The organism is Rhizobium sp. CRRU65 (assembly GCF_048551595.1).
GTDB lineage: Bacteria > Pseudomonadota > Alphaproteobacteria > Rhizobiales > Rhizobiaceae > Rhizobium > Rhizobium leguminosarum_J.
Window position 1 is genome coordinate 1 of the sequence record NZ_JBLYZH010000011.1, and the last position, 57,671, is coordinate 57,671.

Below are 57,671 nucleotides of genomic sequence, written 5' to 3' on the forward strand. Positions count from 1 at the left end.
GCTCTGGGCCAGTGCGGGGAGAGGCATGAATGCGGCAATACAGCCAAGCACCACCATCTGTCGAAGCGCGTAAGTCATACCGGTCCTCCAATCTCGACGGCCGATTCACTGCCGCCAACCTCAAGATGAAGTGATGCTGTTCATGTCTTGCTGCTTTGAACGAGGGCCTCTGCCCCCATGATTCCCCCGGCGTTCAATCCCTTGGAAAAGGAAGGCCGGCACGCAATGCACATCCGAAAAATCGTAACCCTATGGAATTGGACTATAAACGGCAGCGGCGAAAAATTGCAAATGCCAATTGGTAACGGTTCCGGAATCCATCAAAACTTCACAGAAGGCATCAGCTCTCGACGATCTCGTCTCTGCCGGGCGGCAGGGCGGCGAGTTCGGCCCAGTCGAGCTCCTGTTCCAGCATGTGAAAGACATCGTCGTCGATCTCGTCGGCGCGGCGCATCGCCGCCAGTCTGCGGCGTTTGGCGACGATGACGTTGCGGCGCTGCTTGTCGAGCCTGCTGACCTCGCGCGGGTGTTTCCCGTCAGCGGTGATTTCGCGTTCGGAAGTGTAGACGTCGCGGAGGATGCGAGTGGATTTGTCCTCGCCGCCGGCGAGTTCGGCAAGGGCCGCATCGATCAACGTGACGCGGGCCCTGGCGAGGTCGCGATCCAGGGAGGTGTCCGGATCGAATTTCAGGAAACGGATCAGCGGCCCGAGCGTCAGGCCCTGGACAATGAGCGTGCCGAGAACGACGGCGAGCGCGCAGAGCAGGATGATGTCGCGATCGGGGAAGTCGATCGGCAAAGCGAGCGCGGTCGCCAGCGTGACGAGGCCGCGCATGCCGCACCAGCCGGCAAGCAGGCTGGTCGCGAAGGTCGGAACGGCTTGTGTCGTGCGTCCGCGCGCGGCGAGAAAGTTGATGACGCGGTTATAGAAGAGCACCCAGGCCAGGCGGACGACGATGACGGTGACGAAGACCATGGCGGCGAAAGTGATCGCGAAATTCAGACGGCCGGGATCGAGGTCGAGGACGATCTGACGGGCCTGCAGGCCCATCAGCAGGAAAGCGAGCACGTTGAGCAGAAAGACTGCGGCTTCCCAGACCGAATAGGAATGAATGCGGTGGCGGGCCGTCTGCCGCTCGGGCATGTAGCGGGCAATCACCATCGCATAGACGACGATCGCCAGAATTGCCGAAAGGTGCAGCCGCTCGGCGATGATCCAGGTGCCGAAGGTGGCGACGAATTCGAGCAGGGTGCCGCCGAGCGTGCCGGCAAGCCTCAGGCCGACGACCATGTAGAGACGGCCCATGAGATAGCCGAGGATGAGGCCGCCAGGCACGGCGAGCGCCAGCTCCGCCAGGGCGCCGGCGAAGAAGGCGGGACTTGCGGCGGCTGCCACCGCAGCGCTGAAGATCAGTAGCGCCACGGCGTCGTTCAGGAGGCTTTCACCCTTCAGGATCACATAGGTTTGGCGCGGCAGGGTGAAGCGGTCGAGCATGGCGGTCGCGGCTGCCGCATCCGGCGGCGCGACGATGGCGCCGAGTGCCACGGCTGCGGCAAGCGGCAGGCCGGCCATCGTCACGCTGACGGTGGCGACGGCTGCGGCCGTCAGGATCACGGCAATGGCGGCGAGCGAGAATAACGGCAGCCAGTTGCGCCTCAACGTCCTCGGCGGCAGATCATAGGCGGCGTCGAAGAGCACGGGCGCGATCAGCAGCGCCAGCGCCAGCTCGGGATCGATCGCGACCTCCGGCGCCCAGGGCACGGCCGCGACGATGACGCCGGCGATCGCCAGCATTGTCGGATAAGGGATCCGGAACTTCCTGGAGAATTGCAGAAAGACGATCGCCACCAGCAGCAGCGTCAGCATGCTTTCGAAGAACGCCATAGAGCTCCCCAATGCGCACCTCCGGCGGAGGCTGTTCCTGCCGCAGAATTAGGGCGGAACTCGGCTGCGGCTACTGTCGGCGCCTGCAAGCGGCGAAAGGAGGAACCGTAGGATATGTTTGACCTGATCTGCGGCATTTTAGCCGCCGCTGCTGAATCTGCCGTCCATACCCTTGTGCGGCGCGCATGCTCAATATATCTACTGATATTATAAGTATGCTTATAAATAATGGTTACAGGTTTTCATGAACGCCACTCCGACCCTCGGTTTCCTTCTCCACGACGTCGCACGGCTGCTGCGCAAGCGGTTCGAGCAGCGCGCGAAGTGCCTTGGGCTGACCCGGTCGCAATGGCAGACGCTTGCCTATCTCTCGAACAATGAAGGCATCCATCAGGGCGGCCTTGCCGAAATCCTGGAAGTCGAGCCGATCACGCTGGTGCGCATTCTCGACAAGCTCGCCGAGCGCGGGCTGATCGAGCGCCGCCAGCACCCGACCGACCGGCGCATCTGGCTGCTCTATATGCGCGACGAGGCGCACCCGTTGCTCGCCGAAATGCGCGAGCTCGGCGACACCACCCGCGCAGAAGCGTTGCAAGGCGTTTCGGCCGAGCAGCGCGAGCTGCTTTTCCACATCCTATCCGTAATGAAGACGAACCTGGTTCAGGCATGCCGGAGCCCGGTTGACGAGAATGAGACGAACGATGGCTGATCAATCCCCCCTCCGCGTCGTTGCCGACGCCAATACCAAGACCAATACCAAGACCAAGACCAAGACTCCTGTCGAAGGAAACGAAGCGAAACAGCAGGAAACGGTAGCCGAAGCGCCTTCATCCAATTCAGCGCCGGCTGCCGCCGTGGCTGCGCCTGGCGGCAACAAGGTCCGCCGCCGGCGCAGTCCCACGCGGCCGATCCTGTTTGCCCTGCTGCCGGTGGCGCTCGTCGTCGGCGGTTATTATTACGTCAATGGCGGCCAGGTGATGTCGACCGACAACGCCTATATCCAGGCCGACATGGTCGGGCTTACCACCGATGTCTCGGGTATCGTCGACCGGATCAACGTGCATGAGAACGAGGCGGTCAAGGCGGGACAGGTGCTCTTCAGCCTGCGGTCGGATTCTTTCAAGATCGCGCTCGATGGCGCCAAGGCGCAGCTCGGCGCGCAGCGCAACCAGATCATGAATCTTAAGGCCAGCTATCAGCAGTCGCTTGCCGAGATCACGCAGGCGCAAGCCGATCTGCCCTATTATCAGGATCAGTTCGACCGGCAGCAAAACCTCGTCAACAACGGCAGCGCGACGCAGTCGGCCTATGACGAAGCCAAGCACAATCTGGAAGCCGCGCAGCAGAAGGTTGCCGTCGCCAAGGCGGAAGCCGCAACGACACTCGCCCAGCTCGGCGGCAATGCCGACCAGCCGGTCGAGGAAAACCCGCTCTACCTGCAGGCCAAGTCGAATGTCGACAATGCCCAGCGCGAACTCGACCACAGCGTCGTCAAGGCACCGTTCGACGGCATCGTCACCAATGTCAACGCGCTGCAGGTGGGTTCCTACCTGCAGGCTTCGCAACAGGCCTTCTCGCTTGTTGCCACCGACCATCTGTGGATCGCCGCCAGCCCGAAGGAAACCGAACTTACCTATGTCAAGCCCGGCCAGACGGCCGATATCTATGTCGACACCTATCCCGGCGTGACATGGAAGGGCAAGGTCGAGAGCATCAGCCCGGCCTCCGGCTCCAGCTTTTCGCTGCTGCCGGCGCAGAACACCACGGGCAACTGGGTGAAGGTCGTCCAGCGCATTCCGATGCGCGTCAGCATCGAGGACACCGAAGGCAAGCCGCCGCTGCGCGTCGGCATGAGCACGGTGGTCGATGTCGAGACCGGCCATGCCCGCGGCCTGCCTGATTTCGTCAACAAGCTTCTGGGCCGGCCTCAGGGCAAGGATCATGAGTAACGCTGCCGCTTCTCCGGCGACGCCGATTGCCAATCGCGGTGCGATCACGGCCTGCGTCATTCTCGCCGTCATCATGCAGGCGCTGGACACGACGATCGCCAACGTGGCGCTGCCCTATATCCAGGGCAGCGTGTCGGCCTCTGCCGACCAGATCAACTGGGTGCTGACCTCCTATATCGTCGCGGCGGCCATCATGACGCCGCCGTCGGGCTTTCTTGCCGCCAAGTTCGGCCGCAAACGCGTGCTGCTCGTCGCCATTGCCGGCTTCGTGGCGGCCTCCGTTCTCTGTGGCCTGGCGCAATCGCTGAACCAGATCGTCGCCTTCCGTCTGCTGCAGGGCCTGTTTGGGGCATCGCTGGTGCCGCTTTCCCAGGGCATCCTCCTCGACATCTATACGGTCGAGGAGCGCGGCTCGGCGATGGCCCTTTTCGGCGTCTCGGTCATGGTCGGGCCGGTGCTTGGGCCCGTCATCGGCGGCTGGTTGACCGACAATATTAGCTGGCGCTGGGTGTTTTATATCAACGTGCCGATCGGCGCGCTGGCCTTCATGGGCATTGTCGTCTACGTCACCGAGACCAAGAGGGATCTGCTCGCCAAACTGGACTGGTTCGGCTTCGGGATGATGAGCCTCGGCATCGCCGCGCTGCAGCTCTTCCTCGACCGCGGCGAGCAGCTCGACTGGTTCTCTTCCGGTGAGATCATGCTCGAGGCGTTGATCTGCGCCTCAGCCTTCTATCTGCTGATCGTGCATACTCTGACGGCGGAGAAATCCTTCGTGAACCCGAAGCTGTTCCTCGATCAAAACTTCTCGATCAGCATGATCTTCATCTTCGTGGTCGGCATTACCTATCTCGCCTCACTGGCGCTGATGACGCCCTATCTGCAGACGCTGATGGGCTATCCCGTTATCACAGCCGGCATCGTCATGGGGCCGCGCGGGCTCGGCACCATGCTCTGCATGTTCATCGTCGGGCGGCTGGTCGGCAAGGTCGATACGCGCGCGTTGCTGGCGCTCGGCCTGGGGCTCACCGCATGGGCGATGTATGACATGACCGGCTGGACACCCGACGTCTCGCAATGGACGATCGTCTCGGTCGGCTTCATCCAGGGCGCCGGCCTCGGCTTTCTGTTCGTGCCGCTGACGACGATCGCTTTTTCCACGCTGCCCGCCCATATGCGCGGCGACGGCACCGGTCTCTACAACCTGTCGCGAAACATCGGCTCGGCGGTCGGCATCTCGATCGTCTCGGCGCTGATCGTCGAGAACACGCAGAGCAATCATGAATCGATCGCGGCCTATGTGACGCCGTTTAACCACGCCTTCAATGCGGTGGCGGCGCAGGGGCTGAGCCCGGTGACGGCGGCCGGCCGTGCTTCGCTCAACGAGATCATCACGCTGCAAGCGACGATCATCGCCTACATGGACGATTTCAAGCTGCTGATGCTGATGTCGCTTGCGGTCATTCCGCTGGTGCTGCTGCTGCGCAAGCCGAAGGCAGCACCCGCCGTCGACCACAGCGCCGTCATGGAATGAACTCCAGATTCGCGCAATTCCGGACGAAAAACCGCTTCGCACTTTTCCTGGAATTTTCTTATAAATTAAATAGTTGGAGCATGATGTCGCGCGAAAACCGCTTACACTTTTCGGCATCATGCTCTAGCGAAACGGCTTGCTGAGAAAACGCGATCCCTGAATGCCGAAGCGCCATGGTGCTTCGGCATTTTTCGTGATGCCGATGCGTTTTCCCGAGACGATCGGCACCGGGGCCGACGGCGCGATCGCATAGGGCGGGCGGTCGAGCAGCTGGTCATTGATCCCGATATCGATGCCGAGCGCCTGGCAGAGCTTGCCGGGGCCGCTGCAGAGCGACGTCAGCATATCAGTGCCGCGCCGCTCCATCATCCGAGGGATTCCCGTTTCCGGCTCCAGGGCGCGGATGAGTGCAGCCGAGCCCGGATGGCAGACGAAATTCAGGCACCAGTACATGCCGTAAATGCGGTAGATGTAGACATTGCCCGGCTTGCCGTACATGGCGCCATTGCGCTTGGTCGGGCCGCGGAAGCTGTGCGAGGCCTCGTCATCCGGGAAATAGGCTTCGGTCTCGGTGATGCGCCCGCCGACGCCGTCCACGGTCAGCTGGCAGCCGAGCAGGTCGCGAGAGACGGTGATCGCATCGCGCTTGAAAAATTTCCGGAGGCTTTCGCCCGTAAGGGGGCCGGCGCCGACCGCGCCTGATATCGTTCCACCGTCGGTCATATCAGACGCAGATAACATTCAGCGCGCTCACCGTCATCCCGAAACCGTTTCATGCGTTTGCGCGATAGGGATCAGCGGCCGGCATTCGGATCGCGCATCGGGATCGAGGATGATGTGACCGAGACCGGGTCGCTCGCCGGGAAGGAATCTTCCAGGCCCTCTTCCAGCTCTTCTTCGAGCAAAGCAGGATCCTTGCTGCGCGCGCCGTCGCCATGGGCAGGTTCGATCGCTGCGGCAAGCAGGGCCTTGGCACGCAAGACGGCGTTTTCCGACGTCAGCTCAGGCGTGCTGCGCAGCGTCACGGCAATGCTGTCTTCGCCTTCGCCGCCGAATTCGACGACGAAGCCGTCTTCCGTCTGGTAGACGGTGATATCGTTGAGTGCCATGGCCGTTCTCCAAGGGCGCTCATATTAGCAAGGCGCGTTTTAGTGAAGCGCGTTTTCGGAATTTTGTCGAGCGAAGACCTTCACCAGCCAGTCGATGAAGACGCGCACGCGCGGCGAAAGCTGGCGGTTGCGGGGGTAGAGCAGGGAAACCGGTGTCGGAGTCAGCGGAAAATCCTGCAATACATGGATCAGCGTTCCCTCGGCCAGGTCTTTTTCAGCGTGATAGCGCGGGATCTGAATCATGCCGAGGCCCATCCTCGCCGCTGAAATATAGCTTTCGGCGGCGTTGACCGCGACGGTAGCGGGAATGGAAACGTCACGCACCGTGCCGTCGACGATGAATTCGAGCGGCAGCAGGCTGCCCGTGCTGCTTGAACGGAAGCCGATCATACGATGGCCGGCAAGCCGGTCGGGATGCTGGGGCAGGCCACGGGTGGTGATATAATCGGGAGAGGCGAGTGTAACCTCATCAAGCATGGCGACGCGCCGGGCGACCATGTCGCTGTCTTGCGGCGTGCCGACGCGCAGCACGCAATCGATGCCTTCGCGCACGAGATCGACTAGCCGGTCGCCCTCGCTCATGTAGAATTCAATCTCAGGATAGGTCTCCAGGAAGGACGGCAGGCTCGGCAGTACGAAATGGCGAGCGAGCGTGCCGTGTACGTCGACACGCAGCATGCCCTTCGGCTTGGCGCCGGCAAAGGCGCCTTCGGCATCCTCGATATCGGCAAGGATCGACAGGCAGCGTTGGTAATAGGCCTCGCCGTCAAGCGTCGGACTGACATGGCGTGTCGTGCGCTGGAGCAGGCGCACGCCGAGGCGGGCTTCGAGCTGCTTTATCGCGTCGGTGACGGTCGAGCGCGGCAGGCCTGTGTCTTCGGCGGCAAGCGTGAAGCTGCGGCGTTCCACGACACGGCAAAACACGCGCATGGCATCAAATCTGTCCATCTGTTTGTTCGTCAATCCCGGATAGTGATGCCGAAGAATGCATGATTATCCGCAGAATGAACAGGTGTATCTTCTCCCCATCGAAAACGCGCTGCGGCGCAGGATGTAGGAGAAGGACAATGGCTTCCAACGAAAACGGCAAGGTGGCACTGGTCACCGGCGCTTCCCGCGGCATTGGAGCGGCAGTCGCCCGACGCCTCGCCAATGACGGTTTCACCGTCGTCATCAACTATTCCGGCAATGCCGCTCCGGCCGAGGAACTGGTAAAGGAGATCGAGCAGGCCGGCGGCAAGGCGCTGACGGCGAAAGCCGATGTCAGCGATGCCGAGGCCGTCCGCCGCATGTTCGATGCCGCGGAAACCGCCTTCGGCGGCGTCGACGTGCTGGTCAACAATGCCGGCATCATGATGCTCTCCCCGCTCGCCGAGGCCGATGACGCCAATTTCGATCGGCAGATCGGCGTCAATCTGAAGGGCACCTTCAATACGTTGCGCGAGGCAGCCAAGCGTCTGCGCGACGGCGGACGGGTCGTCAACTTCTCGACCTCAGTCGTCGGCCTGAAGCTCGAAACCTACGGCGTCTATGCCGCGACCAAGGCTGCCGTGGAAACGCTGACGGCGATCATGGCCAAGGAGATGCGCGGCCGCAACATCACCGTCAACGCCGTCGCGCCCGGTCCTGTCGCCACCGACCTTTTCCTCAACGGCAAGTCGGACGAACTCATCGCCCGCACGGCGAAGATGAACCCGCTGGAACGCCTCGGCACACCGGAAGACATCGCATCTGCAGTTGCCTTCCTCGCCGGCCCGGACGGCGGCTGGATCAACGGCCAGACGCTGCGCGCCAATGGCGGCGTGATCTGACGAAAGACCGGCGGCGGTCTCCAGGCTGCCGCCAACTCAAAGTTTCCACTTCAAGCAACCCCAATCGAATCCAGAAGGAATAGGACCATGAGCAAACAAGTCATCGTCATCACCGGCGCTTCCAGCGGTTTCGGCGCGCTCACCGCCCGCGCCCTCGCCAAGGCCGGCCATACCGTCTATGCCGGCATGCGCGCCACGGAAGGCCGCAACGCTCCGGCCATCGCCGATGCGGCTGAATTTGCCAGGAACAACAACGTCGATCTGCGCTCGGTCGAACTCGATGTCGCCTCCGACGCGTCGGTTGTATCAGGTATCGCCAGGATCATCGCCGATGCGGGCCGCCTCGATGTCATCATTCACAATGCCGGCCATATGTCCTTCGGCCCGGCCGAAGCCTTCACGCCGGAACAGTTCGCTGAGCTCTTCGACATCAACGTGCTCTCCACCCAGCGCGTCAACCGCGCGGCACTTCCGCATCTGCGCAGGCAAGGCAGGGGCCTGGTGGTCTGGGTATCGTCGTCGAGCAGCCGCGGCGGCACGCCTCCCTACCTCTCGCCCTATTTTGCCGCCAAGGCGGCGATGGATTCACTTGCCGTCTCCTATGCCGGCGAGCTGACCCGCTGGGGCATCGAGACCTCGATTATCGTGCCCGGCGCCTTCACCAAGGGCACCAACCATTTCGCCCATTCCGGTTCGCCTGATGATACCGCCCGCGCCGCCGAATACAATGAAGGACCCTACAAGGGCGTGCCGGAACAGGCGCTGCAGGGCCTGGCAGCGCTCGAACCTGCCGACGCCGATGCCGGCGCGGTTGCCGCGGCCATCGTCGATGTCGTCGGCAAGCCGTTTGGCACCCGGCCATTCCGCGTCCATATCGATCCGTCCGAGGACGGCGCCGAGATCGTCAACGGCGTCGCCGATCGTGTCCGGGCGGAATTGTTCCGCCGCATCGGCCTCGACGACCTGTTGAAGCCGGCCGTCGGGAATTAAACCTGGCCCAACCGCGGCGCGCGGGAACAACCGCGCGGGGAACCTGGGGCCAAGCCATCATCGCAATTATGTGAACGTGATGGCGGAATTTTTCCTTACAATCCTGCGGGGAGTGCGTATATCTGCCTTATCGCGAGAGAGTGGAATTCCCTGCCACTCTCTTTGCGAACCTCCAGAGCCTGCCGGGCCTTTGCTACGGTGCGACAGGCTTGATGTTCAGAGTTGTAGATTGCGGCCCGTCGAAGGTTTCCCCTGCCTTCCGGGCCGTATTTGTTTTAGCGCTCAGACGTCGTTCAGTCTCGCCTCGACTAGAAGCTTCACCAGCCAGTCGACGAAGACGCGCACCTTGTTGCTGAGATGGCGGTTCGGCGGGTAGACGACGTAAAGCGGCAGCGGATCGCGACGCCAATCCGGCAGCACGCGGACGAGTTCGCCCATTGCCATCGGCTCGCGCGCCATGAAGATCGGCACCTGCGCGATGCCGAGGCCCGTCAGCGCCGCCGTTAGATAGGTGCGGCTATCGTTGACCGAGGCGATGTAACGCGGGCTGGTCTCGATCACCTCGTTGTGCCTGCGGAATTCGAAGGGCAGCGTCCGGTTGTTCTGGGCGCGGAAATAGTTGACGGTGTAATGATCCGCCTCCAGATCCTCCGGCCGTTCGGGCATGCCGAATTTCTGGATGTAGCTCGGCGATGCACAGGTGATCATCTCGACTTCGGAGACGCGCCGCGCAATCAGCGATTGGTCGGCCGGCGTGCCGGCCCGCAGCGCGCAATCGACATTTTCCGCAAGATAATCGACCGTGCGGTCGCCGACACCGAGGTCGATACGGATATCGGGATAACGCTGATAAAAATCGCAAAGTGCCGGAACGACGATCCAATCGGCGAAAGCGCCGGCCATCTCGACACGCAGCCGTCCGCTCGGCAGGCTCTGTGAATTAGAGAGGCTGCCATCGAGCTCCTCCAGTTCCGAAATGATCTGGGCGGCGCGTTCGTAATAAAGCGCGCCGTCCGTCGTCACCATGACCCGGCGCGTGGTCCGATTCAAAAGCTTGGTGCGCAAATGCGCTTCCAGGCCCTGGATGAGATTGGTCACCGTCGCCTTGGGCATGGCGAGCATGTCGGCGGCGCGGGTAAAATTGCCTGTCTCCACGACGCGGATGAAGACGCGCATTGCCGAAAGCTGATCCATCGGTTTCAATTCCGCAGTTTGCGTTGCACCATTGTTCGGGATCTGGAACAGTGTTATCGCGATATCGCTTCTTATTCCCCGAATGGAATAACAATATCTTTTTTGTACAAAATGCAAGCGGGCTCGCTCTGTCTGCTTGACACCGAAAGCGCAAAAGAGACCAGACCCATGACGGTGGAATTGAAAGATATGATGCTGGATAAGGTGGCCATCGGCCCCGTTTCCGCACGTATCTACATGGGCGCCGATTATGGCAAGGGTCCGCCGATCGTGCTTTACCTGCATGGCGGCGCGTTTCTGGATAGCGACACACACGTCGACCGGCCGGTGGCGATGAGCCTCGCCAAGGCCGGCGCTATCGTTGTTGCCGCCGATTACAGCAGCCTTTCCGGCAATCTATTTCCAAAGGCGCTGGAAGTCGCCTTCTCCGTTTTCACCTATCTCGCCAACAAACGCGCCGGTCTCGGTGACCGCAAGTCGCTGCTCTTCGTCGCCGGGGAAGAAGCGGGCGGCAATGTCGCCGCCGGCGTGGCGCTGAAGGCGCGCGACCAGATGCCGGATGCGCTCGACGGCCAGGTCCTGATTTCGCCGCTGCTCGATCCCTTCATGGGCACGTCCTCGATCCGCAAGGCCGAAGCCATCGGCATGCGCCAGCGCTGGACGGAGGGCTGGAGCCACTATCTAAGCGGCGGCGGTTGCCACCCTTACGCGGCGCCTTGCCTCTGTTCGCGTATTTCGGGCGTTGCGCCGGCGCTGATATTCACCGCGGAGGACGATCCTCTGCACGACGAGACAATTGGTTACGGTACCCGCCTGAAGCAGGCCGGTGTCGGTGTGCGCCAGCATGTCCTTCCCGCCGGGACGGGCTGGCCCTCGATTTATGGTGGGAAATCCGACGGAGCGCCCGACTGGCAGGAAAACGTCAGCCACCATTTCGGAAGCTTCCTTCGGGACGTAAGCGTTCAACCGCAATTGCATTGAAGAAGACCTGATATTTCGGCGGCCTTGAGCCGCAAGGAGAGTACCGATGACGTCCAGAAAGAAGCGCTGGGCCCTTGTGGGCGCCGGCATAGGCCTTATTGCGTCCGTTTCCGGCGCTGCATTGTTTTTCGAACTGCCGATGAGCACGACCGCTACGGCCGCTTCCGCCCCCGCACAGGCTCCCGCTGTGCCGGTGACGGTGGCCGTCGTTGCGGCGCACGACGTGACGGCTTGGGAAAGTTTCTCCGGCCGTCTGGAAGCCGTCGACCGGGTGCAGGTGCGTTCCCGTGTTGCCGGCGCCATCCTGTCGGTGGCTTTCCGCGAAGGGGCGCTGGTCAAGCAGGGCGACCTGCTCTTCACCATCGACCCGGCCCCCTACCAGGCGAGCGTGGCGCAGGCGCAAGGCCAGGTCGCTTCGGCCGAAGCCAAGGTCAGCTTGGCGCAGACCGAACTCGACCGCGGCCGCAGGCTTTCCGACAACCGCACCATCTCCCAGAGTGATCTCGATCAGCGCCAGAGTTCGCTGGCCGAGGCTCAGGCGGGGCTGCGTTCGGCGCAGGCTGCACTGCAGTCGGCCCAGCTCGATCTCGATTATACGCAGGTGCGAGCTCCGGTTTCCGGCCGCATCGGCAAGATCGAGGTGACCGCCGGTAATCTCGTCGCCGCCGGTTCGACCTCGCCGGCGCTGACGACGCTCGTTTCCGTCGATCCGATCTATGCGAGCTTCAATGCCAGCGAAGAGATGGTGACGCGCGCGCTTGCCCAGCTTCCGCAGACGGATAGCGCCCTGCCTGCCGTCGAGCAGATCCCGGTGGAGGTCGGCACGCTGACCGACAGCGGCACGCCGATCAAGGGCAAGCTGCAACTGATCGACAACGAGGTCGATGCATCAAGCGGAACGATCGGCGTGCGCGCCGTCTTCGACAATCCGGGCGGACGTCTCATCCCCGGTCAGTTCGTGCGGGTGCGCATGGGCCAGCCGAAGGCAGAGAACAAGATCGTCATCAGTGACCGCGCCGTCGGCACGGACCAGGACAAGAAGTTCGTCTTCGTCGTCGATGCTGAGAACAAGGTCGCCTATCGGCAGGTCCAGCTCGGCACACTGGCTGACGGTCAGCGGGTGGTCGAGGGCGGCCTGAACGTCGGCGAGAAGATCGTCGTCAACGGTCTGCAGCGCATCCGTCCAGGCGCAGTCGTCGCGCCTCAGATGGAAGAGAAGGTCGCGACCGCGCAGTAAAGACTCTCGCCTTCCCCTGAGGGGGAGGGCCAATATTCGAAATGATACGACCCGCCGGCGGCTCCCAAACCGCCGGAGAGGGACTTTGCATCCATGTTCACCCCGGAGAGGGCTTTGATATGAACATCTCCAGATTCTTTGTCGACCGCCCGGTCTTTGCCGGCGTTCTTTCGGTCCTCATCCTGGTTGCCGGCCTGATCGGCCTGCGCGCGCTGCCGATTTCCGAATATCCGGAGGTCGTGCCGCCGTCGATCGTCGTGCGCGCTACCTATCCTGGCGCCAACCCGTCCGTCATCGCCGAAACGGTGGCAACGCCGCTCGAAGAGCAGATCAACGGTGTCGAAGGCATGCTCTATATGGCCAGCCAGGCGACATCGGACGGTGTGCTCAACGTCACCGTTACCTTCAAGCTCGGCACCGACCCCGACAAGGCGCAGCAGCTCGTGCAGAACCGCGTTTCACAGGCCGAACCGCGCCTGCCGGCGGAAGTCCGTTCGCTCGGCATCACGACGGTCAAGAGCTCACCCAACTTCATTATGGTCGTCAACCTCGTCTCCGACGGGAACAATCACGACATCACCTATCTTCGCAATTACGCGACCCTGAACGTCAAGGATCGGCTCGCCCGCATCGCAGGCGTCGGTCAGGTACAGGTCTTCGGCGCCGGCGACTATTCCATGCGTGTCTGGATCGACCCGCAGAAGGCCGCCGAGCACAATCTTGCCGCCAGCGACATCAGCAGCGCGATCAGCTCCCAGAACATCCAGGCCGCCGCCGGTATCATCGGCGCATCGCCGAGCCAGCCCGGTGTGGACCTGCAGCTCAACGTCAATGCCCAGGGCCGCCTGCGCACGCCCGAGGAGTTCGGCAACATCATCGTCAAGACGGGCGCCAATGGCGAGATCACCCGCCTTCGCGATGTCGCCCGCATCGAGCTCGGTGCTGCGGACTACACGCTGCGTTCGCTGCTCGACGGCAAGCCGGCCGTCGCCGTCGCCGTTCTTCAGGCGCCAGGTTCGAACGCGATCGAGATCGCGGACAATGTGAACGCGACCATGGATCAGCTGCAGCTCGCCATGCCTGAGGGCGTCAAATACGAGATCGTCTATGATACGACGAAATTCGTGCGGGCCTCGATCGAGAAGGTCATCGACACGCTGCTCGAAGCCATCGCGCTCGTCGTCCTCGTCGTCATCCTGTTCCTGCAGACGTGGCGCGCCTCGATCATCCCGCTGATCGCCGTTCCTGTCTCGATCATCGGCACCTTCGCGGTCATGTATGTCTTCGGCTTCTCGATCAACGCGCTCAGTCTGTTCGGACTGGTGCTTGCGATCGGTATCGTCGTCGACGACGCGATCGTGGTGGTCGAAAACGTCGAGCGCAATATCGAGGAAGGCCTGTCGCCGCGGGCTGCCACCTACAAGGCGATGAGGGAAGTCTCCGGTCCGATCGTCGCGATCGCGCTGGTCCTCGTCGCGGTCTTCGTGCCACTTGCCTTCATCTCCGGCCTGTCGGGTCAGTTCTACCGCCAGTTCGCGCTGACGATCGCGATTTCGACCGTCATCTCGGCCTTCAACTCGCTCACCCTGTCTCCGGCGCTGGCAGCCCTTCTCCTGAAGAGCCATGATCAGCCGAAGGACTGGCTGACGCGGTTCATGGACGCTATCTTCGGCTGGTTCTTCCGCGGCTTCAACCGTGTCTTCGGCGCGGGCTCGAATGCCTACGGCAAGGGCGTGGGCGGGCTGTTGTCGCGCAAGAGCATCGTCATGGTGATCTATCTGGCGCTGGTCGGTGCGACCTACAGTCTGTTCAGCACTGTTCCCGGCGGCTTCGTGCCGTCGCAGGACAAGCAGTATCTGATCGGCTTTGCCCAGTTGCCGGATGCCGCAAGCCTCGACCGCACGGAGGACGTCATCAAGCGCATGACCGACATCGCGCTGGCGCAGCCGGGCGTTGCCAATGCGATCGCCTTCCCAGGCCTGTCGATCAACGGCTTCACCAATTCCTCGAATGCCGGCATCGTCTTTGTGACGCTGAAGGACTTCGAAGAGCGCAAGACGCCTGATCTCTCGGGCGGCGCAATCGCCATGGCGCTGAACCAGAAGTTCGGCGTCATCCAGGATGCCTTCATCGCCATGTTCCCGCCGCCGCCGGTCAATGGTCTCGGCACGACGGGCGGCTTCAAGCTGCAGATCGAGGATCGTGCCGGCCTCGGCAACCAGGCACTCGACGAGGCGACCAAGGCAGTGCTTGCAAAGGCCTACCAGACGCCTGAACTCGCCGGGCTGTTCTCCAGCTTCCAGATCAACGTGCCGCAGCTCTATGCCGATCTCGACCGTGCCAAGGCCGAGCAGCTCGGGGTTTCCGTCACCGACGTCTTCCAGACGCTGCAGATCTATCTCGGTTCGCTCTATGTGAACGACTTCAACGCTTTCGGCCGCACCTACAGCGTCCGCGTTCAGGCCGATGCGAAATTCCGCGCCCAGCCGGAAGATATCGGCCAGTTGAAGGTCCGTTCGGCATCGGGTGAGATGATCCCGCTTTCGGCCCTCTTGAAGGTGGAGCCGAGCACCGGTCCGGAACGCGCGAACCGCTATAACGGCTTCCTTGCCGCCGATATCAACGGCGGTCCGGCACCGGGCTTCTCGTCCGGTCAGGCGCAGGCGGCAATCGAGAAGATCCTTCACGAGACCCTGCCTGCGGGCATCGACTTCGAATGGACGGATCTGACCTATCAGCAGATCCTGGCCGGCAATTCGAGCATCGTCGTCTTCCCGCTGGCGCTGCTGCTCGTCTTCCTCGTGTTGGCCGCCCAGTATGAAAGCCTGACGCTGCCGCTTGCGATCATCATGATCGTGCCGATGGGCGTGCTGGCCGCGCTGACCGGCGTCTGGCTCACCGGTGGAGACAACAACATCTTCACCCAGATCGGACTTGTGGTGCTTGTCGGTCTATCGGCGAAGAACGCGATCCTGATCGTGGAATTCGCCCGCGAACTGGAGTTCGAGGGAAGGACACCGCGGGAGGCCGCGATCGAGGCCAGCCGCCTTCGCCTTCGCCCGATCCTCATGACCTCGCTCGCCTTCATCATGGGCGTCGTGCCGCTCGTCATCTCCACAGGCGCCGGCGCGGAAATGCGCGCGGCCATGGGTGTCGCGGTCTTCTCCGGCATGATCGGCGTGACCTTCTTCGGCATCTTCATGACGCCGGTGTTCTACGTGCTGCTGCGGCGGTTGACGGGCAACCGTCCGCTCGTCCAGCACAAGCCGGACGAACACAAGGAAGAAGAGGCGGAGGTCATCCGGCTCGCGGCGGAATAAACGGAATTCAACCTTCCTTTGTCGGGTAAATCGGGCGGGAACTTCGGTTCTCGCCCGTATCGTTTTCAGGGCATGAGGCCGAAGTGCGCGCGGCCTTCGGACGACGCCCTCGAGGGCATGTGACAAATATGCGTTACGTCCGTCAAAACGGTTTGCAACGATGGGCGAGGGGACTATCAAAGACGGACAACAGTTGGGAGGACTGAATGACGAGTTCGAGAGAAGGTCATGACGGCAGGCGGATCGCCTTTCTCGGCACCGGCCTGATGGGCGCGCCGATGGCTCGCCGGTTGCTGGGCGCGGGCTTTGCCGTCACCGTCTGGAATCGGGATCTCAGCAAGGCCGAGGCGCTTGCGGAAGACGGCGCGGTCTGCGCGAAAACACCTGATGATGCCGTCTCGGGCGCCGACGTCGTCATCACCATGCTGACCAACGCCGAGGCGGTGGAGGACGTGTTGTTCGACCGCGGAGCGGTCGATGCGATGACGTCTGGCACAACGGTCATCGACATGAGTTCGATTGCCCCGCATTTCGCCCACGACCATTCTGCAAGGCTTGCCGAACGCGGCGTCGATCACGTCGATGCGCCGGTATCAGGCGGCGTCGTCGGGGCGGAAGCGGGTACGCTTGCGATCATGGCGGGCGGTGACAAGGACGTGATCGACCGGCTTGCGGATATCTTTGCGCCGATGGGGCGGGTGACCCGCGTCGGTCCGAGCGGGGCAGGCCAACTCGCCAAGCTTGCCAACCAGCAGATCGTCGCGGTGACGATCGGCGCCGTCGCCGAAGCGATGATGCTGATCGAAGCGGGCGGCGGCTCGCAGGCCGCATTCCGCGACGCCATTCGCGGCGGCTTTGCCGAGAGCCGTATCCTCGAACTGCACGGCAAGCGCATGGTCGAGCGGCAGTTTACCCCAGGCGGTTCGTCCAGCAACCAGCTGAAGGATCTGAACGCCGCCATGGAGACGGCCAAGACCCTGTCGCTGACGCTGCCGCTGACGGCGGCGGTGCATGCCGAATTCAGCGAATTCGTCGCCAATGGCAATGGCGAAAAGGATCACAGTGGCCTGCTCCTCCATCTCGAAGAGAAGAATGCCCGGCCGGGAGAAAAACAGTGACGGACAGCCATTCGGCGAAGCGGCGCCTGCGTTCGCAGGACTGGTTCGACAATCCCGATCATATCGACATGGCAGCGCTCTATCTGGAGCGCTTCATGAATTACGGCATCACGCCGGAAGAACTGCGCTCCGGCAAGCCGGTCATCGGGATTGCCCAGAGCGGCAGCGATCTCACGCCTTGCAACAGAGTGCATGTCGAGCTTGCCAAGCGGGTGCGCGACGGCATCCGCGATGCCGGCGGCATTCCGATCGAGTTTCCGACGCATCCGATCTTCGAGAATTGCAAGCGCCCGACGGCGGCACTCGACCGCAATCTCGCCTATCTCGGCCTCGTCGAAATCCTCTACGGCTATCCGCTCGACGGTGTCGTGCTGACCACCGGCTGCGACAAGACCACGCCTTCAGCGATCATGGCTGCTTCGACGGTCGATATTCCGGCGATCGTGCTCTCCGGAGGGCCGATGCTCGACGGTTGGCACGAGGGGGAGCTGGCGGGCTCCGGGACGGTGATCTGGCGGATGCGGCGGAAATATGCGGCAGGCGAGATCGATCGGGAGGAATTTCTGCAGGCGGCGCTCGATTCTGCGCCTTCCGTCGGCCACTGCAATACGATGGGCACCGCTTCGACGATGAATGCGCTGGCCGAGGCGCTCGGCCTTTCGCTGACCGGCTGTGGCGCCATTCCGGCCGCTTACCGCGAACGCGGCCAGATGGCCTACCGCACCGGGCGACGCGCCGTCGAAATCGTGTTCGAGGATCTGAAGCCGTCGGATATCCTGACGCGCGAGGCTTTCCTGAATGCGATCCGCACCAATTCGGCGATCGGCGGCTCGACCAACGCGCAGCCGCATCTGGCCGCGATGGCGAAGCACGCCGGCGTCGAACTCTATCCCGACGATTGGCAGGTACATGGTTTCGATATCCCGCTGCTGGCCAATGTCCAGCCGGCGGGCGCCTATCTCGGAGAGCGCTTTCATCGTGCCGGCGGTACGCCGGCGATCATGTGGGAGTTGCTGCAGGCCGGAAAGCTCGCCGGCAACTGTCGCACGGTGACGGGCAGGACGATCGCCGAGAACCTAGAGGGCAAGGAAGCGCGCGACCGCGAGGTTATCAAGCCGTTCGCTGAGCCGCTGAAGGAGCGGGCGGGCTTCCTCGTTCTCAAAGGCAATCTCTTCGATTTCGCGATCATGAAGATGAGCGTGGTCTCGGAGGATTTCCGCCGGCGCTACCTTGAGGAACCCGGGCACGAAGGCGTCTTCGAGGGCAGGGCGGTGGTTTTCGACGGTTCCGAGGACTATCACAAGCGCATCAACGATCCCGAACTCGGTATCGACGAAAATACCATCCTCGCCATCCGCGGCGCCGGGCCGATCGGCTGGCCGGGTTCGGCTGAGGTCGTCAACATGCAGCCGCCGGATCATCTCCTGAAGCGCGGCATCAGCAGCCTGCCGACGATCGGCGACGGCCGCCAGTCGGGCACGGCGGACAGTCCCTCGATCCTCAACGCCTCGCCGGAGAGTGCAGCGGGAGGCGGCCTCGCCTGGCTTCGTACCGGCGATATCATCCGCATCGACTTCAACCACGGGCGCTGCGACATGCTGGTCGAGGACGCCGAGATCGAACGGCGCAAGGGCGACGGCATCCCGCCAGTGCCGGCGGATGCGACGCCGTGGCAGCAGATCTACCGCCGCTCGGTGACGCAATTGTCGGACGGCGCGGTGCTGGAGGGAGCGGCGGAATTCCGCCAGATCGCAAAAAACCCGCCGCGGCACAACCACTGATCTTAAAGGTGCCGCAGACTGCAAGTCCTTTGATCCAAAAGGGGAAAGTCGTAACGAACAGTTCACCTAGTCATTAGTTCGGTCATCAGCACAAGGCTTCATTAATGCCGGCTTGAGACCATATTGCCGTTATGCAAGCTTCTAAGGCTGGGACCGCGTTGCCAGAGATCAAAGCCACACGATCCGAACGGGAGTTCCAGGATCTTCTGCGTCGGCTCGAACTCGCTCTCGATGCATCCCAGATCGGTGTCTGGGAGCACAGCATCGAGCAGGACGGGATCTTGTGGGATGCACAGATGCATCGTCTCTACGAGACCGGCGAGACGTGCCGGCTGGTGCCGGCATCGCTTTGGTCGGATGCCATCCATCCCGATGATCGCGAGCGGGCCGAACGCGACTTCGAGCAGGCGATAATGACGCGCGGCGCCTATAATTCGCAATTTCGGATCGTGCTGCCGAGCGGTGAAATCCGCCATTTGCGTTCGCGCGCGCATTTCTATGTCGATGCGGAGGGTCTGCCTTCCTTCATCGGCGCCGAATGGGATGTGACGGCCGACATACTGCTCAACGCGGAACTGGCGCGGCAAAAGGTGGTGGCCGAGGCGAGGGCGCTGGCGCTTGAGGAAAGCAATGCCCGCATCGAGCATGTCGCCGATCATGACTATCTCACCGGCCTGCCGAACCGGCGCCTTCTCGACAAGCGGCTGGCGGAGTTGCCAGCCGACAAAAGCATCACGACGCTTGCCGTGCTGCATCTTGACCTCGACCAGTTCAAGCAGATTAACGACAGCCACGGTCATGCCGCTGGCGACGCCGTTCTCAGGGCCGCAGCACTTAGAATCACCGCCGCCATTCCTGCAAATGGCGTGGTCGCCCGCGTTGGCGGCGATGAATTCGTCATCGTACTGGTCAATTTCGCCGATCTCACTGAGCTGAAGCTGATCACCGAGGACGTCCAGCGTCGGCTGCGGAAGAAGATCCGCTTCGGCCAGGAGATGCTGCAATCCGGCGCCTCGATCGGCGTTTCCTGGAGCGGCGATCGGCGTGCGCGCAACCTGCTGGCCGAATCCGACCTGGCGCTCTACCAGGCCAAGAAGCTCGGGCGCAACCGCGTCGAATTCTTCACGCGGCAATTGCAGGAGGATCTGCGCTCCAAACGTCGCCTCGCCGAAGAGCTGAAGCTTGGGCTGGAGCGCGGTGAGATCCTTCCCTATTATCAGGTGCAGCTCGACGCCCGGACGCGGGAGGTCATCGGCTTCGAGGCGCTGGCGCGCTGGAAACATCCGGAGAAGGGCGTGCTCGCTCCGGGGGTATTCCTGAAGATTGCCGATGAGCACGGACTTGCGGCGGAGATCGACGCGGCGATCCTCAAAAGCGTTCTCGAAGACCGGCTGTTCTGGCTGTTGCGCGGCCTTGCGGTTCCGCGCATCGCCGTCAATATCTCGGCGTCGCGGCTTGCCGATCCTGCACTGCTCGACAAGCTGAGGAAACTCGATATCCCGCCCGGCGTGATCGTCTTCGAACTGGTCGAGACGATTTTCCTCGACGACAGCGACCAAAAACTGCTCGATCATATCGGCGATATCAAACAGATGGGCATCGACATCGAGATCGACGACTTCGGATCGGGCCATGCCTCGCTGATCGGTCTCGTCAAGCTGCGGCCGAAACGGCTGAAGATCGACCGGCAACTCGTCACCGAGGTCGTCAGCTCGGCCGAGCAGCGGCGCGTGGTGGGTTCGATCGTGGAAATCGCGAAGGCACTCGATGTCGAGGTGATCGCCGAGGGCATCGAGACCGAGGCGCATGCCGTTGTGCTGGCGCAGCTCGGCTGCGACGGCCTGCAGGGTTACGCGTTCGGTTATCCCGCACCGGCGGCGGAGACAGACCGTCTGTTCTCATCGATGACGAGCCGAATCGAAAAGCAGAAGACCGTGATGGGCAGTTGAACGGCCGGTGATCCTTCTGCGGGCGACTGTCATCGCTCCCGGTTTTTTGCCGCGTCGCGGAGGTGATTTCGGACGAACGCTTCTCTCGTCTTTCAAATTCGCAGGCGGTCTCTTTTCGGCGCGGCTTTTTATTCGCATCGGCAGGAAGATAATTGGCGTGCAAGTAATTTTCTTGAGCTTGCAACGGCATTGTTTCATGGTAATGCGGAAACGAAGCTTTCTGTATTGCATCGAAAAATGATTATACGCGTCGTCAAGTCCATGAGCGCGGCTCTCCATCGTTCGCAGGTGCAATCGAGAGCTGGGGCCTGACAATTGCTTTGCCGTTGCCGGGATGGACTTGCGGGACATTTAATCTAGGAAAGTCGCATGAATTCGGAATTTGCCGTTCGTTCGATGCGGCCCGGCGAACTTGAACTCGTGCTCGAATGGGCGCGTCAGGAAGGCTGGAACCCTGGCCTCGACGATTCGCTTGCATTCCTCGAGGCCGATCCGTCAGGATTTTTCGTTGGCTCCATCGGCGAAGTCCCCGTCGGTTCGATCTCGGTCGTCAAATATGGTGAGAGTTTCGCCTTCCTGGGCCTCTACATCGTCCATCCCGATTTTCGCGGCAAGGGTTATGGCAAGGCGATCTGGGAGACGGGCATTGCCAGCGCGGGAGACCGCACGATCGGTCTCGACGGCGTCGCCGCACAGCAGGACAACTACCGCAAGGCCGGCTTCGAACCAGCCTATTCCACCATTCGCTACGGCGGCGTCGCCACCTCCTTGCCGGTCTCGACGCTTGTCGCGCAGTCGGTGCTGGATTCACGCCTTGAAGGCCTGCAGCGCTATGATTTGGCGATCTTTCCGCAGCCGCGGGATGCCTTCCTCTCCTCCTGGTGCACCGGCCGCAAGGGCCGCCGTTCGGCGGTGGTGCGCAAGAGCGGCAAGATCCGCGGTTACGGCACGATCCGCCGCTGCTACGAGGGCTACAAGATCGGCCCGCTCTTTGCCAATGATGCCGACAGCGCCGCGGCGTTGCTTGCCGAATTGATCCCCGAGGCGAAGGGGGCCGCGGTCTTCATCGATATTCCCGCAGAGAACCACGAGGCGGTCGCGCTTGCCGAAGGCATTGGCCTTCAACCGGTGTTCGAGACGACACGCATGTATCGCGGGTCGGCGCCGGCCATTCCGCTAAAGCACGTCTTCGGCGTGACGACGCTGGAACTCGGTTAAAGCCTGTCCCGGTCAGATTGAACGCTTCAATCTGACCGGGAAAGGCTTTAATCCACGGGTGAGGCGGGTACGGTCTGTGCCGAAGATTTCGGCCGGCCCTTTTCGGCGATCGCGATGCCGCCCAAGGTCAGCACCAGCGCGATCACATGGAAGGACTGCAACTGCTCGCCGATCAGGGCGACGGAGAGCAGCGTTCCGAACACCGGCACGAGATTGATGAAGAGGCCGGCCCGGTTGGCGCCGATTGCCACGACGCCCTTGATATAGAGGATCTGCGCCACCAGCGAGGGGAAGATCGCCGTGTAGAGAGTGATGACCCAGCCGGTGTGATCCGGCCACTGCGCAGCACCCCGGCCGGCCTCCCAGAGGAGCAGCGGCAGCGAGGTCAGCATGGCGCCGAACGCCGGGACCGCCATCAGCGTGCGCCAGTCGAGCGGCGGCTTCCAGCGCAGGAAGATCGTGTAAACGGAATAGGCGGCAATGGCGATCAGCATCAGCCCGTCGCCGCGGTTGAGGCTGAGTTGCAGCAGCGTTGCGAGGTCGCCATGCGCGGCGGTCAGGGCGACGCCGATCAGCGTCATGCCAAAGCCGAGACATTGCGCCAGCGAGATGCCGGTACGGAAGAACATGAAATTCAGCAGGAAGATCAGCATCGGGATGCCGGCCTGCTCGATGGCGACGTTGATCGCCGTCGTATATTGCACGGCCGAGTAAAGCATAGCGTTGAAAAGGGTGTAGCCGATGACGCCGTAGAAGATGAGCAGCGGCAGGTTCTTCCTCACCACCGGCCAGTCCTTCCGCAGTTGCGGTAGCGAAATTGCGGCGATCATCGCGACGGCAAGGAACCAGCGCAGGAAGGTTAGCATCATCGGGCTGATATGCCCGAGCGCGAGCTTGCCGGCGACGGAGTTGCCCCCCCAGCAGAGGGTGGCGATAACGAGGCAAATATAGGCCGTGGCTTGCAAGAGCGTTCTTCCCGTCTTTCCGCGATCGCCGAGCGCGGCGTTTTGTGACGGGAAATAGCCTGCCGGCTGCTGATTTGTCACGTAAAAAGCCCAATCTGCTGTGACAACAGGGTCGCTTTCCAAAAAACAAAGCTTTATAGATGCGCGGGTTTGAGCAGGTGCGCGGTTCCGCGCCGGTAACAGGAAGAGTTGGATGACGAACGTAGTCGTGGTCGGTTCGCAATGGGGTGACGAAGGCAAGGGCAAGATTGTCGACTGGCTTTCGGAGCGTGCGGATATTGTCGTGCGCTATCAGGGCGGACACAATGCCGGCCATACGCTTGTCATCGACGGCACGAGCTATAAGCTCTCGCTGCTTCCGTCCGGCGTCGTGCGCCCGGGCAAGATGGCGGTGATCGGCAACGGCGTCGTCGTCGATCCGCATGCGCTGATCGCCGAGATCGGCCGGCTGGAGGCGCAGGGCGTGACGGTCACGCCTGACAATCTGCGCATTGCCGACAATGCGACGCTCATCCTGTCGCTGCACCGCGAGCTCGACGCGATGCGCGAGGATGCTGCGTCGAACAGCGGCACCAAGATCGGCACGACGCGCCGCGGCATCGGTCCGGCCTATGAAGACAAGGTCGGCCGCCGCGCCATCCGCGTCATGGATCTTGCCGATCTCGAGAGTCTTTCCGGCAAGGTCGACCGTATTCTGACGCATCACAATGCGCTTCGCCGCGGCCTCGGCGTTGCCGAAGTCAGCCACCAGGCGATCATGGACGAACTGACCTCGATCGCCGATCGGGTGCTGCCCTTCCGCGACACCGTCTGGCTCTTCCTCGACAAGGAGCGCCGCAAGGGTGCTCGCATCCTCTTTGAAGGCGCGCAGGGCAGCCTGCTCGATATCGATCACGGCACTTATCCTTTCGTGACCTCCTCGAACACGGTGGCCGGCCAGGCCTCAGCCGGTTCCGGCATGGGACCCGGCTCGCTCGGTTATATCCTCGGCATCACCAAGGCCTATACGACGCGCGTCGGCGAAGGCCCGTTCCCGACTGAGCTCACCGACGAAATTGGCCAGTTCCTGGGCGAGAAGGGGCATGAGTTCGGTACTGTGACGGGGCGTAAGCGCCGCTGCGGCTGGTTCGACGCTGCACTCGTACGCCAGTCGGTCGCCACCAACGGCATCACGGGCATCGCGCTCACCAAGCTCGACGTGCTCGACGGTCTCGAGGAATTGAAGATCTGCGTCGGCTACATGCTTGACGGCGAACAGATTGATCATCTTCCCGCAAGCCAGGGAGCGCAAGCTAGGGTCGAACCGATCTACGTCACCCTGGAGGGATGGAAGGAATCGACCGTCGGCGCCCGCAGTTGGGCGGATCTGCCGGCGCAGGCGATCAAATATGTTCGCCAGGTCGAAGAGCTGATCGGGGCACCCGTCGCGCTCCTTTCCACCAGCCCGGAGCGGGATGACACGATACTTGTGACCGATCCGTTTGAGGATTAAGCTCACGGGTCACTGTGGAGGATGGTTCGGTAGAGTGCCGGACTTCTTGAGAAAGTACTGATGGCGGATTTTATTGCAGTCATTCGGCGGGCCGTCGACGGCCTGGCTGAAAATACCCCCGAGATGCGGGTGAAGGTCTACGAACGTGCCCGCGGCGCAGTGCAGCGGCAGCTCGAGAACATGAAGCCGCGTCCGCCGGAAGCCATGCTGCAACGCCAGCTCGAAAAGCTCGAGGCTGCCATCCGCGAAGTGGAAGGCGAACACTCCGAGGCGATGCCGCTCGATGAGCCGGTTGCGACCGTCGCCGCGTTGGAATCCTTCGAAGAACAAGCGGTTTCCGACGAAAGTGAACCGGCGCCGGAGACGGCTGTCGAGGAACCGGCATACGAAGCCTATGCGGAACCGCAAGCGGCCGAGGCCGCCGACGAGCCCGATCACGTGGAAGCCGCCGCGCCGGAGGAGGCTGAGGAAGAGGTCGCTGCCGAGGAGCCTCTTTCCCAGGAAACACTGGTTTCTCCTGAAACAGCCGTTTCCCCGGAAACTCCTGGTCCCGCCGAGACACCGGTTTCGCCGGAGACACCCGGTCTGGCCGAAACATACTGGCATCCCTCGCATGAGGAGGAAGCGCCGGCCGAGGAATGGCATGCCAGCGAGGCGCGCGACGTCGTTGCTGAAGACGTGCCGGCTGAACATGACGGCTGGGAGCCGCCTGCCGCGCATCGCGACGAGCAAGCCGACGAAGACCGCGCCGACGGGCGGCATCCCCTGGAAGCCGACGAGATCGCGGCCGAACCGGCGGCGGTGGAAAGCGAGGAGCCGGAGGCCGAGGAGGCTTACGAGCCCGTCGAGCCATTGCAGCCGATCACCCGCGGCATAGACCATGCATCCAACCGCCTTGTAGAGCCGGTCGCCGATTTCGATCGTCCGCAGGAGTTCGTCGAGCACAGCCGCGAGGAGCCGTTGCAGGCCGAAGCTGCGGCGCATTTCGACCCCGTCTGGACCGAGCCCGTTGCCGAAACGCCGGCTCCGGCGCCCAAGGATGCGGAGACCGAATGGGCGGAAGAGGAACTCCGGCAATATTCGGAGACGGCGCCGGCGCCGATTACCGCCGATGCCTCGGCGCGCGCCTTCGAGGAGGTGATATCGAGCCTCGAAAAAGTGGCACCCGCCGCCATCATGCCGGCCGCCAAGGAAAGTTTTTCTTGGGAGACGGCCGCCTTCGACGATCTGCCGCCGATCGAGGCCGACAGCGGTAAGAAGACACCGGTTGCCTCTCATTTCGACGATGTCGATATTTTCGCGGAAGTGCACAACGGCAAGCCGGCGCCCGCTAGCGGCGCGCCGAGCGAGGACTGGCGAGAAGCGAAAGCGCTGCGCGGCTACGACCGCCGCGGCTCGGTCGCCGCTGACGACGATGACGCCAATCCGTCGATGGATATCGATCAGATTGTCGCCTCCAAGCTGCAGGGCAAGAGCTTCCGTATGGAACCGAAGCGCCGCCGCTTCGGCATCGGCACCGTGATCACGCTCATCTTCGCACTCATCCTGATCGGTGGCGGCGCCTATGCAGGCTGGACGAACAGAGAGGCATTGGTGGCGATGGTCGACGGGCTCGTCAGCTCGGCACCGTCGCAGGCGACCAGGAACGAGGCGGCAACGCCGCCGGACGGTTCGTCGACGCCTGCCCAGCCGGGCGCGGTGACGCCAGCCCAGCCGACCGCACCAGGAGCGCAGAATACTCCAGCGACGCCGGCACAGCCGAACCCGCAGGTAGCGTCAATGAACAATGACGGCGCTGCGGCCAATTCGAAATTCACCCAGCGGCTGCTGACTGATGGAACTGAGGTCGATAGCGGACCGGCGACCGTGCCGGGAACGCCGACCGCGGAAGGAAAATCGGTGGCCGAACAGAATGTCGCGGCAGCCGATACGCCGCCTGCCAGCGCGCAGGGTGATGCGGCACCCGCCGCCACGCCGACGCCGAACGGTGCGGCGGCATCGCCGCCGCAGGCCGCGCCCGTCGGTTCGTCGCAAAAGATGTTCCTCTATGAGGAGCGCATCGGCCAGAGCTCGCCGACGGCGATCGAGGGATCGGTCGTCTGGAGCGTGCAGCACGAGGCCGGCCAGGGCGGCCGGCAGGAGGCGACGGTGCAGGGCAATGTCACGGTTCCTGAGCGCAATCTCTCGGCTCTCGTCACCTTCAAACGCAATTCCGATCCGTCGCTGCCGGCAAGCCATCTCGTCGAGATCGTCTTCTCGGTGCCGCCGAATTTCGAAGGCGGCAGCATCGACAGTGTCCAGCGCATCTCGATGAAGCGCACGGAACAGGACCGCGGCGATGCGCTGATCGCGGTTCCGGCCAAGATCACCGACGATTTCCATATGATCGCGCTCAACGACTACCCTGATGCGCGCAAGGCCAATCTCGACCTGATGTCGACCCGCAACTGGATCGATATTCCGATCACCTACCGCAACGGCCGCCGCGCGCTGCTGACGATGGAAAAGGGCGGTACGGGAACGGACGCCTTCAATACTGCGATCAAGGAATGGACCGCGCTCGGAGATGTGTCGACGAGCCAATGAGGTGTTTACGCAATGCCAGCGCTCCCGGATCTTGATGGGGTGCTGAGGCTGCGGACAGAGATGAATGAAAAAGAAAAGGCGGGCCGCAAGGACCCGCCTTCTTCAATTGTATCACGCGGCAGGTTATGCCGTGGCTTCAACGACGCGGACGGCCTTGGCCCGTTCCAGGGCTTCCTTGCGAACCGCGTCCTGCACCTTTTCGAAGGCGCGGACCTCGATCTGGCGAACGCGTTCGCGACTGATGTCGAATTCGGTCGAAAGGTCTTCCAGTGTCACTGGATCTTCAGCGAGGCGGCGAGCCTCGAAGATGCGGCGTTCGCGCTCGTTCAGCACGCTCATCGCTTTCGCCAGCATGCGCCGGCGGGTGTCGAGCTCATCCTGTTCGATCAGCACGTCTTCCTGGCTGTCATGGTCGTCCACCAGCCAATCCTGCCATTGACCGCCGTCACCTTCGGCCGCCTTGATCGGCGCGTTCAGCGAGGCGTCGCCGGAGAGGCGGCGGTTCATCGAAATGACCTCCTCCTCCGAGACCTTCAGCTTGGTGGCGATCTCCGAGACGTGCTCCGGCTTCAGGTCGCCGTCATCGATTGCCTGGATGCGGCCTTTCAGCCGGCGCAGGTTGAAGAACAGGCGCTTCTGGTTGGCGGTCGTGCCCATCTTCACCAGCGACCACGAACGCAGGATATATTCCTGGATCGAGGCCTTGATCCACCACATGGCATAGGTGGCGAGGCGGAAGCCGCGCTCGGCATCGAATTTCTTGACGGCCTGCATCAAGCCGACATTGCCTTCAGAGACGACTTCGCCGATCGGCAGGCCATAGCCGCGATAACCCATCGCGATCTTCGCGACGAGGCGAAGATGGCTGGTGACGAGCTTGTGGGCGGCATCGCGATCACCATGCTCGGCATAACGCTTGGCGAGCATGTATTCCTGCTGCGGCTCCAGCATCGGAAACTTGCGGATTTCGTCGAGGTAACGATTGAGACCGGCTTCACCGGCGGTAATGGACGGCAAGGTATTTCGGGCCATAGTGCACCCTCCTAAAGTGAATTCCGGTTCCCGATGGAAACGCATCCTCGCGTTAAAAAAGGCGAACCGGGACGTGCGGCTCTCTCCGAGCCCACACTAAGTCAATGTACAGATAAGTGTGGCGAAACGGCGGTTCAAGGTGCCGCTCACGCAGGTGTGAGTTGGGCAGGCGGCATTCGGAGCCCGGCTTTATCGCCGCAGCGCTTCGACCAGTTCGACCATATCATCCGGCAGCGGCACCTCAAAATGCATGATTTCGCCGGTGCGGGGATGCTCGAACTGCAGCATGAAGGCATGCAGCGCCTGGCGGCCGAAACCGTTGACGATCTTGCGTATCTCTTCGGGCAGGAGATTGGCCTTGGTCTTGAAGCCGGCGCCGTAAACCGTGTCGCCGAGCAGCGGATGGCCGATATGGGCCATATGGACACGGATCTGATGGGTGCGGCCGGTTTCGAGGCGGCACTCGACCAGCGAGGCGAACGCGGTCGCATCCGGCTTCTCATGGAAGCGCTCGACCACCTGGTAATGCGTGATCGCCTCGTCGGCGTCCTGACTGTCGGGGCGCTTGACGGCACGGCGCGTGCGGTCGCCGGTGGCGCGGCCAAGCGGGGCATCGACCATGCCCGACAGTGAGCGGGGCCGGCCCCAGACGACTGCCTGATAGGCCCGCTCCAGCGGCATGGTGCGGCCATGGTCGGCAAATTGCAGCGACAGGTGGCGATGGGCAATGTCGTTCTTGGCGACGACCATGACGCCTGTCGTGTCCTTGTCGAGACGGTGGACGATGCCGGGGCGGCGCACGCCGCCGATACCGGAGAGCGTATTGCTGCAATGGTGGATCAGCGCGTTGACCAGCGTCCCTGTCCAGTTGCCGGCGCCGGGATGGACGACGAGACCGGAAGGCTTGGAGATGACGATGACGTCGTCATCCTCATGGAGGATATCGAGCGGGATGTCCTCGCCCTGCGGCGTCGGGTCTTCCGGCTCGGGCAGCGTGAGTTCGAAACTATCGCCGGTGCGCACCTTGCGCTGCGGGTCGGTGACGGGTTCGCCGCGCAGAAAAACCTGGCCGTCCTTGATCAGCGCCTTGATGCGGCTGCGCGAAAATTCCTCGCCCACCTGCGCCGTCAGCCAGGCGTCCAGCCGGCCTTCGGCGCTTTCATCGGCGGTCAGGACTTTTCTATTGCCGGCTGCTTGTTTAAAGGGGTCGCTCAAGACGCTTCTTCTCCGACGTATTTTTTTAGAACGGGACGCACAGATGACAGCAATCGAGCCAGACGACCAGGAAGAGAAGCCCCTTGATCCGGCGATGGAAAGTGTCCGGCGCAAGATGGTCCGCCTGCAGATCGTTTCCGGCGCCATCATGTTCGTGAGCCTTATGGCGGTCTTCGGCGCGGTTGTCTACAAGGTGATGCACAGCGAACCGAAGGAGACGGCGTCGGCTGTTGCCGCCTCCGGCGTGCCCTCGGATGCGCCGCTTGCGGCGACCGTTTCCTTGCCGCTCGGCTTCAAGGTGCAGTCCACCTCGTTTTCGGCCGGGCAGATCCTGTTCTACGGCGAAACGGCCGAGGGCAAGAATAAGGCGCTGGTTTACGATCTCAGGACCGGCCGCACCGTCGCCGACGTCACTGTTACGGGCAATTGAGGCCGGCATGGCCGCCGTCCCGATCGACATCGACAGCGCCGACGATCCGCGCGTCGCTGAATTCCGCGAGATCCGCGAGCGCGACCTGACAGGCCGAGAGAACCGCTTCATCGCCGAAGGCACGGTCGTGCTGCGCATGCTCGCCGAGGCGCATGCGGCAGGCCGCGGCTTTTTCGCCGAGAAGATCCTGCTGCTGCGCAACCGCGTCGAGGGCGTCCTGCCGATCCTGGAGCGGTTTCCGGCCGATGTGCCGGTCTATGTCGCCGGGGCCGATGTGCTCGACGGCGTTGTCGGTTTCCATCTGCACCGCGGCGTTCTCGCGCTCGGGAGGCGACAGGACCGCGGCGAGGCGGCACTTCTCGATGCGCTGCCGGAACGGGCGTTGATGCTCGTCGGCTGCGGCATTTCCAATCACGACAATGCCGGCTCGATGTTCCGCAATGCGGCCGCCTTCCGTGCGGATGCAGTGCTGCTCGACGAAACCTCCTGTGATCCGCTCTACCGCAAGGCGTTGCGTGTCTCGGTCGGTTCTGTGCTGAGCGTTCCGCACCGTCGCGGCGGCAAGGCGCTGGATGTACTCGTGGCGCTTGCCGAACGGGGCTTTGCCATCTGGACGCTTTCTCCGCACGGCAAGACCGATATCCGCGCCATTCCCGCCTCGACGCGCATGGCGCTCGTCGTCGGCACTGAAGGCGAGGGGTTGCCGGAGGCGCTGCTTGCGCGGTTCCAGAGCGCGCGCATTCCGCAGTCGGAGGAACTCGACAGCCTCAATGCCGCGACGGCGACGGGGATCGCGTTGTTTTCCATGGCCTCGGCGATGGGCCGGGTCTAACGCACATCCTTTCATCGGAATCGATTTTCAGGTTCTGCGTCAATTCAAACATGTTGGCGCGCCGGGCGTCCTATGGCGCGCGCGGGGGATCGGCGATGATCGCGGCTGCCCTGTCGGCAAGGCTGACACGATCGTTCGCGTTCTTTTCCGCAGCTTCGACGAGCAGCGTGCGGATCGGTGAGGCGGGACCCTCGCTGAGTGCGGTCAGCGCCACCATATTGGCGGCGATCGAGGCGATCTCCTCGCGGATCGCACCGTCGCGTCCGGTTACGGCCTTTGCCTTTTGCAGGCGCTCGGCAAGGGCGGCGCTGCGCTTGCGGACATCCTCGCCGATCTCAGCCGTGATCATGGCGGTGTCGAACGTGGATGTGGTCGTGTCTTCGGCCGTCATTTCCGCCGGCAGCTCCGCGACCAACCCGGCAAGGCCGGCGTCGCGCAGCACCCGGTTGACCTTGCGGATCTCGGTGTTGGCGGCCTTCAACTGCTCCTTCAACTTGGCGATCTCCTGCTGGCGACGAGCGACCAGGTTTTCCTTTTCGGTGGCGGAAGCGCTCTCGCGCGCGGCCTTGTCCTCCAGGCGGATCACCATATGCTGCTGCTGCGTCAGTTTCTGTTCGGCATCCTTGGCGCGCTTCTGCAGCAGGCTGACGTCCTGGCGCAGCGTGTCGCGTTCGTCGCGTAGCGCGTTGACGCGGAATTTCAGGCTCTCCGCCTCGGTCTCGCGCGCGGCCAGGTCTATCCTCAGCCCATCGGCCTGTTCACCGAGTTTGCCCAGCCGCGTCCTCATCGTCGTCAGTTCGCTCTCCTTATTGGCAGCGGACTGCTCGGCAATATGCAGATTGGTCTTCAACTGGCTGATATAGTTCTCGTCCTTGCGAAGATGCGAGCGCTGGTCGGCCGCCTCGACATGCATCTCGCCGATCTGGGCCTGCAATTCGCCGATCTCGGCGGCAAACCTGCCGGCGTCGACGGCGAGGGCGTCGTGGCGAAGCTGGAGTGACAGGGATTTCTCGCGCTCACGCAGAAGGTCCTGGGCGGTGCGGGCGTTTTCGGCGGCATAGAGCGCGCGCACCATATCCTTCTGGGCGCGAACCTCCTGCGGGCTCAGCGGCATCGTCGCTTTCAGCCTGTTCTCCGTATACCAGACGATGCGGCGGTGAACGGCGGGCGAGACCAGAAAGACGAGAAAGGCCGCGGTCAGGAAGCCCAATCCGAACAAGAGAGCATATTCGATCACGGCGCGGCCATCGGTAAGAAGGTTGATACGAGGTCAGCCGCGATGATTAAGCACGCGTGACGCGCATGGCAAGGCCGCCGGTGGGGACGGCGGCAGATTCCAGCGGCTTTGAGGCCTCAGAAGGGGTTCCAGGTCGGCGCCTGGGTGATTTTGAGATAGCCGACATTGACGCCGAGGCGGGCGCCGACGCCGGTGCGGATCGGCACGACCAGCACGTCGTTGTTCTTGAGCAGCGTCATGCCGAAGCCGGCGATCACATATGCCGAGCCGCTGACGCCGCCGAAGCGGGCATAGATGCCGTTGACGGAAGGCAGGTCGTAGACCAGCATCATCACGCGCGAGCCTTGGCCACCGTAATCGAGGCCCAGCGAGGGTCCCTGCCAGTAGAGATTATGTTCGCCGGCGTTCTTGGTGTTCAATTGGCCTTCACCATAGGTAAGGCCGGCGATGAAGGCGCCGCTGCCTTCCTGTCCGAGGATATAGCCGTTCGGCAGGCCATATTTCTGGAAGGCACTCTCGACCACTTTGGCAAGTCCGCCGCTGGCGGAGCCGAAGAAGGAGTGGCCGGCGTCGACGATTTCCTGCATCGTGTACTGGCCGTTGTCCTGGGCGGCAGCCGGCCCGGCAACCATCAGCGAGGAGAAGATGAGGGCCGAAAGTAACCTGCAGAAGCCGATGAATCGGTGCGGAAATCGAGGGCGCATGGTGTCATCCGTTCGTCGTTTGGCTAGGAGCGGGCAACCGCTCGCGGCGATTGGTGCATTTTGCGCCGATGATCTTAACAATCGGTTTACCAAATATGGTGTCATTATGGCATCGAGTACGATCGCAAACTTCGCGCAATTTTGATGAAGCATATTCCGGGCGCAATGAAATTGCCGCCCATCAGGAGACAATGATGTCCAAGAACCCCAATCTCACCCTGTCCGGCCCAGATCTGGCCGCGCTTCTTTGCAGCCGAGTTTGCCACGATGTCATCTCGCCCGTCGGCGCGATCAACAACGGGCTGGAACTCCTGGATGAGGGCGGCGCCGATGCCGACGCGATGGACCTGATCCGCACCAGCGCGCTCAACGCTTCCGTCCGCCTGAAATTCGCACGTCTCGCTTTCGGCGCGTCGGGTTCCGTCGGCGCATCGATCGACACTGGCGAGGCCGAGCGTGCAGCCAAGGATTTCGCCGTCGCCGAGAAGAAGACCGAGGTGATCTGGAACGGACCGCGCGCGATCGTCGCCAAGAACCGTGTCAAGCTGCTGCTCAACCTCTTCCTCGTTGCCTATTCCGCCATTCCGCGCGGCGGCGTGCTTGAGGTAACGCTCGAAAATCCCGAGTTTGATGCCAAGTTCAAGCTCACGTCCAAAGGCAAGTTGATGCGCTTGCCGCCGAAATTCGTCGAGATATCGACCGGCACGATCGAGGAGGCGATCGATGCCCATTCGATCCAGCCCTATTACACCGTGCTTCTGGCGCAGGAGTGCGGAATGACGCTTGATCACAGCGCCAGCGCCGACGAACTGGTGTTCACGGCAGTGGCTGCGGCAGCCTGATTTCGGAGCGCAGACGTGCGTCGGCGCTCCGTCCGGTAACGATTCGTTAGCCTGATGGACCTATTCTCCAGGGTTGTAAGAGGTCTCTTGCTGCGACGAATGCGGGGGCAAAGGAGCGGCCATGCAAAGGTTCATGATCACCGATAATTCGGACATCGTCCGTAAGGTCGGCAAGCGCATTCTCTCCGAACTCGACTTTCTCGTCAGCGAAGCCTCCAACGCCGGCGAAGCGCTGCAGCGCTGCCAGGCGGAGCTGCCGGAATATCTGATCGTCGATTCCGGCATGGAAGGCGCCCTCGACCTCATCGCCGCCATCCGTGCCATGGAAGGCGGCAAAGAGGTCAAGATTTATTATTGCGTCGTCGAGGCGGATCTGAAGAAACTGATGGCGGGCAAACGGGCCGGTGCTACCGACTTCCTGCTGAAGCCGTTCGATCGTAAGATCCTGACCGCCGTTTTCGGAAACCGCGCGATCGCCGCCTGACGGACAGATCTCTTCCGCTGATATCGGCACCACCGGAGCATGATGCCGCGTGCAAGCGGTTTCGGCCGCCCCACGCTATTTCCTTGATCGAAAGAACAGAAGATTTCAGGCCGATCCGGCCTAAGGTGAGGGCGGATTCTTAATGCGCAGGCAGAAACGAAAAATCCCGCCGAAAGGCGGGATCTTCGTTTGTCCGATAAGGGGGATCGGAAAAAAATATCAGGCGGTTTCGGCGTATTCGGCACCATCCGGCTCGCGAAGAACGTAACCACGGCCCCAGACGGTCTCGATGTAGTTGGCGCCGCCTGCAGCGTTGGCGAGCTTCTTGCGGAGCTTGCAGATGAAGACGTCGATGATCTTCAGTTCCGGTTCGTCCATGCCGCCGTAGAGGTGGTTCAGGAACATTTCCTTGGTGAGGGTAGTGCCCTTGCGGAGCGAAAGCAGCTCCAGCATCTGATATTCCTTACCCGTCAGGTGGACGCGCTGGCCGCCGACTTCGACCGTCTTGGCATCGAGGTTGACGATCAGTTCGCCGGTCATGATGACCGATTGGGCGTGGCCCTTGGAGCGACGGACGATGGCGTGGATGCGGGCGACGAGCTCGTCCTTGTGGAACGGCTTGGTCATGTAGTCGTCAGCGCCGAAACCGAGGCCGCGAACCTTGTCTTCGATGCCGGCCATGCCCGACAGGATGAGGATCGGTGTCTTGACCTTGGACAGACGAAGAGTGCGAAGCACTTCATATCCGGACATGTCGGGCAGGTTCAGATCGAGAAGGATGATGTCATAATCATACAGCTTGCCCAGATCGACGCCTTCTTCACCGAGATCGGTGGTATAAACATTAAAACTCTCTGATTTCAGCATCAACTCGATGCTCTGCGCCGTCGCGCTGTCATCCTCGATTAGAAGTACCCGCATAATTATCCCCTTTACCGCCGCCGAAAGGTGGTCTGGCCCCCTACACGATACCGAACACGCTACGTGATTTGAAAGCTGCCACGAAATGGTTAACAAATTCTAATTCACTCTGGCAAGGAGTATCGAATTTATTAAACAATTTTTCCATTTCTCTGTTTTCCAATAGGAATCTCAAAAAGGTGCTTCTCAACTTTAACATTAGGAAACAGCGCTAAGTGATTCATCCGACTCGCCAATGAAAAGGTTCGAACTTAATGCCGCGGCATTTACCGACCCTTAAATCATCGGGCCTATCATTAACGATGCCCGTAAACGAAAGGTTACCAGCGGTAGGTATTTGTTAATATCGCAGGAAATTTTTTAGCAAACCGTGTCAAAGCGGCGCGCAGGGCGGTTTCAAGTTGAGCCGGGGTCTCGCATCACGGGAGTAATGCGTATGAAGTCGCGAGAAAGTCTCGTTCGCCTGAAGGAATTTCAGGTGAACGAAAAACGACGTCAGTTGCAGCAGTTGCAGATGATGATGTCCGAATTCGAACGGATGACGAAGGATCTGGAGAGCCAGATCGTCGTCGAGGAAAAGAAGTCCGGTATTTCCGACCCGAATCACTTTGCTTATCCGACCTTCGCCAAGGCCGCGCGTCAGCGGGCCGACAACCTGCAGGTTTCGATCAAGGAACTGAAGATGCAGGAAGAGACGCTGGAAATGGCGCTCGAGGAGATGCAGGCGGAATATGCAAGGGCCACAGCGCTGGAAGAGCGTGACGGCGGCGCCAGAGCAAGGGCGTAACAGAAACGGCTGGGTGCCGGCTTTGGCGCCCTGGGATCGCCACTGAGAAGCCATGTATGATGGGCGCGCTGTCCGTTATACATGGCTTTTGGTGTTTGCCTTATGCGTCGCTCCCATGGGAAACGAGATTCGTCCCCCGCAGGGACGATTTGTCTTATGCATGTCCTGTCCCAAAGCGCGCTGTGCGTTTTTGGGCGACATGCATTAATTCACGACATCCTTCCATTCCGTATGGCGTTGCGCCTGCGCCTTGAAGAAAGGGCAGAGCGGGATGATCTTCCAGCCGCCGGTGCGGGCTGCCTCCACGGCGTGGAGCGCCAGTGCCTGGCCGACACCTTTTCCGCGCAGCGCATCGGGAACGGCCGTGTGATCGATGATGACGAGCTTCGGCGATGTGCGTGAATAGGTCATCTCCGCCTCTTGCCCTTCGACCTCGGCCGCATAGCGGCCGCCGGAGGCGCCTTCCTCACTTCGAATGTCCATTGTCTTTCCTCGTAACGGATATTGTCTTTGCGGACCGTGACATGGCAGCGCGGTCGTGCCAAGCCGTAGAGGCAATACAGGCAGGAGACAGAGTGTTCATGCAAAATGTCGGATCGATAAGAGATTCAGGGCAATGAGTGCGCTTTCGATGGCTCGCCCCGTGCTTCTCGTGGCCGCGCCGTTCTTCCTGGCGCTCGGTCTCGTCTTGCCGCTGGTCCGTTTCGAGACGCTGTATTTTTTCGACAAGACGCCGTCGCTGATCGAAATCATCGTCTCGCTATGGCAAGGCGGGGACGGGCTGCTGGCGGCAATCGTCGCCCTGGTTTCGATCCTGCTCCCGTTTCTGAAGATGGTCGGCATCACCGTGGAGGCGATGGGGATCACCGCGGAAGCGACGGCCGCCGGCGGTGGGGCCGGCAGCCTGTTCTATCGTCGCGTCGTACCGCATCTGTCCAAGTGGTCGATGATGGATGTGCTGCTGGTCGCGATCGTCATTGCGGCGGCGAAGACGACGGGGCTGGCGGATGCATTCACGCAGCCGGGCCTTTGGTGCTACGCAGCCTCGTCAATGATTTCGGGCCTTCTTCATTCCCTAACGGGAGATGCGTCCGGCCCGAAATAAATGTCGTCAATGCTGGGGTGTGATCAGTGACGATATTGCTGGATGCGCGTGGTGCGCAGGCCGGCAAGACCGTGGCTGTTGATCGACGACTGCCAGGAGAGGAATTCTTCGACCGTGAGCGTGTAACGCTCGCAGGCCTCTTCCAAGCTCAACAAGCCACCGCGAACAGCCGCGACAACCTCTGCCTTCCGGCGAATCACCCAGCGCCGCGTATTGGGCGGCGGAAGATCCGCGATCGTCAGGGGGCTGCCATCGGGGCCGATGACATATTTTACTCGGGGACGTATCATTTCGGTCATTGGACTCTCTACACAACGCAAGACCACGAACCCCACTCTAGCCTGCCACATTTAAAAATTGCCTAAACCCATCGTAAGACTTTGATAACAAATTTAGACGCCCGCCCGGCTGGTGACGTCGGGCAGCGGCATGCTGCTACGTCAATTTGCAGCGCCCGCATGGGAGCCATGCGGAATAAATATTAGCTGATTTCCCGGGATGATCTGATACGTGCGGCAACAAAGAATGAGCGCAAGACGTCGTCTACGTTCGTCCCGCTGTATCGGTCCAGTTCGCGCTTTTGAGGCTTCGTGTCCTCGGGATGCGGCGAAGAAGCCGTCTTTGCTGATGCCCCGACGCGAACTTTTCGCCGCCGGCAGCAAGGCTGAGCCGAAGCTGGCTATACGAGGATACAAAGATGAAAAGACGTGGACGCGCAGTCGGCGACTGCGCTGAGGATGCTGCATTTTCGCCTTCGCAGGCCGATGGCGTCGGGGTTTCGTTTAACGACGGTAAGGAACGGCTCGGGGTGATGGCGAAGCTTGTGGGCTTCGATTTCTATCTGCTCTCGGCTTTCCCGCGGGGCGACCGCACGGATTTCGCCGAAAACCGGTTGATCAGCAATTGGCTGCAAAGCCTTGTCGGCTTTTATTACGCTGCCGATCTCTTCTATTGCGGCAGACTGGTGACCGCGATGAAGCGGGCGATCATGCCGGTCTTCTGCGAGGAGGGGTCTTTTGCGGGCAGCGCCGCCAATCAGGAAAACCGCAAACTCGACAGGCTCTTTCAGATGCACGGGCTGAAGAATACCTTCGCCTTCGCGCAGCATGATGCTGACCTGAAACAATACACCTTCGCCTTTTCAGGCAGCTGTCCTATGCCCACGCGAGAGCAGGCGATGGCGCTGCTCTCCGGCTGCATGGAGCTTCTGGATAAGGTTTCGCGTAGCGGCAGCGTGGAGGATGGTCCCTTGGAGACGCTCACCCGGCGCGAAATCGAATGCCTGCCACGAATTGATTTAGGGAATCACGCAGCAATTCAAAGTGCTACAGCGTCCTTTGCGCGTCTAAAAAGACGAGCGGCGCTGTCTGCAAGAGCAGCGACGAGATCGCAATCATTCTCGATCTCTCGTCGCATACGGTGGCGGGTTATCTGAAGAGCGCGATGTGCAAGCTCGATTCGGTCAGCCGCATGACGGTCGCCGGAGCATTCCGGTACCGGCTGCTCTGAGGCAGCCGGTCCTTTCTCACAAAGCTAAAGCTTGGCAGCATGTCGCGCAAAGTGTGCATCGGTTTGCGCGACATGCGTGAAAACAACGACCGAAAGCGCGAGGAGCCGATCTGAAAGATCGCGACGCGCTTTAAAAGCCTTTTCCGCGGGTCAGCTCCGACACGACGGTTCCGGCAACGATGCGCATATCCATCCAGATCGAGAAATTCCCGACATAGTAGAGATCGCTGGCGATGCGGGCACGCGCCTTGGCCGGACGATCGGTCGGGCCGCGCAGGCCGCGCATCTGGGCAAGACCCGTCATGCCGGGACGCATCGCATGGCGCTGATGATATTCCGGTACGAGTTCTTCGTAGAGCACGCCGCCGGCGCGCATGCCGATCGCATGGCAGCGCGGACCGACGACCGACATGTGGCCCAGCAGCACGTTCAGCAACTGCGGCAACTCATCGACATTCGTACGGCGCAGAATGGCGCCGATGCGCGTGACGCGCGGATCGTTCATTACCGTCTGGGCAACGCCGGAGACGTCGCAGAGGTCGGTGCGCATGGAACGGAACTTGTAGACCTTGATGGCCTTGCAGTTCTTGCCCCAGCGGGTCTGCTTGAAGAGCACCGGCCCCGGGCTGTCGATCTTGATCAGCAGGGCGACGAACAGAAGGAAAGGGGCGAGGACGAGGAGGGCGCTCAACGACGAAACAATGTCGAACGCCCGCTTCAGGACCAGATCCAGCAACGGCGCCTGCGGCGCATCGCTGTGGATAACAGGGGTCTGGATCTTCAGGCTCGGCTGCTGGCGGCGGCTCGGCCGGAAGGACTCTGTCGAAATGCTGTTGTTTAGTTCCGTGATGCTCAAGGATCGTACTCTGTTGTCTTCGAGGGGGCGCGGCGGCAAAAGGCGATCAATGGTTTACCCTGTCACCAGGGCTGCACTTAGGTCTTGGTAACCCTACTAAAACGGAAAAATGCGACAATTGTGTAATGGTGTCCAGAGAAATATCGCATCGCAGCAAATCTTTCGCAATTGCGTTAAGTTGAGGCAAGCTCATGATATTTCGTTAATAATTGGAATTTTGTCAAAGTTTTTAGGCCTTTGGAGGGGTTCGCCGCAGGCTGGCGACGTGCCGATTCGACACGTGGGCCGTGGCTCTTAAGCGTATTTCTTAACGAAAGACGATGCGAAATTTTTCTGATGAAGATATCGATCATCGTCGAAGCCGTGCCGAAATGTGACAAAATCAAGGCAGGATTGATGGCGCGCGGCGTCTTGAAAAGATGCAGGGCAATGAATTCGCAGCCCGAATCGCTCAATCAGGCCCGATAACGCGAATCACTTCACAGCTAGAAATAGGATCGTGGCACGCTTTGAGGGGAGGCGGCTCGCTCAGTTGGGGTGTGCATGCATGAGGTCGACCGCGGATCGTAGCGGCGGGCCTGAACACGTGGCGGCGATGCAAAGGATTTGCCGCTTGCCGGTCTTCAGCGATTCCCGCGGGTGGTTACGCCGGTTCGAGGACGCGTTTCCTGCCGCCCCAGGAGATGAAGTTCGGGTTGGCGAAGTCGAAATCGGCGGCCGTTCCCGTTTTGCCGTAGGTCAGTGGCGTCCCGTCCAGAGTCACCGTCGAACCGCCGGCTGCGCGCAGCACCGCATCGCCGGCTGCGGTGTCCCACTCCATCGTGCGGGTGAAACGCGGATAGACGTCGGCCTTGCCTTCGGCCAGCAGGCAGAATTTCAGCGAGGAGCCGATATTGGTGCATTTGAAGATCGCTTGATCGGCGAGGAAGCTTCCAGTCTCCGGGCTGTTGTGGCGAAGGCTTGCAAGCGCCAGCCTGTCGTCCGGCTGCTCGCGCACCGTGATCGCGCTGCGTGCGCCAACCGTGAAATCGTCCATGACGACGAGCCTTTCGGCGTGGCCGCGTTCTCCGGAGAAGGCAAGCCCCAGCGCCGGCGCATAGACGATGCCGGCAATCGGGGCGCCGTTCTCGATATAGGCGATGTTGACGGTGAACTCCTGCCGTCCGTCGACGAATTCACGGGTGCCGTCGAGAGGGTCGACCAGGAAGAAGCCTCGGCCATCGATGTCGGGCACTTTGCCAGCGGCGACCGATTCTTCCGCCACGACGGGTATTTCGGGATAGTCTCTGGCGAGATGCGCGAGGATGATGCGCTCGGCCTCCTCGTCGGCGACCGTGACCGGACTTGCATCCGCCTTCATGGCGACGGGGAAGCCTTCGCGCAGGACCGTGATGATGGCCCTGCCGGCTTCGAGCGCCGCCTTTTCAAATGTCCTCAGCATCGTCCTTTTGCCGTTCGCCACGCGGCGAGCACCCCGCTGTCGCTCGTCCGCAAACCATCCCTGTCACAACCAGATACTCAAGTTATATGGTGTTCCCCGTCATGCTCCGCATCCCCCAATACAATGCCTGATGATGCTACCATAAATTTTCAGCCTTGTCAGACGAAGAAGCGGGCATCGCTCGTGAAATGGCATTCGTCAAAGAAGCTGCCTTGGGGTCTGAATTTGCTCCATTGTCCAATTCTGTGGAATAGCTTACGCAGCAAGCGGCGCAGGAAATCGACGGCGACATCTCCGGACGGTTAACCCAGTGGCGGTTTCTGGCTAAAAATAGGCCCTGCTCTGCCGTTTTTCTGTGGATTTTGGTTCAAAACGCGCCATTTAGGCCTGTTCAGACAAGAATCTGTCGAAGTAAATCCTTTTTGTCTTCACATTTCCAACGAAACCGCTATGCATTCGGCCTATGAGGTTCTCTGAAACGGAGAACTGAAGAACCAAAAAGAGATGCAGCATTTTCGGCTCGCATCCAGGGGAAAACGACATATGGAGTATTTCGTCCAGCAGCTCTTAAACGGGCTGACGCTCGGATCCATCTATGGCCTCGTGGCTATTGGCTATACGATGGTTTACGGCATTATCGGCATGATCAATTTCGCCCATGGCGACATCTTCATGCTTGGTGGTTTCGCCGCTCTTATCGTCTTCCTCGTCCTCACATCCATCTTCGCAGGTCTCCCGGTGGCCGTTCTGCTGCTGGCGATGCTTGTTGTCGCGATGTTGATGACGAGTTTGTGGAACTGGACGATTGAGCGCGTCGCATACCGTCCCCTGCGCGGTTCCTTCCGCCTGGCGCCGCTGATTACCGCGATCGGTATGTCGATCACGCTGTCCAACTTCATCCAGGTGACGCAGGGCCCGCGCAACAAGCCGATTCCACCGATGGTGAGCACGGTCTACCAGTTCGGCAACATCTCGGTGTCGCTGAAACAGATTATCATCATCGTGATCACGGCAGTGCTGCTGACGATCTTCTGGTACATCGTCAACCGCACCGCACTCGGCCGTGCCCAGCGCGCTACAGAGCAGGATCGCAAGATGGCGGCGCTGCTCGGCGTCAACGTCGACCAGACGATCTCGATCACTTTCGTTATGGGTGCGGCTCTCGCAGCCGTCGCCGGCACGATGTACCTGATGTATTATGGCGTCGCCTCGTTTAACGACGGCTTCACGCCTGGTGTGAAGGCCTTCACGGCAGCCGTTCTCGGCGGTATCGGTTCGTTACCCGGCGCCGTCTTCGGCGGCCTGCTTATCGGCCTTATCGAGTCGCTGTGGTCGGCATACTTCACCATCGCCTACAAAGACGTCGCGACCTTTGCGATCCTGGCTTTCGTGTTGATCTTCAAGCCGACCGGCATCCTCGGGCGGCCGGAAGTCGAGAAGGTATAACGTCATGGCAAACATTGAAAATTCTGCAGGCAAGCCCGATGCCGGACTTGTCCGCAAAGGCCTTACCGAAGCTCTTTTCGCCGCCGTCCTGTCGTTCGGCATGTTCGTTCTCTATGTCGGCCTCAAGACCGACCAGAACATCAGCAACGAGCTGATCATCGTCCAGCGCTGGGGCCTGCTTGCGATCTTCGTCGCGGTCGCCGCCATCGGCCGCTTCGCCACAGTGGTTTTCCTGCGGCCGCATCTCGACAGCCGCAAGCTGGCAAAGGCGAGACAGGGCGAACTCGACATCTCAACCGAGAAGAGCTTCTTCCACCGGCATTTCCTGAAGATCGCGCTGATCGCGCTGCTGCTTTATCCCATGGTGGTGGTGGCGATCAAAGGCCCTCAGGGCTCGCTGACATATGTCGACAATTTCGGCATCCAGATCCTGATCTATGTGATGCTCGCCTGGGGGCTGAACATCGTCGTCGGCCTCGCCGGCCTGCTCGACCTCGGTTACGTCGCCTTCTATGCCGTCGGCGCTTATTCCTACGCGCTGCTTTCGAGCTATTTCGGCCTATCCTTCTGGGTGCTGCTGCCGCTTTCGGGCATCTTCGCGGCACTCTGGGGCGTCATTCTCGGCTTCCCGGTGCTGCGCCTGCGCGGCGATTACCTCGCCATCGTGACGCTTGCCTTCGGTGAAATCATTCGTCTCGTCCTCATCAACTGGACTGACGTGACGAGGGGCACCTTCGGTATATCGAGCATCCCGAAGGCAACACTCTTCGGCATTCCTTTCGATGCGACGGCCGGCGGTTTTGCCAAGCTCTTTCACCTGCCGCCCTCCTCGGCCTACTACAAGATCTTCCTTTTCTATCTTATTCTGATGCTCTGCATGCTGACGGCCTATGTCACCATCCGGCTACGCCGCATGCCGATTGGACGCGCCTGGGAAGCTTTGCGCGAAGACGAGATCGCCTGCCGTTCGCTCGGCATCAACACGGTGACGACCAAGCTGACCGCCTTTGCGACGGGCGCGATGTTTGCCGGTTTCGCCGGCTCGTTCTTCGCCGCCCGGCAGGGCTTCGTCTCGCCGGAATCCTTTGTCTTCCTGGAATCGGCCGTCATTCTCGCCATCGTCGTTCTTGGCGGCATGGGTTCGTTGACCGGCATCGCGATTGCCGCGATCGTCATGGTCGGCGGCACCGAGTTGTTGCGCAGCATGGACTTCCTAAAACTCATCTTCGGACCCGACTTTACGCCGGAACTCTACCGCATGCTGATCTTCGGCCTCGCCATGGTCGTCGTCATGCTGTTCAAGCCGCGCGGCTTCGTCGGCTCGCGTGAGCCGACAGCCTTCCTCAGAGAGCGCAAGGCGATATCCGGAAGCTTCATCAAGGAGGGGCATGGTTGATGAGCCCCGTAACGAATACGATGTCTGACGACACTCTTCTCAAGGTCGAACACCTGTCGATGAAGTTCGGCGGCCTGATGGCCATCAACGACTTCTCCTTCGAAGCCAAGCGTGGCGATATCACCGCGCTGATCGGGCCGAACGGCGCCGGCAAGACCACCGTCTTCAACTGCATCACCGGCTTCTACAAGCCGACGATGGGCATGATCACGTTCAACCAGAAGAGCGGCAAGCAATACCTGCTGGAGCGCCTGCCGGACTTTCGCATCACCAGGGAAGCCAAGGTCGCACGCACCTTCCAGAACATCCGGCTGTTCTCCGGCCTGACCGTTCTCGAAAACCTTCTGGTTGCCCAGCACAACAAGCTGATGAAGGCATCGGGTTATACGATCCTCGGCCTTATCGGTGTCGGCCCCTACAGGCGGGAAGCGGCTGCGGCAATCGAACTCGCCCGTTTCTGGCTCGAGAAGGCCGATCTGATCGACCGCGCCGACGACCCCGCCGGCGATTTGCCCTACGGCGCCCAGCGGCGTCTCGAAATTGCCCGCGCCATGTGCACCGGTCCGGAGCTGCTCTGCCTCGATGAACCGGCTGCCGGCCTCAACCCACGGGAATCGGCAACGCTCAACGCACTGCTGAAGAGCATTCGCGCCGAAACCGGAACGTCGATCCTTCTGATCGAGCACGACATGTCCGTGGTCATGGAAATCTCCGACCACGTCGTCGTCCTCGAATACGGTCAGAAGATTTCCGATGGCACACCGGATCACGTGAAGAACGATCCGCGGGTCATCGCGGCCTATCTCGGTGTCGAGGATGAAGAAGTGGAAGAGGTGATCGCAGCCGTCGAGCAGCTCGAGGGAGGCGCAAACTGATGGGCGATGAAGTAATGACGGGTCAACCGCTCCTTCAGGTGAATAGCGTCGAAACCTATTACGGCAATATCCGGGCGCTGGCCGGCGTCGATGTCCACGTCAACAAGGGCGAGATCGTCAGCCTGATCGGCGCCAACGGCGCCGGCAAGTCGACACTGATGATGACGATCTGCGGCAGCCCGCAGGCCCGCACCGGTTCGGTGGTCTTCGAGGGCCGCGACATCACCCACATGCCGACGCATGAAATCGCCCGTCTGCGCATTGCACAGTCACCGGAAGGCCGCCGCATCTTCCCGCGCATGACGGTTCTGGAAAACCTTCAGATGGGCGCTGGCCTCGACAATCTGAAACACTTCGCCGAAGACGTCGAGAAGATCTTCACGCTCTTCCCGCGTCTCAAGGAACGTCACGCCCAGCGGGGCGGAACACTTTCGGGCGGTGAACAGCAGATGCTGTCGATCGGCCGCGCGCTGATGGCGCGCCCGAAGCTGCTGCTTCTCGACGAACCCTCGCTCGGTCTCGCGCCGCTGATCGTCAAGGGCATCTTCGAGGCGATCAAAAAGCTCAACGAGGCGGAGGGGCTGACCGTTTTCCTCGTCGAGCAGAACGCATTCGCCGCCCTCAGGCTTTCTCACCGCGCCTACGTGATGGTGAACGGCAAGGTGACGATGAGCGGCTCCGGCAAGGAGCTTCTTGCCAATCCCGAGGTCCGCGCCGCCTATCTCGAAGGCGGAAGACACTAGGTGGAAAGGAGAGTTTGACATGCAGGGACTTTTCTTCGAAGCGGATGCCGGCCCCCTTGTGGCGATCCGTGTCATCGTCTTGCTCTTAGGCTTTTGGACGGCCTGGCGCGCCGGCAAAGCGGTTGCCGAAGGCTGGGCCGACTATCCGTTGGTCATCGTCTATACATTCCTGCTCGCCTGGGCGATGCAGTTCCTGCATCATGCCCTGTTCAATGGGCCGATGCTCAACGCCTTCTACTATATCCTCGACTTTGTGACGCTGTTGGTGTTCTCTACGGCCGGCTTCCGTTACCGCCGCACCAATCAGATGGTTAACAACTATTACTGGCTGTACGAAAAAACTTCCGCGTTTTCGTGGAAGGACAAACATTGACAGTCCGTTGAAACTAGGCATGAATTGCCTTCCGAGTGGAACAGCTTTCCTGGCGCAGTCAATGGTGGGTAGTGCGCTGGGCCTTGGACCGGAACCCGCCCAAAAATTGGGAGTAATAATATGAAGAAGTCTCTTCTGTCGGCAGTGGCTCTGACGGCGATGGTCGCCTTCAGCGGCAACGCGTGGGCCGACGTTCTCATCGCTGTCGCTGGTCCACTGACTGGACCGAACGCCGCATTCGGCGCTCAGCTCCAGAAGGGTGCCGAACAGGCAGCCGCCGACATCAACGCGGCTGGCGGCATCAACGGCGAGCAGATCAAGATCGAGCTCGGCGACGACGTCTCCGACCCGAAGCAGGGCATTTCGGTCGCCAACAAGTTCGCCGCTGACGGCGTCAAGTTCGTCATCGGCCACTTCAACTCGGGCGTTTCGATCCCGGCTTCGGAAGTCTATGCCGAAAACGGCATCCTCGAAATCACCCCGGCCGCGACGAACCCGACCTTCACGGAACGGGGCCTCTGGAACACGTTCCGCACCTGCGGCCGTGACGACCAGCAGGGTGCCATCGCCGGCAAGTATCTTGCCGATCACTTCAAGGACGCCAAGATCGCTGTCGTTCACGACAAGACCCCTTACGGTCAGGGCCTTGCCGACGAAACCAAGAAGGCTATGAACGCCGCCGGCGTCACCGAAGTCATTTACGAAGGCATCAATGTCGGCGACAAGGACTTCTCGGCACTCATCGCCAAGATGAAGGAAGCCGGCGTCTCGATCATCTATTGGGGTGGTCTGCACACCGAAGCCGGTCTCATCATCCGCCAGGCGGCCGACCAGGGCCTGAAGGCGACGCTGGTTTCGGGCGACGGTATCGTTTCGAACGAACTGGCCTCGATCGCTGGCGACGCCGTTGCCGGTACGCTTAACACCTTCGGCCCGGATCCGACGGCGAACCCTGCGAACAAGGAACTCGTCGAAAAGTTCAAGGCCGCTGGTTTCAATCCGGAAGCCTACACGCTCTATTCCTACGCTGCGATGCAGACGATCGCCGGAGCCGCCAAGGCTGCCGGTTCGCTGGATCCTGAGGCCGTTGCCAAGGCCATGAAGGAAAAGGGCCCGTTCCCGACCGTTCTCGGCGACATTTCGTTCGACGAAAAGGGCGACCCGAAGATTCCTGGCTACATCATGTACGAATGGAAGAAGGGTCCGGACGGCAAGTACAGCTACTTCCCGCAGGGCATGTAAGCCTCGCTCCCCTTTATGGGACATGATTATCGAAGCCCGGTTCCGACCGGGCTTCTTTCTTTTTGCGGGCGTTTCAATTTTCGCCTGGCTGGTCTAACTCTTGGCATCGTTTTGAAGCATCGAGCGGAACCGTCCATGTCCAAACCCCGCATTCTCGTCACCCGGCGCTGGCCAGCCACGGTGGAAACCGTCCTTGCTGAACGTTTCGATGTGACGTTCAATCGTGACGATATCCCGCTCGCTGAAAACGAGCTGCGGCTGGCGCTCTCGACCTTTGAAGCCGTATTGCCGACGGTTTCCGATCGGTTGCCCGCCGCCGTCTTCGACGGCGTGCCTGTTGTCACCAAGATCCTTGGCAATTTCGGCGTCGGCTACAATCACATCGATATATCCGCTGCCAAGGAGAGAGGCATTGCGGTCACAAACACGCCGGGCGTGCTGACCGACTGCACGGCCGATATCGCCATGCTGCTGCTGCTCTCCGTTGCCCGGCGTGGCGGTGAGGGCGAGCGGCAGCTACGCGCTGGTGAATGGAAGGGCTGGTGCCCGACGCATATGGTCGGCACCAAGGTGACGGGGAAGACGGTCGGCATTATCGGTTTCGGCCGGATCGGCAAGGCCTTCGCGCAACGCTGCCAATTCGGCTTCGGCATGGATGTGGTGTTCTTCAACCGCTCACCGATCAATCCGGCTGAGGCGGCGCGTTACGCCGCGCGGCAACTGCCGACGATCGAGGCTGTGCTCGCGGTGGCCGATTTCGTCTCGCTGCATTGCCCAGGTGGAGCAGAGAACCGGCACCTGATGAATGCGGCGCGGCTTGCGGCGATGAAGCCGGGCGCCTTTCTCATCAATACGGCGCGTGGCGACGTGGTGGATGAGGCGGCGCTGATTGCAGCGCTCGAGGCGGGCACGATCCGCGGCGCCGGGCTTGACGTCTACGAGGCGGAACCCGATGTGCCGGAGGCGCTGCGGCGGATGGAGAACGTTATGGTGCTGCCGCATCTCGGCAGCGCCACGGAAGAGACGCGGACCGCCATGGGTATGAAGGTGGTTGACAACGTGACGGCGTTTTTCGAGGGCAGAGATGTGCCGGATCGGGTGGTTTAGCGCCTAGAGCATGATGCCGAAAAGTGTGAGCGGTTTTCGGACGACATCATGCTCTAACTATTTAATTTAGAACAGGATTCAGATTTTAGGCCGAACAGGCCTAAAATCATCCTGTTCTAGCCTCCAACACCATCTTACATCTCGTACAGCACATGCGTGGCTTTCACGGCGGCCGAGGCGCGGTTCTCGACGCCGAGCTTCACGTAAATCTGTTCGAGGTGTTTGTTCACCGTCCGCGCCGACAGTCCCAATATTTCACCGATGTCGCGGTTGGCCTTGCCCTTGGCGATCCAGAGCAGCACTTCGGATTCGCGCTGGGTGAGTGAGAAGCGCTGGCGCAGCACCTCGTCGTCGCTGCGCTGACTGGCGGCGGTGAGGCGGAAGAGATATTCGTCAGGGCCGATTGCGCCGAGGAAGGCGAGCTGCAGCGCCGCCTGGCCGGCATGGGCGATCGAGATGATGCCGTCGCGCACCGCGGCGACGCGGTCGCGCATCCAGCCGGCGATATGGCGGACGACGATTTCCATGCCGTCGTCGCTGCCCATGGCGGCATTGACCAGACGTGTAGCTTGCGGCGTTGACCAGTGGATGGCGCCGTCGCCCTTGACTGCCAGCAGATGGCGGCCGGCCGCGTCCAGGGCGATGCGGGCGCTTTGGGCCGAGCGAGCGTTGCGCAGATGGACGCGGATGCGGGCGCGCAGTTCATCGATGTTGATCGGTTTGCTGAGATAATCGACGCCGCCCGATTCCAGCGCGTGCACGACATGCTCGGTCTCGGTCAGGCCGGTCATGAAGACGACAGGCACCTGCGCTACCGCGGCATTCGCCTTCAGCCGGCGGCAGGTCTCGAAGCCATCCATGCTGGGCATGACCGCGTCGAGCAGGATGAGATCGGGCGTGATGCGCTCGACGATACCAAGTGCCGCCGTACCCGATGTGGCGATCAGCACGGAGAAGCCGGATTGTTCGAGCGCGTCAGTCATGAAGCCGAGAGCTTCGGCCGAGTCGTCGACCAGCAGAACGATGTCGCGGGGGAGGGCCGGCTCAGCCAATGGATTCCACCTTTTCGTCGAAGTCGTGCAGGAAGGTCATGAAGCCGGCGAGATCGAAGGCGGCGACATAGGCGCGAAGTTCCTCCGTGAATGGCTGATTTGCCTCCACCTTGGCAAGGTCCGAAAGCTTGGCTTCGATGCCTCTGATATAGCCGATCTCGCCGAGCCGCAGCAATTCTTGCACATGGGCAGCACCTGGGCTCAGCATCGGCGCTTCGATCTTGACAGGAACGGCTGGTGTGGCATCGGCATAGATCCATGCCAGGCCAAGATGCAGGGCGAGCTTGTCGCGCAGCTGGCGGATGTCGACCGGCTTGCCGATCGCATCGTTGTGGCTGTCGTCACTGTCGCTGAGAACTGCCGCATCACCGATATTGGCCGACAGCATCAGCACCGGCGCTGTCTGTCCGGCCTCGCGCAGACGCGAGACGAGCTGCCAGCCGTTCATGCCGGGCATCAGAATATCGACGAGGAAAAGATCCGGCATGATGCCCTCGATCAGCGTCAGGCATTCGCCGCCGCCTGCTGCCGTCAGCACGATGAAATCGAGCGGCGCCAGGATCTCGCGCATCATCTCGCGGTGGTCCTCGTTATCATCGACGACGACGATCGTGCGGCGCGGGCCGTCATAACCGACGATGCGCTTCTCCTGCGGCGCTGCGGCCACGGCGCGCATGACGGCGGACAGCATCAGCCGGACGCGGAAGGTCGAGCCTTCGTCCTTCACGCTTGAAACCGAGATCTCGCCACCGAGCGTGTTGGTCAGAAGCCGGGTGATGGTGAGGCCGAGGCCGAGCCCCGGCATTGGCCGCACGCTTTCGGCCTCGCCGCGCTGGAAGGGTTCGTAGATGCGGGGCAGGTCTTTCTCGGTGATGCCTCGGCCGGTATCGGCGACGGTAAAGGTCGCGACCTGGCTGCGATAGCCGACATCGAAGGTGACGCTGCCCTCGTCAGTGAACTTGATGGCATTGGAGAGCAGGTTGACGAGAATCTGGCGCAGGCGCTTTTCGTCGGTGCGGACGAATTGCGGCAAGGCCGGCGCGCGCTCATGGATGAAGGCGAGCCCCTTTGCCTGCGCCTGTGGCCGGAACATATCGACGATCTGGTCGAGGAAATCCTGGATGTTGATCTCGTTGGAATAGACCTGCAGGCGGCCGGCTTCGATCTTGGAAATATCGAGCAGGCCGTCGATCAGCCCGGAGAGGTGTTCGGCGCTGCGGCGGATGACCTTGATCGAGGACTGGCGCGGCGCCGGAATGGTCTCGTCGCGTTCGAGGATCTGGGCGTAGCCGAGCACGGCGTTCAGCGGCGTGCGTAATTCATGGCTGAGCCCGACGACATAGCGGCTCTTGGCGCGGTTGGCGGCCTCGGCCGTTTCCTTGGCGTTCTGCAGGGCAGCGTCGGTCTTCTTATGGGCGGCGATTTCCTTGAGCAGCAGCGTGTTCTGGCGCGAGGATTCCTCCTCGGCAACGACGCGGCTGTCATGGGCGAGCACATAGAACCAGCAGACGACGCCTGCGATCACCGAGAAGACGAAGAAGACGATGAAGATGGTGCGGTTGACGACCTCGGCCGTCTCAGGGGAGGCGGAGGCGACCTGATGGGCGATCATCGCCAGGATCGCGCCGATGGCGGTCAACGCCAGCACGACGGCGATGCCGTAGCGGCCGAGGCGCGTCGTCAGCTTCTCGATGATGGTTTCAGGCAGCAGCACCTTGGCGACGGTGCCGACCTGCGCATTGAAACGGGCGGCCGGCTTGCACATGTCGTGGCAGCGGCTGTCGAGCGAGCAGCAGAGCGAGCAGATCGGCGCGGCATAGGCCGGGCACCAGGCCATATCCTCCGGCTCGAAGGGATGCTCGCAGACCGAGCAGGTGATGTTCGTCAGGTTCTTCCAGCTCTGGCGCGGCTTGCGGGCGAGATAGAACTTGCCTTTCGTTGCCCAGGCGATGAAAGGCGAGGCGACCAGCGCGACGACGAGGGTAATATAGGGAGCGAGCGAGGCGGCGATCTCGCCGAAGGCACCGAAATGGGCAATCAGCGACACCGTCGCCGATAGCGTCATGGCGCCGAGGCCGACCGGGTTGATGTCGTAGAGATGTGCGCGCTTGAACTCGATGCCGGGGGGAGCCAGCCCCAGCGGCTTGTTGATGAAGAGATCGGCGGAGATCGTGCAGAGCCAGGCCATGGCGATGATCGAGAAGATGCCGAGCGTCTCCTCCAGCAGCCGGTAGATGCCAAGTTCCATCAAAAGCAGGGCAATCGCGACGTTGAAGACCAGCCAGATGACGCGGCCGGGATGGCTGTGGGTCAGGCGCGAGAAGAAGTTCGACCAGGCGAGCGAACCTGCATAGGCGTTCATCACATTGATCTTCAGCTGTGAGACGACGACGAAGGCCGCCATCAACAGCAGCGCGGCATTGTGCCAGGGGACCATGTAGCCGAAGGCGGTCAGATACATCTGCGCCGGGTCGGCGGCGCGATCGAGGGGGACGCCCGAGGTGAAGGTCAGCACGACCAGAAATGAACCGGCAAGTAACTTCGGCGCGCCGATGATGACCCAGCCGGGGCCGGCGAGAAAGATCGCCAGGCGGTGGCGCCACTTGCGCTGCGGGTCCGGCGGCAGGAAGCGCAGGAAGTCGGCCTGTTCGCCGATCTGCGACATCAGCGCCAGGATGACGGCCGAGGCGGCGCCGAACTCCACGAGATCGAACTCGGCGACGGTGCCGGGCGGGCCGGAGGCATGGCGGATGCCGGCAAAGGCGCGCCAGAGATCGAATTTTTCCCAGTCCAGCAGGGCGATGAAGATGAAGGGCAGGATATTCAGCACTATCCAGAAGGGCTGGGTCATCAGCTGGAACTTGCTGATGAGCCGCACACCGTGTGTCACCAGGGGGATCACCATGACGGCGCTGATGATGTAGCCGATCCAGAGCGGGATGCCGAGGGTGAGCTCCAGCGCCCCGGACATGATCGAAGCCTCGATCGCAAACAGCATGAAGGTGAAGCTCGCATAGATCAGCGAGGTGATGGTCGAGCCGATATAGCCGAAGCCCGCGCCGCGTGTCAGCAGATCGATGTCGACGCCGTGGCGGATGGCGTAGCGGCTGATCGGCAGGCCGATCGCCAGCATGGCGATCGAGGCGACGATAATGGCGTAAAAGGCGTTGGTGGTGCCGTAGGAAAGCGTGATCGCGCCGCCGATCGCCTCCAGCGCCAGGAAGGAGATTGCGCCGATCGCCGTCTGCGAGATGCGCTGTGAGGAGAAATGGCGGGCGCTCTTGGCAGTGAAGCGCAGCGCATAATCTTCCAGCGTCTGGTTGGCGACCCAGCGATTATATTCGCGTCTTACCGGAATGATGCGTTGGCGCGCTGCCATGTCTTCCTTTCCGGCATTCCGGTTGGGCTCATCGTCTCTTCGGCAGTTTTGGCGGGATGGATGGGAAAGGCAAGAGGCGGGCACCGACTGGTTCACAGAATGGCAATATTTTTGCAATTGATCTTTCACATAACAGCTCTAACTCTCCGGCGTTCGTTCAACCATTTCGGGTATCACCATGTCTGTTTTAAGCTTTTGCCGCCTGAGCACCGCCCTCGTCTGCCTCCTTTCCATCGTGCCCTCGCTTGCCGGCGCCGAGCAGACCACGGCGGCGAAATCGCCTTATGCGCTGGCCGGAAACACCAACAAACGCGGTGACGCCTGCTTCTCGACGGTGGACACCAACGCTGCCGTTCACCTCCTCTCCGGCTTCCTGGAAATCTGGACCCCGCGCACGCCTTTCGTCGATGCGGGTGTCGAAGCCCCGGCCAAGGATAATTGCCCGGCGGTCGCCAAGACGGATTGGGACGGCATTCCTTCCAGCAAGACCGACGGCCATATCCTCAACCAGGCCGTCCATGACGCCAACATCGCCTATGTCGTCAAAGCAACGCGGGCGCGGACGGCCGATCAGGCCGTCGCCGCCTATCTCGACGATCGGCGCGGCAAGAATGCCAGCATCGTCGATGGCCTCGGTCCGCTGACGGATGCCTGGAAGGCCGGCTCGAAGCAGACCACCACGATCACCGAGGTGGCGGCCGACGCGACGACGGCCAAATATGACGACAAGGGCAACAATCGCGGCGCCGGCCGCAAGCCGGACACGGAAAACAAGACCGATGCCAATCCCGACATGGGCCTTGCAATCGACTTCATCAACGCCGCAAGCGGTGACGGCTCGACGGAGCCCGCAAAACGCTATTTCAAATATGGCCGTCCCTACCGCTGGAGCCAGGACGTGTCGGTCGTCCCGACGCTGGAGCCCGCCAAGAGCGGCAAGCCGGTCGAGGATGGTGGTTTCCCGAGCGGGCATACCGCGGAAGCCTGGCGGGATGCGCTCGCCATGGCCTATCTCGTGCCGCAGCGCTTTCAGGAAATGATCACGCGCGCCAGCGAGCTGGGTGAAGACCGTATTCTCGCCGGCATGCATTCTCCGCTCGACGTGATGGGCGGCCGCATGCTCGGCACCGCCACGGTCGTCTACAATCTGAACAAGGCCGACAATGCGGCGCTGAAGAGCGATGCCTACGCCCAGGCGCAGTCATGGCTCGTCGCCAAATCAGGCGTTGCGGATGCGGGTGCGCTCGAGGTTGCCGCCCACGCGGCACCGCTCGCTGCAGACCGTTTCGCCGATCATGACGCCAATCGCGCCTACGTGCTGCAGCGCCTGAGCTACGGCCTGCCGACGATCCATGCGACCGATCAACCGGCGCGCGTGCCGCAGGGCGCCGAAGCGCTTCTCGAAACGCGTCTGCCCTATCTGGACGGCGAGCAGCGCCGCGATGTGCTGAAGACGACGGAGATCGCCTCCGGCTATCCGCTGCTCGACGATGCGGAAGGTTACGGCCGTCTCAACCTGTTTGCCGCCGCCGACGGTTACGGTGCGTTCGAAGAGGACGTGACCGTGACGATGGACGCGGCAAAGGGCGGGTTCAATTCGATCGACACCTGGCGGAACGACATCACCGGCAGGGGCAGGCTGGTGAAGCGTGGCAACGGCATCCTCGGGCTGTCGGGCGCCAACAGCTATTCCGGCGGCACCATGCTGGAAGAGGGCGCGCTGGTGGCCCTGTCGTCGTCGGCCTTCGGTCGTGGCGGGCTGACGGTCAACGGTGGCTCGCTCGTTCTGGCGGCCGACAAGCCGTTGACCGTGAGCGGCGACTATCAGCAGCTCGCCAATGCCACGACGAAGCCGGCGCTCGGCGCAAACGGCGCGGGGACGCTGGTCGTCGAGGGCAAGGCGGCGCTGGCCGGCGACCTCGCCGTGACGCTTGTCGACGGTTATGCCCCGACGCCCGGAACGAAGATCGAAATCCTCAAGGCGGGTGCCGTGACCGGCACCTTCGGCAAGGTCACCGTCTCCGGCCACAAGGCGAGCCTCTCCTATGGCCCGACATCCGTCACCTTGACGATCGACGGATAATTTCCGGTATCGAGATAGGGCATCCCTGCTGCGAGGATGCCCTTCCTTCTCTGGCCTGCCTGTTTGACCCCCGCGCCTACGTCATTTTGCGTATGTGTTTTTGCGCTGCAGCACCCGATAGTCCCTTAAGCAACAGTTAATCTCCGTTTCCGGCCTGTTGCGGAACAAGAAGAGGGGCTCAACCAGATGAATCTCAGAACTACTATTGCGGGCGCTGCACTCGGCGCCGTCATGGCGGCCTCGGCTGCCTTCAGCGGTGCGGTTGCCGCCGACGATACGATCAAGGTCGGCATTCTGCACTCGCTTTCCGGCACCATGGCCATCTCCGAGACCACGCTCAAGGACGCCATGCTGATGCTCATCGACGAGCAGAACAAGAAGGGCGGCCTTCTCGGCAAGAAGCTCGAGGCCGTCGTCGTCGACCCGGCTTCCGACTGGCCGCTATTTGCCGAAAAGGCACGTGAGCTGATCCAGAAGGACAAGGTTGCCGCCGTCTTCGGTTGCTGGACGTCCTCGTCGCGCAAGTCCGTTCTGCCGGTTTTCGAAGAGACCAACTCGATCCTCTTCTACCCGGTCCAGTATGAAGGCGAAGAGTCCTCGCGCAACATCTTCTACACCGGTGCTGCTCCGAACCAGCAGGCCATTCCTGCTGTCGACTACCTGATGGAAAAAGAAGGCGTCAAGCGCTTCGTTCTCGAAGGTACGGACTACGTTTATCCGCGCACGACCAACAAGATTCTCGAGGCATACCTGATTTCGAAGGGTATTCCGAAAGAAGACATCATGACCAACTACACGCCGTTCGGCTTCTCCGACTGGCAGACCGAAGTTTCCAAGATCAAGGAATTCGGTTCGACCGGCAAGAAGACCGCCGTCGTTTCCACGATCAACGGCGATGCCAACGTTCCGTTCTACAAGGAACTGGGCAACAAGGGCATCAAGGCAACCGACATCCCCGTCGTCGCCTTCTCGGTTGGCGAAGAAGAGCTTGCCGGCCTCGACACCAAGCCGCTCGTCGGCCATCTCGCTGCCTGGAACTACTTCGAGTCGGTCGAAAGCCCGGCGAACAAGAAGTTCATCAAGGACTGGCACGCTTTCACCAAGAACGACAAGCGCGTGACGAACGACCCGATGGAAGCTGCGTATATCGGCTTCAATGCATGGGTTAAGGCCGTCCAGGCTGCCGGCACGACCGATACCGACAAGGTTCTCGACACCATTATCGGCGTCAGCGTTCCGAACCTCTCCGGCGGTTATGCGACCGTCATGCCGAACCACCACATCACCAAGCCGGTGCTGATCGGTGAAATCCAGGCCGACGGCCAATTCGAAATCGTCCAGCAGACACCTGCCGTCGTCGGCGACGAATGGTCAGATTTCCTGCCTGACTCCAAGGATCTGATCTCCGATTGGCGCAAGCCGATGTCCTGCGGCAACTTCAACGTCGCTACGGGCAAGTGCGGTGGCAAGGGCTCCTGAGTACGACTCCGATCCGATGATTGCCTGAAGGATTCCGTCCGGGTTTGATCCCGGGCGGAAGCTCCGTCCCAGCGATTGCGCCGCGAGGCCAACACTATCAAGGGCGAGAAAGCCGATGTATCGCGCCATAAAGATTTTCCTCATCACGGTTTGCCTGACATTTTCGGGCCTGACATTTTCGGGCGTGATAATCTCGAGCGAAGTCCATGCCCAGGATGATATCCACGTGCTTATCGACGCGCTCGGCGTCGGCGACTTCCCGGAACGCGAAGCGGCCATCAAGGCGCTGGTCGCTTCCAAGGATCCGCATGTCAGCCAGATCCTGCAGCAGTTGAGCGACGGCCTTCTCTACGTCAATTCCGATGGCGGCCCGGTTCTTCTCCAGGGCGGTACCGATGACGAACCGACCTATTCCGATCCGATCACCGGCGAAGCCGCTGCCGATGTCGATCCGGATCTGATGACGAAGGTGAAGATCAACAACGCGCTTCGCGGCGTCATCGGCGCCGCCACCAGCCAGCTGACGCTGATGAGCCCGGACCGCTCCGCGCGGCTTGCCGCGGCGCAGGGCCTCCTGAAAGATGCCGATCCCGCCAATCTCGACCTGCTGAACTCGGCGCTTGCGGCCGAAAAGGACGCTAAGATCAAGAATACGATGGAAGCGGCGCGCGCAGTGCTGCTGCTCAAGACGGATGCTAGCGTCGAAGACAAGAAGGCTGCGATCGATACGATCGCGGCGCGCGGCAATCGCGATGCGCTGACCATCCTCACGACCACACTCGAAACCGCGCCTGACGACCTGAAGCCGGCGATCCAGGCGGATATCAGCTCCATCAATCGCAGCCTGGCGCTGTGGGATATCGTCCAGAACATCTGGTACGGATTGTCTCTCGGCTCGGTCCTGCTGCTTGCCGCGATCGGCCTTGCCATCACCTTCGGCGTCATGGGCGTCATCAACATGGCGCATGGCGAAATGGTGATGATCGGCGCCTACACCACCTATGTGGTGCAGGAATACATTACCTCCGCCTTTCCTGAACTTGCCGATTATTCGCTGGCCTTTGCCGTGCCTGCGGCCTTCGTCTTTACCGGCTTCGTCGGTCTGGTGATCGAGCGCGCCGTCATCCGCTATCTCTACGGCCGGCCGCTCGAAACGCTGCTCGCCACCTGGGGCGTGTCGCTGATCCTGCAGCAGGCGGTGCGCAGCAGCTTCGGCCCGACCAACCGCGAGGTCCGCAATCCGACCTGGATGTCCGGCGTCTTCGATCTCGGCGGGCTCTCCATCACGTGGAACCGACTGTGGATCATCGTCTTTTCGATGGTGGTCTTTGTGGCGCTGCTCCTGCTGCTCAAACGGTCCGCCTTCGGCCTGCAGATGCGCGCCGTTACGCAGAACCGGCGCATGGCGTCGTCGATGGGCATCCGCACCGGCTGGGTCGATGCCTTCACCTTCGCGCTCGGCTCGGGCATTGCCGGCATCGCGGGCGTGGCGCTCAGCCAGATCGACAATGTCTCGCCGAACCTCGGCCAGAGTTACATCATCGACAGCTTCATGGTCGTCGTCTTCGGCGGTGTCGGCAATCTCTGGGGGACGCTGGTCGGCGCACTGTCGCTCGGCGTCGTCAACAAGTTCCTCGAGCCCTTCGCCGGCGCCGTGCTCGGCAAGATCCTGGTGCTCGTCCTCATCATTCTCTTCATCCAGAAGCGTCCGCGCGGGCTCTTCGCACTCAAAGGAAGGGCGGTGGAAGCATGATTACGGCCTTCCTTCTCCGATCACTCGATCGCAAGATCGTCATTGCCATCGCCCTCCTGCTTCTGGTCGCGGTCCTCGTGCCGGTCCTGAACCTGATGACGGGGCCGACCAATCCGCTGCACGTGCCGACTTATATCATGTCGCTGTTCGGCAAGTATCTGACCTATGCGCTGCTGGCGCTGGCGCTCGACCTCGTCTGGGGCTTCTGCGGCATCCTTTCCCTCGGCCA

General features: G+C 61.5%; 49 protein-coding genes and 1 pseudogene (1 of these 50 running past the window's edge). 32 read left to right on the plus strand and 18 right to left on the minus strand.

Translation table 11 applies throughout. The annotated features are described in order from the left end of the window. Nucleotides 1-340: 340 nt before the first annotated feature. Nucleotides 341-1,885, minus strand: coding sequence for a cation:proton antiporter (locus ACM5SV_RS21465; RefSeq protein WP_012758727.1), 1,545 nt, complete (start codon nt 1,883-1,885; stop codon nt 341-343). A 244-nt stretch (nt 1,886-2,129) separates the two neighbouring features. On the opposite strand from ACM5SV_RS21465, the gene ACM5SV_RS21470 reads away from it, so the two are divergent. Genes ACM5SV_RS21470 through ACM5SV_RS21480 form a run of 3 tightly spaced genes read left to right on the plus strand, consistent with a single transcriptional unit; the run spans nt 2,130 to nt 5,368 of the window. Further along, nucleotides 2,130-2,594 carry a MarR family winged helix-turn-helix transcriptional regulator gene (locus tag ACM5SV_RS21470; protein WP_012758726.1) on the plus strand — a complete coding sequence of 155 codons (465 nt, stop codon included), beginning with the start codon at nt 2,130-2,132 and terminating at the stop codon, nt 2,592-2,594. Beyond that, nucleotides 2,587-3,834, plus strand: a complete 1,248-nt coding sequence (locus ACM5SV_RS21475) for an HlyD family secretion protein (protein WP_222015841.1) — start codon at nt 2,587-2,589, stop codon at nt 3,832-3,834. Before ACM5SV_RS21470 ends, ACM5SV_RS21475 begins: the two co-directional genes overlap by 8 nt. Continuing rightward, a complete protein-coding gene (locus ACM5SV_RS21480) occupies nt 3,827-5,368 on the plus strand; it encodes a DHA2 family efflux MFS transporter permease subunit (protein WP_138330175.1) in 1,542 nt (513 codons plus the stop codon). Before ACM5SV_RS21475 ends, ACM5SV_RS21480 begins: the two co-directional genes overlap by 8 nt. Nucleotides 5,369-5,491: 123 nt before the next feature. On the opposite strand, the gene ACM5SV_RS21485 is transcribed toward ACM5SV_RS21480, so the two are convergent. Genes ACM5SV_RS21485 through ACM5SV_RS21495 form a run of 3 tightly spaced genes read right to left on the minus strand, consistent with a single transcriptional unit; the run spans nt 5,492 to nt 7,425 of the window. Beyond that, the gene (locus ACM5SV_RS21485) at nt 5,492-6,109 is read right to left on the minus strand and encodes a DNA-3-methyladenine glycosylase (protein WP_222015842.1); all 618 of its coding nucleotides are present in this window, start codon (nt 6,107-6,109) and stop codon (nt 5,492-5,494) included. A 53-nt stretch (nt 6,110-6,162) separates the two neighbouring features. Next, complete coding sequence (locus ACM5SV_RS21490; protein ID WP_012758722.1) at nt 6,163-6,477, minus strand: hypothetical protein; 315 nt, start codon at nt 6,475-6,477, stop codon at nt 6,163-6,165. A 39-nt stretch (nt 6,478-6,516) separates the two neighbouring features. Beyond that, nucleotides 6,517-7,425 (minus strand): LysR family transcriptional regulator, encoded by a 909-nt coding sequence (locus ACM5SV_RS21495; protein ID WP_222015844.1) that lies wholly within the window; start codon nt 7,423-7,425, stop codon nt 6,517-6,519. Nucleotides 7,426-7,544: 119 nt separating this feature from the next. Here ACM5SV_RS21495 and ACM5SV_RS21500 point away from each other — a divergent pair, with 119 nt between their 5' ends. Both ACM5SV_RS21500 and ACM5SV_RS21505 read left to right on the plus strand, forming a co-directional pair. Further along, nucleotides 7,545-8,288: an SDR family oxidoreductase gene (locus tag ACM5SV_RS21500; protein WP_222015845.1), complete on the plus strand. Its 744-nt coding sequence runs from the start codon at nt 7,545-7,547 to the stop codon at nt 8,286-8,288. An 87-nt stretch (nt 8,289-8,375) separates the two neighbouring features. Further along, entirely contained in the window at nt 8,376-9,278 is a 903-nt protein-coding gene (locus ACM5SV_RS21505) for an SDR family oxidoreductase (protein WP_113546039.1), read from the plus strand. Nucleotides 9,279-9,560: 282 nt separating this feature from the next. Here ACM5SV_RS21505 and ACM5SV_RS21510 read toward each other — a convergent pair whose 3' ends face one another. Beyond that, nucleotides 9,561-10,472 (minus strand): LysR family transcriptional regulator, encoded by a 912-nt coding sequence (locus tag ACM5SV_RS21510; protein WP_017994991.1) that lies wholly within the window; start codon nt 10,470-10,472, stop codon nt 9,561-9,563. 168 nt (nt 10,473-10,640) lie between these two features. Here ACM5SV_RS21510 and ACM5SV_RS21515 point away from each other — a divergent pair, with 168 nt between their 5' ends. From ACM5SV_RS21515 to ACM5SV_RS21545, 7 genes are all read left to right on the plus strand, one after another. Continuing rightward, a complete protein-coding gene (locus ACM5SV_RS21515) occupies nt 10,641-11,453 on the plus strand; it encodes an alpha/beta hydrolase fold domain-containing protein (RefSeq protein WP_113546061.1) in 813 nt (270 codons plus the stop codon). Between the two features lie 46 nt (nt 11,454-11,499). Then, nucleotides 11,500-12,690, plus strand: coding sequence for an efflux RND transporter periplasmic adaptor subunit (locus tag ACM5SV_RS21520; RefSeq protein WP_017994989.1), 1,191 nt, complete (start codon nt 11,500-11,502; stop codon nt 12,688-12,690). A gap of 119 nt (nt 12,691-12,809) precedes the next feature. Continuing rightward, the gene (locus ACM5SV_RS21525) at nt 12,810-16,010 is read left to right on the plus strand and encodes an efflux RND transporter permease subunit (RefSeq protein ID WP_113546038.1); all 3,201 of its coding nucleotides are present in this window, start codon (nt 12,810-12,812) and stop codon (nt 16,008-16,010) included. Between the two features lie 206 nt (nt 16,011-16,216). Next, nucleotides 16,217-17,128, plus strand: coding sequence for an NAD(P)-dependent oxidoreductase (locus tag ACM5SV_RS21530; RefSeq protein ID WP_113546037.1), 912 nt, complete (start codon nt 16,217-16,219; stop codon nt 17,126-17,128). Continuing rightward, nucleotides 17,125-18,909, plus strand: a complete 1,785-nt coding sequence (locus tag ACM5SV_RS21535; RefSeq protein WP_221973061.1) for an IlvD/Edd family dehydratase — start codon at nt 17,125-17,127, stop codon at nt 18,907-18,909. The genes ACM5SV_RS21530 and ACM5SV_RS21535 overlap by 4 nt, the downstream gene beginning before the upstream one ends. 131 nt (nt 18,910-19,040) lie before the next feature. Beyond that, nucleotides 19,041-20,858: a putative bifunctional diguanylate cyclase/phosphodiesterase gene (locus ACM5SV_RS21540; RefSeq protein ID WP_221973062.1), complete on the plus strand. Its 1,818-nt coding sequence runs from the start codon at nt 19,041-19,043 to the stop codon at nt 20,856-20,858. 369 nt (nt 20,859-21,227) lie between these two features. Continuing rightward, the gene (locus ACM5SV_RS21545; protein WP_221973063.1) at nt 21,228-22,076 is read left to right on the plus strand and encodes a GNAT family N-acetyltransferase; all 849 of its coding nucleotides are present in this window, start codon (nt 21,228-21,230) and stop codon (nt 22,074-22,076) included. A gap of 47 nt (nt 22,077-22,123) precedes the next feature. Here the strand turns inward: ACM5SV_RS21545 and ACM5SV_RS21550 are convergent, their stop codons facing one another. Next, the gene (locus tag ACM5SV_RS21550) at nt 22,124-23,041 is read right to left on the minus strand and encodes a DMT family transporter (RefSeq protein ID WP_221973210.1); all 918 of its coding nucleotides are present in this window, start codon (nt 23,039-23,041) and stop codon (nt 22,124-22,126) included. A gap of 193 nt (nt 23,042-23,234) precedes the next feature. On the opposite strand from ACM5SV_RS21550, the gene ACM5SV_RS21555 reads away from it, so the two are divergent. Both ACM5SV_RS21555 and ACM5SV_RS21560 read left to right on the plus strand, forming a co-directional pair. Next, nucleotides 23,235-24,533 carry an adenylosuccinate synthase gene (locus ACM5SV_RS21555; protein WP_113546033.1) on the plus strand — a complete coding sequence of 433 codons (1,299 nt, stop codon included), beginning with the start codon at nt 23,235-23,237 and terminating at the stop codon, nt 24,531-24,533. 60 nt (nt 24,534-24,593) lie between these two features. Further along, on the plus strand, nt 24,594-27,119 hold the full coding sequence (locus tag ACM5SV_RS21560) for a hypothetical protein (RefSeq protein ID WP_221973064.1): 2,526 nt from the start codon (nt 24,594-24,596) through the stop codon (nt 27,117-27,119). A gap of 123 nt (nt 27,120-27,242) precedes the next feature. Here ACM5SV_RS21560 and rpoH read toward each other — a convergent pair whose 3' ends face one another. Next, entirely contained in the window at nt 27,243-28,151 is a 909-nt protein-coding gene (gene rpoH / locus ACM5SV_RS21565; protein ID WP_003561986.1) for an RNA polymerase sigma factor RpoH, read from the minus strand. Nucleotides 28,152-28,340: 189 nt separating this feature from the next. Beyond that, a complete protein-coding gene (locus ACM5SV_RS21570) occupies nt 28,341-29,366 on the minus strand; it encodes an RluA family pseudouridine synthase (RefSeq protein ID WP_012758708.1) in 1,026 nt (341 codons plus the stop codon). Between the two features lie 43 nt (nt 29,367-29,409). Here ACM5SV_RS21570 and ACM5SV_RS21575 point away from each other — a divergent pair, with 43 nt between their 5' ends. Next, on the plus strand, nt 29,410-29,796 hold the full coding sequence (locus ACM5SV_RS21575; RefSeq protein ID WP_012758707.1) for a hypothetical protein: 387 nt from the start codon (nt 29,410-29,412) through the stop codon (nt 29,794-29,796). 7 nt (nt 29,797-29,803) lie between these two features. Next, on the plus strand, nt 29,804-30,628 hold the full coding sequence (locus ACM5SV_RS21580) for a TrmH family RNA methyltransferase (RefSeq protein WP_221973065.1): 825 nt from the start codon (nt 29,804-29,806) through the stop codon (nt 30,626-30,628). Between the two features lie 70 nt (nt 30,629-30,698). On the opposite strand, the gene ACM5SV_RS21585 is transcribed toward ACM5SV_RS21580, so the two are convergent. Both ACM5SV_RS21585 and ACM5SV_RS21590 read right to left on the minus strand, forming a co-directional pair. Then, nucleotides 30,699-31,865: a hypothetical protein gene (locus ACM5SV_RS21585; protein WP_012758705.1), complete on the minus strand. Its 1,167-nt coding sequence runs from the start codon at nt 31,863-31,865 to the stop codon at nt 30,699-30,701. A gap of 116 nt (nt 31,866-31,981) precedes the next feature. After that, nucleotides 31,982-32,569 (minus strand): DUF1134 domain-containing protein, encoded by a 588-nt coding sequence (locus ACM5SV_RS21590; protein ID WP_222015846.1) that lies wholly within the window; start codon nt 32,567-32,569, stop codon nt 31,982-31,984. A gap of 194 nt (nt 32,570-32,763) precedes the next feature. Here ACM5SV_RS21590 and chpT point away from each other — a divergent pair, with 194 nt between their 5' ends. Both chpT and ACM5SV_RS21600 read left to right on the plus strand, forming a co-directional pair. After that, nucleotides 32,764-33,411, plus strand: a complete 648-nt coding sequence (gene chpT / locus ACM5SV_RS21595; protein WP_003542366.1) for a histidine phosphotransferase ChpT — start codon at nt 32,764-32,766, stop codon at nt 33,409-33,411. Between the two features lie 121 nt (nt 33,412-33,532). Continuing rightward, nucleotides 33,533-33,895 carry a response regulator gene (locus ACM5SV_RS21600; protein ID WP_003542364.1) on the plus strand — a complete coding sequence of 121 codons (363 nt, stop codon included), beginning with the start codon at nt 33,533-33,535 and terminating at the stop codon, nt 33,893-33,895. Between the two features lie 219 nt (nt 33,896-34,114). Here the strand turns inward: ACM5SV_RS21600 and ctrA are convergent, their stop codons facing one another. After that, nucleotides 34,115-34,816 carry a response regulator transcription factor CtrA gene (ctrA, locus tag ACM5SV_RS21605; protein ID WP_003542362.1) on the minus strand — a complete coding sequence of 234 codons (702 nt, stop codon included), beginning with the start codon at nt 34,814-34,816 and terminating at the stop codon, nt 34,115-34,117. Nucleotides 34,817-35,252: 436 nt separating this feature from the next. Here ctrA and ACM5SV_RS21610 point away from each other — a divergent pair, with 436 nt between their 5' ends. Then, the gene (locus tag ACM5SV_RS21610; RefSeq protein ID WP_003542353.1) at nt 35,253-35,603 is read left to right on the plus strand and encodes a hypothetical protein; all 351 of its coding nucleotides are present in this window, start codon (nt 35,253-35,255) and stop codon (nt 35,601-35,603) included. Nucleotides 35,604-35,807: 204 nt separating this feature from the next. Here ACM5SV_RS21610 and ACM5SV_RS21615 read toward each other — a convergent pair whose 3' ends face one another. Next, entirely contained in the window at nt 35,808-36,086 is a 279-nt protein-coding gene (locus ACM5SV_RS21615) for a GNAT family N-acetyltransferase (RefSeq protein ID WP_222015847.1), read from the minus strand. A 55-nt stretch (nt 36,087-36,141) separates the two neighbouring features. Between ACM5SV_RS21615 and ACM5SV_RS21620 the strand changes: the two genes are divergently transcribed. Continuing rightward, a complete protein-coding gene (locus tag ACM5SV_RS21620) occupies nt 36,142-36,708 on the plus strand; it encodes a paraquat-inducible protein A (RefSeq protein ID WP_017994976.1) in 567 nt (188 codons plus the stop codon). 23 nt (nt 36,709-36,731) lie between these two features. Here the strand turns inward: ACM5SV_RS21620 and ACM5SV_RS21625 are convergent, their stop codons facing one another. Beyond that, nucleotides 36,732-37,007: a DUF1153 domain-containing protein gene (locus ACM5SV_RS21625; protein WP_007533628.1), complete on the minus strand. Its 276-nt coding sequence runs from the start codon at nt 37,005-37,007 to the stop codon at nt 36,732-36,734. Nucleotides 37,008-37,405: 398 nt separating this feature from the next. Between ACM5SV_RS21625 and ACM5SV_RS21630 the strand changes: the two are divergent. Then, nucleotides 37,406-38,217, plus strand: a pseudogene (locus tag ACM5SV_RS21630) (DNA-binding protein). 130 nt (nt 38,218-38,347) lie between these two features. On the opposite strand, the gene ACM5SV_RS21635 reads toward ACM5SV_RS21630, so the two are convergent. From ACM5SV_RS21635 to cysQ, 3 genes are all read right to left on the minus strand, one after another. After that, nucleotides 38,348-39,073, minus strand: a complete 726-nt coding sequence (locus ACM5SV_RS21635; protein ID WP_017994975.1) for a sugar transferase — start codon at nt 39,071-39,073, stop codon at nt 38,348-38,350. Between the two features lie 173 nt (nt 39,074-39,246). After that, a complete protein-coding gene (locus tag ACM5SV_RS21640) occupies nt 39,247-39,528 on the minus strand; it encodes a hypothetical protein (RefSeq protein WP_157628340.1) in 282 nt (93 codons plus the stop codon). Between the two features lie 188 nt (nt 39,529-39,716). Next, nucleotides 39,717-40,514, minus strand: a complete 798-nt coding sequence (cysQ, locus tag ACM5SV_RS21645; RefSeq protein ID WP_012758699.1) for a 3'(2'),5'-bisphosphate nucleotidase CysQ — start codon at nt 40,512-40,514, stop codon at nt 39,717-39,719. A gap of 543 nt (nt 40,515-41,057) precedes the next feature. On the opposite strand from cysQ, the gene ACM5SV_RS21650 reads away from it, so the two are divergent. The 7 genes from ACM5SV_RS21650 to ACM5SV_RS21680 all read left to right on the plus strand — a co-directional run bounded on the left by ACM5SV_RS21650 (nt 41,058) and on the right by ACM5SV_RS21680 (nt 47,696). Further along, nucleotides 41,058-41,960 (plus strand): branched-chain amino acid ABC transporter permease, encoded by a 903-nt coding sequence (locus ACM5SV_RS21650; protein WP_003561974.1) that lies wholly within the window; start codon nt 41,058-41,060, stop codon nt 41,958-41,960. Nucleotides 41,961-41,964: 4 nt separating this feature from the next. Next, nucleotides 41,965-43,356 carry a high-affinity branched-chain amino acid ABC transporter permease LivM gene (gene livM, locus ACM5SV_RS21655; protein ID WP_017994972.1) on the plus strand — a complete coding sequence of 464 codons (1,392 nt, stop codon included), beginning with the start codon at nt 41,965-41,967 and terminating at the stop codon, nt 43,354-43,356. Continuing rightward, nucleotides 43,356-44,231 (plus strand): ABC transporter ATP-binding protein, encoded by an 876-nt coding sequence (locus ACM5SV_RS21660; RefSeq protein WP_012758697.1) that lies wholly within the window; start codon nt 43,356-43,358, stop codon nt 44,229-44,231. Before livM ends, ACM5SV_RS21660 begins: the two co-directional genes overlap by 1 nt. Next, complete coding sequence (locus tag ACM5SV_RS21665; protein ID WP_012758696.1) at nt 44,231-44,974, plus strand: ABC transporter ATP-binding protein; 744 nt, start codon at nt 44,231-44,233, stop codon at nt 44,972-44,974. Before ACM5SV_RS21660 ends, ACM5SV_RS21665 begins: the two co-directional genes overlap by 1 nt. Before the next feature lie 19 nt (nt 44,975-44,993). Then, on the plus strand, nt 44,994-45,347 hold the full coding sequence (locus ACM5SV_RS21670) for a DUF6867 family protein (protein WP_003561969.1): 354 nt from the start codon (nt 44,994-44,996) through the stop codon (nt 45,345-45,347). 120 nt (nt 45,348-45,467) lie between these two features. Next, nucleotides 45,468-46,589, plus strand: a complete 1,122-nt coding sequence (locus ACM5SV_RS21675) for a branched-chain amino acid ABC transporter substrate-binding protein (protein WP_003542332.1) — start codon at nt 45,468-45,470, stop codon at nt 46,587-46,589. A gap of 135 nt (nt 46,590-46,724) precedes the next feature. Next, nucleotides 46,725-47,696, plus strand: coding sequence for a 2-hydroxyacid dehydrogenase (locus tag ACM5SV_RS21680; protein ID WP_222015848.1), 972 nt, complete (start codon nt 46,725-46,727; stop codon nt 47,694-47,696). Nucleotides 47,697-47,830: 134 nt separating this feature from the next. Here the strand turns inward: ACM5SV_RS21680 and ACM5SV_RS21685 are convergent, their stop codons facing one another. Beyond that, nucleotides 47,831-48,748: a DNA-binding response regulator gene (locus tag ACM5SV_RS21685; RefSeq protein ID WP_113546110.1), complete on the minus strand. Its 918-nt coding sequence runs from the start codon at nt 48,746-48,748 to the stop codon at nt 47,831-47,833. Continuing rightward, entirely contained in the window at nt 48,741-52,127 is a 3,387-nt protein-coding gene (locus ACM5SV_RS21690) for an ATP-binding protein (RefSeq protein WP_113546109.1), read from the minus strand. Before ACM5SV_RS21690 ends, ACM5SV_RS21685 begins: the two co-directional genes overlap by 8 nt. 178 nt (nt 52,128-52,305) lie before the next feature. Between ACM5SV_RS21690 and ACM5SV_RS21695 the strand changes: the two genes are divergently transcribed. The 4 genes from ACM5SV_RS21695 to urtC form a co-directional block, all read left to right on the plus strand. Then, the gene (locus ACM5SV_RS21695; protein ID WP_128406859.1) at nt 52,306-54,210 is read left to right on the plus strand and encodes an acid phosphatase; all 1,905 of its coding nucleotides are present in this window, start codon (nt 52,306-52,308) and stop codon (nt 54,208-54,210) included. A gap of 186 nt (nt 54,211-54,396) precedes the next feature. Next, nucleotides 54,397-55,689, plus strand: a complete 1,293-nt coding sequence (urtA, locus tag ACM5SV_RS21700; RefSeq protein ID WP_012758691.1) for an urea ABC transporter substrate-binding protein — start codon at nt 54,397-54,399, stop codon at nt 55,687-55,689. Nucleotides 55,690-55,804: 115 nt separating this feature from the next. Further along, the gene (gene urtB / locus ACM5SV_RS21705) at nt 55,805-57,442 is read left to right on the plus strand and encodes an urea ABC transporter permease subunit UrtB (protein ID WP_128406858.1); all 1,638 of its coding nucleotides are present in this window, start codon (nt 55,805-55,807) and stop codon (nt 57,440-57,442) included. Next, nucleotides 57,439-57,671, plus strand: the 5' end (the start) of a protein-coding gene (gene urtC, locus ACM5SV_RS21710) for an urea ABC transporter permease subunit UrtC (protein ID WP_128406857.1). The gene runs 931 nt beyond the window's last position; only the first 233 of its 1,164 coding nucleotides appear in the window; its start codon is at nt 57,439-57,441; its stop codon lies off the right edge, out of view. Before urtB ends, urtC begins: the two co-directional genes overlap by 4 nt.

Coding starts and splice junctions, on each gene's coding strand:
- ACM5SV_RS21465 (WP_012758727.1), bottom strand. CDS start 1,885: ATGGCGTTCTTCGAAAGCATGCTGACGCTGCTGCTGGTGGCGATCGTC.
- ACM5SV_RS21470 (WP_012758726.1), top strand. CDS start 2,130: ATGAACGCCACTCCGACCCTCGGTTTCCTTCTCCACGACGTCGCACGG.
- ACM5SV_RS21475 (WP_222015841.1), top strand. CDS start 2,587: ATGGCTGATCAATCCCCCCTCCGCGTCGTTGCCGACGCCAATACCAAG.
- ACM5SV_RS21480 (WP_138330175.1), top strand. CDS start 3,827: ATGAGTAACGCTGCCGCTTCTCCGGCGACGCCGATTGCCAATCGCGGT.
- ACM5SV_RS21485 (WP_222015842.1), bottom strand. CDS start 6,109: ATGTTATCTGCGTCTGATATGACCGACGGTGGAACGATATCAGGCGCG.
- ACM5SV_RS21490 (WP_012758722.1), bottom strand. CDS start 6,477: ATGGCACTCAACGATATCACCGTCTACCAGACGGAAGACGGCTTCGTC.
- ACM5SV_RS21495 (WP_222015844.1), bottom strand. CDS start 7,425: ATGGACAGATTTGATGCCATGCGCGTGTTTTGCCGTGTCGTGGAACGC.
- ACM5SV_RS21500 (WP_222015845.1), top strand. CDS start 7,545: ATGGCTTCCAACGAAAACGGCAAGGTGGCACTGGTCACCGGCGCTTCC.
- ACM5SV_RS21505 (WP_113546039.1), top strand. CDS start 8,376: ATGAGCAAACAAGTCATCGTCATCACCGGCGCTTCCAGCGGTTTCGGC.
- ACM5SV_RS21510 (WP_017994991.1), bottom strand. CDS start 10,472: ATGGATCAGCTTTCGGCAATGCGCGTCTTCATCCGCGTCGTGGAGACA.
- ACM5SV_RS21515 (WP_113546061.1), top strand. CDS start 10,641: ATGACGGTGGAATTGAAAGATATGATGCTGGATAAGGTGGCCATCGGC.
- ACM5SV_RS21520 (WP_017994989.1), top strand. CDS start 11,500: ATGACGTCCAGAAAGAAGCGCTGGGCCCTTGTGGGCGCCGGCATAGGC.
- ACM5SV_RS21525 (WP_113546038.1), top strand. CDS start 12,810: ATGAACATCTCCAGATTCTTTGTCGACCGCCCGGTCTTTGCCGGCGTT.
- ACM5SV_RS21530 (WP_113546037.1), top strand. CDS start 16,217: ATGACGAGTTCGAGAGAAGGTCATGACGGCAGGCGGATCGCCTTTCTC.
- ACM5SV_RS21540 (WP_221973062.1), top strand. CDS start 19,041: ATGCAAGCTTCTAAGGCTGGGACCGCGTTGCCAGAGATCAAAGCCACA.
- ACM5SV_RS21545 (WP_221973063.1), top strand. CDS start 21,228: ATGAATTCGGAATTTGCCGTTCGTTCGATGCGGCCCGGCGAACTTGAA.
- ACM5SV_RS21555 (WP_113546033.1), top strand. CDS start 23,235: ATGACGAACGTAGTCGTGGTCGGTTCGCAATGGGGTGACGAAGGCAAG.
- ACM5SV_RS21560 (WP_221973064.1), top strand. CDS start 24,594: ATGGCGGATTTTATTGCAGTCATTCGGCGGGCCGTCGACGGCCTGGCT.
- rpoH (WP_003561986.1), bottom strand. CDS start 28,151: ATGGCCCGAAATACCTTGCCGTCCATTACCGCCGGTGAAGCCGGTCTC.
- ACM5SV_RS21575 (WP_012758707.1), top strand. CDS start 29,410: ATGACAGCAATCGAGCCAGACGACCAGGAAGAGAAGCCCCTTGATCCG.
- ACM5SV_RS21580 (WP_221973065.1), top strand. CDS start 29,804: ATGGCCGCCGTCCCGATCGACATCGACAGCGCCGACGATCCGCGCGTC.
- ACM5SV_RS21590 (WP_222015846.1), bottom strand. CDS start 32,569: ATGCGCCCTCGATTTCCGCACCGATTCATCGGCTTCTGCAGGTTACTT.
- chpT (WP_003542366.1), top strand. CDS start 32,764: ATGTCCAAGAACCCCAATCTCACCCTGTCCGGCCCAGATCTGGCCGCG.
- ACM5SV_RS21600 (WP_003542364.1), top strand. CDS start 33,533: ATGCAAAGGTTCATGATCACCGATAATTCGGACATCGTCCGTAAGGTC.
- ctrA (WP_003542362.1), bottom strand. CDS start 34,816: ATGCGGGTACTTCTAATCGAGGATGACAGCGCGACGGCGCAGAGCATC.
- ACM5SV_RS21610 (WP_003542353.1), top strand. CDS start 35,253: ATGAAGTCGCGAGAAAGTCTCGTTCGCCTGAAGGAATTTCAGGTGAAC.
- ACM5SV_RS21615 (WP_222015847.1), bottom strand. CDS start 36,086: ATGGACATTCGAAGTGAGGAAGGCGCCTCCGGCGGCCGCTATGCGGCC.
- ACM5SV_RS21625 (WP_007533628.1), bottom strand. CDS start 37,007: ATGACCGAAATGATACGTCCCCGAGTAAAATATGTCATCGGCCCCGAT.
- cysQ (WP_012758699.1), bottom strand. CDS start 40,514: ATGCTGAGGACATTTGAAAAGGCGGCGCTCGAAGCCGGCAGGGCCATC.
- ACM5SV_RS21650 (WP_003561974.1), top strand. CDS start 41,058: ATGGAGTATTTCGTCCAGCAGCTCTTAAACGGGCTGACGCTCGGATCC.
- livM (WP_017994972.1), top strand. CDS start 41,965: ATGGCAAACATTGAAAATTCTGCAGGCAAGCCCGATGCCGGACTTGTC.
- ACM5SV_RS21660 (WP_012758697.1), top strand. CDS start 43,356: ATGAGCCCCGTAACGAATACGATGTCTGACGACACTCTTCTCAAGGTC.
- ACM5SV_RS21665 (WP_012758696.1), top strand. CDS start 44,231: ATGGGCGATGAAGTAATGACGGGTCAACCGCTCCTTCAGGTGAATAGC.
- ACM5SV_RS21670 (WP_003561969.1), top strand. CDS start 44,994: ATGCAGGGACTTTTCTTCGAAGCGGATGCCGGCCCCCTTGTGGCGATC.
- ACM5SV_RS21675 (WP_003542332.1), top strand. CDS start 45,468: ATGAAGAAGTCTCTTCTGTCGGCAGTGGCTCTGACGGCGATGGTCGCC.
- ACM5SV_RS21680 (WP_222015848.1), top strand. CDS start 46,725: ATGTCCAAACCCCGCATTCTCGTCACCCGGCGCTGGCCAGCCACGGTG.
- ACM5SV_RS21690 (WP_113546109.1), bottom strand. CDS start 52,127: ATGGCAGCGCGCCAACGCATCATTCCGGTAAGACGCGAATATAATCGC.
- ACM5SV_RS21695 (WP_128406859.1), top strand. CDS start 52,306: ATGTCTGTTTTAAGCTTTTGCCGCCTGAGCACCGCCCTCGTCTGCCTC.
- urtA (WP_012758691.1), top strand. CDS start 54,397: ATGAATCTCAGAACTACTATTGCGGGCGCTGCACTCGGCGCCGTCATG.
- urtB (WP_128406858.1), top strand. CDS start 55,805: ATGTATCGCGCCATAAAGATTTTCCTCATCACGGTTTGCCTGACATTT.